Annotated in this window: 59 protein-coding genes, 2 tRNA genes, 1 rRNA gene and 7 pseudogenes (1 of these 69 running past the window's edge); 41 read left to right on the plus strand and 28 right to left on the minus strand. The window is 37.1% G+C overall.

The window, feature by feature from the left end; all coding sequences use genetic code 11:
• The first annotated feature begins 39 nt into the window (after positions 1 to 39).
• The 9 genes and pseudogenes from dnaA (at position 40) to CVFO_RS09300 (ending at position 8,937) form a co-directional block, all read left to right on the plus strand.
• Entirely contained in the window at positions 40 to 1,341 is a 1,302-nt protein-coding gene (dnaA, locus tag CVFO_RS00005; RefSeq protein ID WP_201339589.1) for a chromosomal replication initiator protein DnaA, read from the plus strand.
• Between the two features lie 214 nt (positions 1,342 to 1,555).
• On the plus strand, positions 1,556 to 2,659 hold the full coding sequence (gene dnaN, locus CVFO_RS00010; RefSeq protein WP_201339590.1) for a DNA polymerase III subunit beta: 1,104 nt from the start codon (positions 1,556 to 1,558) through the stop codon (positions 2,657 to 2,659).
• 5 nt (positions 2,660 to 2,664) lie between these two features.
• On the plus strand, positions 2,665 to 2,967 hold the full coding sequence (locus CVFO_RS00015) for a DNA replication/repair protein RecF (RefSeq protein WP_201339591.1): 303 nt from the start codon (positions 2,665 to 2,667) through the stop codon (positions 2,965 to 2,967).
• 644 nt (positions 2,968 to 3,611) lie between these two features.
• Positions 3,612 to 6,020 carry a DNA topoisomerase (ATP-hydrolyzing) subunit B gene (gene gyrB, locus CVFO_RS00025; protein WP_201339593.1) on the plus strand — a complete coding sequence of 803 codons (2,409 nt, stop codon included), beginning with the start codon at positions 3,612 to 3,614 and terminating at the stop codon, positions 6,018 to 6,020.
• Between the two features lie 19 nt (positions 6,021 to 6,039).
• On the plus strand, positions 6,040 to 6,927 hold the full coding sequence (locus CVFO_RS00030) for a phosphoribulokinase (RefSeq protein WP_201339594.1): 888 nt from the start codon (positions 6,040 to 6,042) through the stop codon (positions 6,925 to 6,927).
• Between the two features lie 97 nt (positions 6,928 to 7,024).
• Positions 7,025 to 7,207 (plus strand): CinA family protein, encoded by a 183-nt coding sequence (locus CVFO_RS00035; RefSeq protein WP_225879370.1) that lies wholly within the window; start codon positions 7,025 to 7,027, stop codon positions 7,205 to 7,207.
• Between the two features lie 40 nt (positions 7,208 to 7,247).
• On the plus strand, positions 7,248 to 7,469 hold the full coding sequence (locus tag CVFO_RS00040) for a ribbon-helix-helix domain-containing protein (RefSeq protein WP_201339595.1): 222 nt from the start codon (positions 7,248 to 7,250) through the stop codon (positions 7,467 to 7,469).
• A gap of 63 nt (positions 7,470 to 7,532) precedes the next feature.
• A pseudogene (locus CVFO_RS00045) lies at positions 7,533 to 8,573 on the plus strand (IS3 family transposase).
• A 190-nt stretch (positions 8,574 to 8,763) separates the two neighbouring features.
• Positions 8,764 to 8,937 (plus strand): LytTR family transcriptional regulator DNA-binding domain-containing protein, encoded by a 174-nt coding sequence (locus CVFO_RS09300; RefSeq protein ID WP_225879371.1) that lies wholly within the window; start codon positions 8,764 to 8,766, stop codon positions 8,935 to 8,937.
• A gap of 151 nt (positions 8,938 to 9,088) precedes the next feature.
• On the opposite strand, the gene CVFO_RS00055 is transcribed toward CVFO_RS09300, so the two are convergent.
• The 6 genes from CVFO_RS00055 to CVFO_RS00080 form a co-directional block, all read right to left on the minus strand.
• Positions 9,089 to 9,622, minus strand: a complete 534-nt coding sequence (locus CVFO_RS00055) for a hypothetical protein (RefSeq protein WP_201338976.1) — start codon at positions 9,620 to 9,622, stop codon at positions 9,089 to 9,091.
• 194 nt (positions 9,623 to 9,816) lie between these two features.
• A complete protein-coding gene (locus tag CVFO_RS09305) occupies positions 9,817 to 10,092 on the minus strand; it encodes an ATP-binding protein (RefSeq protein ID WP_201340350.1) in 276 nt (91 codons plus the stop codon).
• A gap of 75 nt (positions 10,093 to 10,167) precedes the next feature.
• Positions 10,168 to 10,935 carry a histidine kinase dimerization/phospho-acceptor domain-containing protein gene (locus tag CVFO_RS00065; protein WP_201339596.1) on the minus strand — a complete coding sequence of 256 codons (768 nt, stop codon included), beginning with the start codon at positions 10,933 to 10,935 and terminating at the stop codon, positions 10,168 to 10,170.
• 22 nt (positions 10,936 to 10,957) lie between these two features.
• On the minus strand, positions 10,958 to 11,104 hold the full coding sequence (locus CVFO_RS00070; RefSeq protein ID WP_201339597.1) for a hypothetical protein: 147 nt from the start codon (positions 11,102 to 11,104) through the stop codon (positions 10,958 to 10,960).
• 10 nt (positions 11,105 to 11,114) lie between these two features.
• Positions 11,115 to 11,354 carry a winged helix-turn-helix domain-containing protein gene (locus tag CVFO_RS09310; protein ID WP_201340358.1) on the minus strand — a complete coding sequence of 80 codons (240 nt, stop codon included), beginning with the start codon at positions 11,352 to 11,354 and terminating at the stop codon, positions 11,115 to 11,117.
• Positions 11,355 to 11,576 (minus strand): response regulator, encoded by a 222-nt coding sequence (locus tag CVFO_RS00080; protein ID WP_201339598.1) that lies wholly within the window; start codon positions 11,574 to 11,576, stop codon positions 11,355 to 11,357.
• Positions 11,577 to 11,838: 262 nt separating this feature from the next.
• Between CVFO_RS00080 and CVFO_RS00085 the strand changes: the two genes are divergently transcribed.
• Positions 11,839 to 12,036 (plus strand): transposase, encoded by a 198-nt coding sequence (locus tag CVFO_RS00085; RefSeq protein ID WP_201339599.1) that lies wholly within the window; start codon positions 11,839 to 11,841, stop codon positions 12,034 to 12,036.
• A 373-nt stretch (positions 12,037 to 12,409) separates the two neighbouring features.
• On the opposite strand, the pseudogene CVFO_RS09315 reads toward CVFO_RS00085, so the two are convergent.
• The 3 genes and pseudogenes from CVFO_RS09315 to yihA form a co-directional block, all read right to left on the minus strand.
• Positions 12,410 to 12,562: pseudogene (locus CVFO_RS09315) on the minus strand (thioesterase family protein); the annotation flags it as partial.
• Between the two features lie 531 nt (positions 12,563 to 13,093).
• Positions 13,094 to 15,568 carry a PD-(D/E)XK nuclease family protein gene (locus tag CVFO_RS00095; protein WP_201339601.1) on the minus strand — a complete coding sequence of 825 codons (2,475 nt, stop codon included), beginning with the start codon at positions 15,566 to 15,568 and terminating at the stop codon, positions 13,094 to 13,096.
• Entirely contained in the window at positions 15,558 to 16,157 is a 600-nt protein-coding gene (yihA, locus tag CVFO_RS00100; protein ID WP_201339602.1) for a ribosome biogenesis GTP-binding protein YihA/YsxC, read from the minus strand. The genes CVFO_RS00095 and yihA overlap by 11 nt, the downstream gene beginning before the upstream one ends.
• A gap of 74 nt (positions 16,158 to 16,231) precedes the next feature.
• Between yihA and CVFO_RS00105 the strand changes: the two genes are divergently transcribed.
• The 7 genes from CVFO_RS00105 to lon all read left to right on the plus strand — a co-directional run bounded on the left by CVFO_RS00105 (position 16,232) and on the right by lon (position 24,162).
• Entirely contained in the window at positions 16,232 to 16,519 is a 288-nt protein-coding gene (locus tag CVFO_RS00105) for a c-type cytochrome (protein WP_201339603.1), read from the plus strand.
• An 83-nt stretch (positions 16,520 to 16,602) separates the two neighbouring features.
• Positions 16,603 to 17,244, plus strand: coding sequence for a c-type cytochrome (locus tag CVFO_RS00110; RefSeq protein ID WP_201339604.1), 642 nt, complete (start codon positions 16,603 to 16,605; stop codon positions 17,242 to 17,244).
• 127 nt (positions 17,245 to 17,371) lie between these two features.
• Positions 17,372 to 18,661: a trigger factor gene (tig, locus tag CVFO_RS00115; RefSeq protein ID WP_201339605.1), complete on the plus strand. Its 1,290-nt coding sequence runs from the start codon at positions 17,372 to 17,374 to the stop codon at positions 18,659 to 18,661.
• 4 nt (positions 18,662 to 18,665) lie between these two features.
• Positions 18,666 to 19,262 carry an ATP-dependent Clp endopeptidase proteolytic subunit ClpP gene (gene clpP, locus CVFO_RS00120; RefSeq protein ID WP_201339606.1) on the plus strand — a complete coding sequence of 199 codons (597 nt, stop codon included), beginning with the start codon at positions 18,666 to 18,668 and terminating at the stop codon, positions 19,260 to 19,262.
• Positions 19,263 to 19,266: 4 nt separating this feature from the next.
• Positions 19,267 to 20,532 carry an ATP-dependent Clp protease ATP-binding subunit ClpX gene (clpX, locus tag CVFO_RS00125; RefSeq protein ID WP_201339607.1) on the plus strand — a complete coding sequence of 422 codons (1,266 nt, stop codon included), beginning with the start codon at positions 19,267 to 19,269 and terminating at the stop codon, positions 20,530 to 20,532.
• A gap of 1 nt (position 20,533) precedes the next feature.
• Positions 20,534 to 21,862 (plus strand): ribosome rescue GTPase HflX, encoded by a 1,329-nt coding sequence (gene hflX, locus CVFO_RS00130; protein ID WP_201339608.1) that lies wholly within the window; start codon positions 20,534 to 20,536, stop codon positions 21,860 to 21,862.
• The gene (gene lon, locus CVFO_RS00135) at positions 21,826 to 24,162 is read left to right on the plus strand and encodes an endopeptidase La (RefSeq protein WP_201339609.1); all 2,337 of its coding nucleotides are present in this window, start codon (positions 21,826 to 21,828) and stop codon (positions 24,160 to 24,162) included. Before hflX ends, lon begins: the two co-directional genes overlap by 37 nt.
• 44 nt (positions 24,163 to 24,206) lie before the next feature.
• Here the strand turns inward: lon and CVFO_RS00140 are convergent, their stop codons facing one another.
• Positions 24,207 to 24,587 (minus strand): DsrE family protein, encoded by a 381-nt coding sequence (locus CVFO_RS00140; RefSeq protein WP_201340365.1) that lies wholly within the window; start codon positions 24,585 to 24,587, stop codon positions 24,207 to 24,209.
• Positions 24,588 to 24,956: 369 nt separating this feature from the next.
• On the opposite strand from CVFO_RS00140, the pseudogene CVFO_RS00145 reads away from it, so the two are divergent.
• The 5 genes and pseudogenes from CVFO_RS00145 to CVFO_RS09320 form a co-directional block, all read left to right on the plus strand.
• Positions 24,957 to 25,116: pseudogene (locus CVFO_RS00145) on the plus strand (transposase); the annotation flags it as partial.
• Positions 25,117 to 25,280: 164 nt separating this feature from the next.
• Positions 25,281 to 26,387: pseudogene (locus CVFO_RS00150) on the plus strand (IS3 family transposase).
• 584 nt (positions 26,388 to 26,971) lie between these two features.
• A complete protein-coding gene (locus tag CVFO_RS00155) occupies positions 26,972 to 27,337 on the plus strand; it encodes an ATP-binding protein (RefSeq protein ID WP_201339610.1) in 366 nt (121 codons plus the stop codon).
• Positions 27,338 to 27,443: 106 nt separating this feature from the next.
• Entirely contained in the window at positions 27,444 to 27,668 is a 225-nt protein-coding gene (locus CVFO_RS00160) for a hypothetical protein (protein ID WP_201339611.1), read from the plus strand.
• Between the two features lie 65 nt (positions 27,669 to 27,733).
• Positions 27,734 to 28,036, plus strand: a complete 303-nt coding sequence (locus CVFO_RS09320; RefSeq protein ID WP_225879372.1) for an STAS-like domain-containing protein — start codon at positions 27,734 to 27,736, stop codon at positions 28,034 to 28,036.
• Positions 28,037 to 28,613: 577 nt separating this feature from the next.
• Here the strand turns inward: CVFO_RS09320 and CVFO_RS00170 are convergent.
• Positions 28,614 to 28,832 (minus strand): hypothetical protein, encoded by a 219-nt coding sequence (locus CVFO_RS00170; RefSeq protein ID WP_201339613.1) that lies wholly within the window; start codon positions 28,830 to 28,832, stop codon positions 28,614 to 28,616.
• Between the two features lie 43 nt (positions 28,833 to 28,875).
• On the opposite strand from CVFO_RS00170, the gene CVFO_RS00175 reads away from it, so the two are divergent.
• Both CVFO_RS00175 and CVFO_RS09325 read left to right on the plus strand, forming a co-directional pair.
• Positions 28,876 to 29,073 (plus strand): hypothetical protein, encoded by a 198-nt coding sequence (locus tag CVFO_RS00175; protein WP_201339614.1) that lies wholly within the window; start codon positions 28,876 to 28,878, stop codon positions 29,071 to 29,073.
• Positions 29,074 to 29,234: 161 nt separating this feature from the next.
• A pseudogene (locus CVFO_RS09325) lies at positions 29,235 to 29,297 on the plus strand (AlpA family phage regulatory protein); the annotation flags it as partial.
• Between the two features lie 107 nt (positions 29,298 to 29,404).
• Here CVFO_RS09325 and CVFO_RS00185 read toward each other — a convergent pair.
• A tRNA-Met gene (locus CVFO_RS00185) sits at positions 29,405 to 29,481 on the minus strand.
• Between the two features lie 77 nt (positions 29,482 to 29,558).
• Between CVFO_RS00185 and coaE the strand changes: the two genes are divergently transcribed.
• On the plus strand, positions 29,559 to 30,164 hold the full coding sequence (coaE, locus tag CVFO_RS00190; protein ID WP_201339616.1) for a dephospho-CoA kinase: 606 nt from the start codon (positions 29,559 to 29,561) through the stop codon (positions 30,162 to 30,164).
• Positions 30,165 to 30,317: 153 nt separating this feature from the next.
• Here coaE and CVFO_RS08685 read toward each other — a convergent pair whose 3' ends face one another.
• Together CVFO_RS08685 and rsmI are read right to left on the minus strand one after the other, a co-directional pair.
• Positions 30,318 to 30,461, minus strand: a complete 144-nt coding sequence (locus CVFO_RS08685; protein WP_225879275.1) for a hypothetical protein — start codon at positions 30,459 to 30,461, stop codon at positions 30,318 to 30,320.
• An 11-nt stretch (positions 30,462 to 30,472) separates the two neighbouring features.
• Positions 30,473 to 31,303 (minus strand): 16S rRNA (cytidine(1402)-2'-O)-methyltransferase, encoded by an 831-nt coding sequence (rsmI, locus tag CVFO_RS00200; protein ID WP_201339617.1) that lies wholly within the window; start codon positions 31,301 to 31,303, stop codon positions 30,473 to 30,475.
• Here rsmI and CVFO_RS00205 point away from each other — a divergent pair.
• Both CVFO_RS00205 and CVFO_RS00210 read left to right on the plus strand, forming a co-directional pair.
• A complete protein-coding gene (locus CVFO_RS00205) occupies positions 31,302 to 31,649 on the plus strand; it encodes a YraN family protein (protein WP_201339618.1) in 348 nt (115 codons plus the stop codon). The two genes, rsmI and CVFO_RS00205, sit on opposite strands and share 2 nt — an antisense overlap.
• A 29-nt stretch (positions 31,650 to 31,678) precedes the next feature.
• Positions 31,679 to 32,428 carry a BON domain-containing protein gene (locus CVFO_RS00210; protein WP_201339619.1) on the plus strand — a complete coding sequence of 250 codons (750 nt, stop codon included), beginning with the start codon at positions 31,679 to 31,681 and terminating at the stop codon, positions 32,426 to 32,428.
• Here the strand turns inward: CVFO_RS00210 and CVFO_RS09060 are convergent.
• From CVFO_RS09060 to CVFO_RS00255, 9 genes are all read right to left on the minus strand, one after another.
• Entirely contained in the window at positions 32,400 to 32,615 is a 216-nt protein-coding gene (locus CVFO_RS09060) for a ribonuclease H family protein (protein WP_281064404.1), read from the minus strand. The two genes, CVFO_RS00210 and CVFO_RS09060, sit on opposite strands and share 29 nt — an antisense overlap.
• Positions 32,616 to 32,742: 127 nt before the next feature.
• Positions 32,743 to 34,011, minus strand: a complete 1,269-nt coding sequence (purD, locus tag CVFO_RS00220) for a phosphoribosylamine--glycine ligase (protein WP_201339620.1) — start codon at positions 34,009 to 34,011, stop codon at positions 32,743 to 32,745.
• Positions 34,008 to 34,634: a hypothetical protein gene (locus tag CVFO_RS00225; protein ID WP_201339621.1), complete on the minus strand. Its 627-nt coding sequence runs from the start codon at positions 34,632 to 34,634 to the stop codon at positions 34,008 to 34,010. The genes purD and CVFO_RS00225 overlap by 4 nt, the downstream gene beginning before the upstream one ends.
• Positions 34,631 to 35,539 (minus strand): tRNA pseudouridine(55) synthase TruB, encoded by a 909-nt coding sequence (gene truB / locus CVFO_RS00230; RefSeq protein WP_201339622.1) that lies wholly within the window; start codon positions 35,537 to 35,539, stop codon positions 34,631 to 34,633. Before truB ends, CVFO_RS00225 begins: the two co-directional genes overlap by 4 nt.
• A gap of 24 nt (positions 35,540 to 35,563) precedes the next feature.
• Entirely contained in the window at positions 35,564 to 35,902 is a 339-nt protein-coding gene (rbfA, locus tag CVFO_RS00235) for a 30S ribosome-binding factor RbfA (RefSeq protein WP_201339623.1), read from the minus strand.
• Positions 35,903 to 35,919: 17 nt separating this feature from the next.
• Positions 35,920 to 38,367 carry a translation initiation factor IF-2 gene (gene infB / locus CVFO_RS00240; protein ID WP_201339624.1) on the minus strand — a complete coding sequence of 816 codons (2,448 nt, stop codon included), beginning with the start codon at positions 38,365 to 38,367 and terminating at the stop codon, positions 35,920 to 35,922.
• A gap of 55 nt (positions 38,368 to 38,422) precedes the next feature.
• Positions 38,423 to 39,898, minus strand: coding sequence for a transcription termination factor NusA (gene nusA, locus CVFO_RS00245; RefSeq protein WP_201339625.1), 1,476 nt, complete (start codon positions 39,896 to 39,898; stop codon positions 38,423 to 38,425).
• 31 nt (positions 39,899 to 39,929) lie between these two features.
• Positions 39,930 to 40,391 (minus strand): ribosome maturation factor RimP, encoded by a 462-nt coding sequence (gene rimP / locus CVFO_RS00250; RefSeq protein ID WP_201339626.1) that lies wholly within the window; start codon positions 40,389 to 40,391, stop codon positions 39,930 to 39,932.
• Between the two features lie 101 nt (positions 40,392 to 40,492).
• Positions 40,493 to 40,569, minus strand: a tRNA-Met gene (locus CVFO_RS00255).
• A 36-nt stretch (positions 40,570 to 40,605) separates the two neighbouring features.
• Here CVFO_RS00255 and gshB point away from each other — a divergent pair.
• A complete protein-coding gene (gene gshB, locus CVFO_RS00260) occupies positions 40,606 to 41,568 on the plus strand; it encodes a glutathione synthase (RefSeq protein WP_201339627.1) in 963 nt (320 codons plus the stop codon).
• On the opposite strand, the gene crcB is transcribed toward gshB, so the two are convergent.
• The 3 genes from crcB to CVFO_RS00275 form a co-directional block, all read right to left on the minus strand.
• Positions 41,565 to 41,957 (minus strand): fluoride efflux transporter CrcB, encoded by a 393-nt coding sequence (gene crcB / locus CVFO_RS00265; RefSeq protein ID WP_201339628.1) that lies wholly within the window; start codon positions 41,955 to 41,957, stop codon positions 41,565 to 41,567. The two genes, gshB and crcB, sit on opposite strands and share 4 nt — an antisense overlap.
• Positions 41,957 to 43,207 carry a replication-associated recombination protein A gene (locus CVFO_RS00270; RefSeq protein WP_201339629.1) on the minus strand — a complete coding sequence of 417 codons (1,251 nt, stop codon included), beginning with the start codon at positions 43,205 to 43,207 and terminating at the stop codon, positions 41,957 to 41,959. Before CVFO_RS00270 ends, crcB begins: the two co-directional genes overlap by 1 nt.
• A 66-nt stretch (positions 43,208 to 43,273) precedes the next feature.
• Positions 43,274 to 44,188 carry an FAD:protein FMN transferase gene (locus CVFO_RS00275; protein ID WP_225879276.1) on the minus strand — a complete coding sequence of 305 codons (915 nt, stop codon included), beginning with the start codon at positions 44,186 to 44,188 and terminating at the stop codon, positions 43,274 to 43,276.
• Positions 44,189 to 44,239: 51 nt separating this feature from the next.
• Here CVFO_RS00275 and CVFO_RS00280 point away from each other — a divergent pair, with 51 nt between their 5' ends.
• Genes CVFO_RS00280 through CVFO_RS00295 form a run of 4 tightly spaced genes read left to right on the plus strand, consistent with a single transcriptional unit; the run spans position 44,240 to position 47,289 of the window.
• Positions 44,240 to 45,373, plus strand: a complete 1,134-nt coding sequence (locus CVFO_RS00280) for a lytic murein transglycosylase (protein ID WP_225879277.1) — start codon at positions 44,240 to 44,242, stop codon at positions 45,371 to 45,373.
• Complete coding sequence (ruvX, locus tag CVFO_RS00285) at positions 45,370 to 45,798, plus strand: Holliday junction resolvase RuvX (protein ID WP_201339632.1); 429 nt, start codon at positions 45,370 to 45,372, stop codon at positions 45,796 to 45,798. Before CVFO_RS00280 ends, ruvX begins: the two co-directional genes overlap by 4 nt.
• On the plus strand, positions 45,779 to 46,741 hold the full coding sequence (locus tag CVFO_RS00290; RefSeq protein WP_201339633.1) for an aspartate carbamoyltransferase catalytic subunit: 963 nt from the start codon (positions 45,779 to 45,781) through the stop codon (positions 46,739 to 46,741). Before ruvX ends, CVFO_RS00290 begins: the two co-directional genes overlap by 20 nt.
• Positions 46,738 to 47,289, plus strand: a complete 552-nt coding sequence (locus tag CVFO_RS00295) for a UPF0149 family protein (RefSeq protein WP_225879278.1) — start codon at positions 46,738 to 46,740, stop codon at positions 47,287 to 47,289. The genes CVFO_RS00290 and CVFO_RS00295 overlap by 4 nt, the downstream gene beginning before the upstream one ends.
• 92 nt (positions 47,290 to 47,381) lie before the next feature.
• Here CVFO_RS00295 and CVFO_RS00300 read toward each other — a convergent pair.
• Positions 47,382 to 47,564: pseudogene (locus tag CVFO_RS00300) on the minus strand (integrase core domain-containing protein); the annotation flags it as partial.
• Between the two features lie 164 nt (positions 47,565 to 47,728).
• Here CVFO_RS00300 and CVFO_RS00305 point away from each other — a divergent pair.
• The 3 genes and pseudogenes from CVFO_RS00305 (at position 47,729) to CVFO_RS00315 (ending at position 50,344) form a co-directional block, all read left to right on the plus strand.
• Positions 47,729 to 48,835, plus strand: a pseudogene (locus CVFO_RS00305) (IS3 family transposase).
• Between the two features lie 24 nt (positions 48,836 to 48,859).
• Positions 48,860 to 50,026, plus strand: a complete 1,167-nt coding sequence (locus tag CVFO_RS00310) for a DUF748 domain-containing protein (protein ID WP_201339634.1) — start codon at positions 48,860 to 48,862, stop codon at positions 50,024 to 50,026.
• Positions 50,027 to 50,194: 168 nt separating this feature from the next.
• Complete coding sequence (locus CVFO_RS00315) at positions 50,195 to 50,344, plus strand: hypothetical protein (RefSeq protein WP_201339635.1); 150 nt, start codon at positions 50,195 to 50,197, stop codon at positions 50,342 to 50,344.
• Between the two features lie 117 nt (positions 50,345 to 50,461).
• Here CVFO_RS00315 and CVFO_RS00320 read toward each other — a convergent pair whose 3' ends face one another.
• Positions 50,462 to 51,385: a Nudix family hydrolase gene (locus CVFO_RS00320; protein ID WP_201339636.1), complete on the minus strand. Its 924-nt coding sequence runs from the start codon at positions 51,383 to 51,385 to the stop codon at positions 50,462 to 50,464.
• 110 nt (positions 51,386 to 51,495) lie between these two features.
• Here CVFO_RS00320 and gshA point away from each other — a divergent pair, with 110 nt between their 5' ends.
• The 6 genes from gshA to CVFO_RS00350 form a co-directional block, all read left to right on the plus strand.
• The gene (gene gshA / locus CVFO_RS00325) at positions 51,496 to 52,986 is read left to right on the plus strand and encodes a glutamate--cysteine ligase (protein WP_245394585.1); all 1,491 of its coding nucleotides are present in this window, start codon (positions 51,496 to 51,498) and stop codon (positions 52,984 to 52,986) included.
• Between the two features lie 7 nt (positions 52,987 to 52,993).
• Positions 52,994 to 54,337 carry a tRNA uridine-5-carboxymethylaminomethyl(34) synthesis GTPase MnmE gene (gene mnmE, locus CVFO_RS00330; RefSeq protein ID WP_201339638.1) on the plus strand — a complete coding sequence of 448 codons (1,344 nt, stop codon included), beginning with the start codon at positions 52,994 to 52,996 and terminating at the stop codon, positions 54,335 to 54,337.
• A 122-nt stretch (positions 54,338 to 54,459) separates the two neighbouring features.
• Positions 54,460 to 55,854, plus strand: a complete 1,395-nt coding sequence (locus CVFO_RS00335; protein ID WP_225879279.1) for a GAF domain-containing sensor histidine kinase — start codon at positions 54,460 to 54,462, stop codon at positions 55,852 to 55,854.
• Positions 55,851 to 56,480, plus strand: a complete 630-nt coding sequence (locus CVFO_RS00340) for a response regulator (protein WP_201339640.1) — start codon at positions 55,851 to 55,853, stop codon at positions 56,478 to 56,480. The genes CVFO_RS00335 and CVFO_RS00340 overlap by 4 nt, the downstream gene beginning before the upstream one ends.
• Before the next feature lie 5 nt (positions 56,481 to 56,485).
• Positions 56,486 to 56,965 carry a rhodanese-like domain-containing protein gene (locus CVFO_RS00345; protein ID WP_201339641.1) on the plus strand — a complete coding sequence of 160 codons (480 nt, stop codon included), beginning with the start codon at positions 56,486 to 56,488 and terminating at the stop codon, positions 56,963 to 56,965.
• A 342-nt stretch (positions 56,966 to 57,307) separates the two neighbouring features.
• Positions 57,308 to 57,671, plus strand: a 16S ribosomal RNA gene (locus tag CVFO_RS00350) (it continues 1,181 nt past the right edge of the window).

The following is a 57,671-nucleotide window of genomic DNA, read 5'->3' on the forward strand; positions in this document are numbered from 1 at the left end:
TACTTTAGTATATCATTACTTAATTTTAATTTAGCTTTTATGTCGCAAACTTGGTCACAATGTTTAAACACGCTTAGAGACAACATTCCCCTTTCTCAATATAGTGTATGGATACAACCCTTAAAAGCACTTGAAAATAACAATACCTTGTCTTTATTAGCACCCAATTCACAAGTGCTTAACTACATTAATAAACACCTTAAAGCGCAAATCAAAAATGCGGTTGCACAACACAACAAAAATCTAAAAATTTTTATCAGTATTGCATCCAATCAAAATTCACAAAATACCCAACAGCACACCACCCCTTTATTTGAAGACTATACATTTGATAATTTAGTACTGGGCAATGCCAACCAAATGGCCTATGGCGCAACTAAGCAAATTGCTGAAAATATAAAAACCTCGCCCTATAATCCTTTTATTATTTACGGCAGCTCTGGGCTTGGAAAAACACACTTGATGCAGGCGGCTGGACACTTAGCAAAAGAAAAAAATCCAAATATTAAAATAATCTATGTGCCTTTGATGGACTTTGTTAGGAATATTACTTCTAGCCTGAGGCACAACACCATTGAAAATATTAAAACTTTTTACCAGTCTGCTGATTTATTATTAGTCGATGATATCCATTTAATTGCAGGCAAAGAAAAATCTCAAGAAGAATTTTTTCATATTTTCAATTTTTTGTTTAGTGGCAAAAAACAAATTATCTTCACCTGTGACCAGCCACCTAAAAACATTAAATCATTAGAAGACCGCCTAAAAACCCGATTTTCCCAAGGCTTAAACCTGCATTTAACCCCGCCAGAACTAGAAATGCGCGCTGCTATTTTGCTTAAAAAATCACAAAATGAAAGAATTAACATCAACTTAACAGAGGACACCGCTTTGTTTATTGCTGGTCATATTGCTTCTAATGTTAGAGACCTTGAGGGAGCACTTCTTAAGCTCAAAGCTTTTGTTGATTTTTCAAAAATAAATCATGATTTTATTTCTAAAGAAATTGTTGAAGCAGCCTTAGGTGATTTAATTAAACCTCAAATTAAAAATATCGATATTAACGATATACAAAAAGAAGTGGCTAAACATTACGCTTTAACCATCTCTGATTTAAGCTCAAAATCCCGTAAACAACATATGGTACTTGCCAGGCAAATGGCAATATTCATTTGCCATGAACTTAGCTCTCTTTCACTAAGTAAAATTGGAAAACATTTTGGAAATCGAGATCATTCCACGGTTTTACATGCAATTAAAAAAATCAAAGAAAAACACCTAGAAAGCATTGAAATAAAGAATGATTACGAATTAATAAAATTAAAATTAGCCAATTTATAAACATATATACAGCCAACTTATCCAATCAACTGTGAACAACACCAACAACCTAAACACTTTACAAAATTTATGCACATATCCACATTTTTTTACATAAAATACTTAAATGTTATCAACAGACTAAAACTTTATTTTTTAAAGAAAAATAACCATTATTAACATAAAATAACCATACTAATATTAATAATAACTTTTTAATAAAAGGATTTTTTGAATGAACACACAACTCAGCGTTAAAGAACTACTTGAACCCTTGCAAACAGTTATTAGTGTGGTTGAGAAAAAACAAACATTACCTATTCTTTCTCACGTCCTTATCCAACTTAAAGATAATTTACTAACTTTAGCCACAACAGATATGGAAATTGAGATAAGAGTTTCTCAAGTTATAAAAACCCAAGAAGAAGTTTCTTTTACAATTTATGCAAAAGATTTAATTGATATTATCAAAAAATTATCAGAAGATACAATCATCGAATTTATCATTGAAAGTTCTAAAATTTATATCAAAGCTAATAAAAATTCATTTGAACTTAACACCTTTAATCATCAAGATTTCCCATCATTACCAAAAATAGAAAATAGTGATATCATTAAAATTAAACGACACGTTTTAAAAGATTTAATTGAAAATACTAGTTTTTCAATGGGTAACCAAGACATTAGAGCTTACTTAAATGGTTTATATCTTGAAGTTGATAAAAATAGTATCATTGTTGTTGCAACTGATGGGCATCGACTTTCTATTGGCGAAGTAAAACAAATCAATAACTTGCCCAATAAAAAAACAGTTATTTTGCCAAGAAAAGCAGTGCTTGAATTAACCAAGCTACTTAACAAAAATAGACATGAAGATATTAACATTCATTTATCAGATAATTATTTTTATCTTATTAGCGATAACACAACCATTATTAGTCGATTAATTGATGGTAATTTTCCTAATTATTTACAAGTATTACCTACAGATTTTAACAATACTATTATTATTGACCGCCTAGCTTTTTTAAATTCACTACAACAAGCTTCAATTTTTGTTGAAGAACGAACTAAAGGGGTTAAATTAGTATTTAAAAACTCACAACTACATATTTTTTCACATTCTGAAAGAGGACAAGCTAAGACACAAATCAACACCAAAAATTTTGATAAAGAAATTGAAATTGCATTTAATATCCATTACTTAATTTCAATTTTAGAAAAATTACACACCAATGAGATTAATATGGTGATACCTGGTGGAGAAAATCAATCTTGTTTATTAAGTAGTATGAATGATGACATTTATCAATATATTGTTATGCCTATGCGCATTTAGTATTATTGATTTTTATAACTATTATTAATAAACTGCTTATTAATCAGTTTCGCAATCTCAATAATCAATTCATCAACCCTGGTAAAAATATTAATTTATTTATTGCTGATAATGCACAAAGTAAAACTAATTTAATTGAAGCTATTTATTATTTGGGCCATAATCGATCCTTTAAAACCAAAGTTATTAAAGAGTTAATCAATGTAGATCATGATAATTTTCAGCTCAATACCATTACCGACACACATAGAATTAAATTAGAAAAATACAGAAAAAAATCATCGTTAACATCAATCAACAACGATTGAAAAACACCAGTGAATTAGCACAAATACTACCCATGCAAATTATGACACCTGACAAAGGGCTTTATTGTTAATGGCACACCAAAAACAAAAGATCCTATCTTGATTGTGGATGTTTTACGTGAAACTAACTGTTTCAAGTTATTTTAAAAATATTAATTTATTACTTTTAAGTAACAAAGTACAAGAGCTTGACTTTTAGTTTTTAGAAATTGCAAAAAAATCCACTCAAATGAAATATTACCCTTATGGTCCGAATTGTTTAACTCAGTTAAGACTTTTGACTATCAATTTAAATCAGGCTAACCCAAGTATTAACATTGGTTAAATCAGGTACTAATCCAATTGTGCTTATTGATGACATGTCATCTGAATTAAATAAGGAAAAAATTAAAATAATATTACATTATTTAAATACCTTAAATGTGCAAACTTTTGTGACTAATATCCATCATAATTTACCTTTGATTAAGGATGATAGGACAAATATTTTTCATATTAACAAAGGCGTAATCACACCCTCATAATCTGATAATAATTCTTGCTATATCCCTTTAAACATAACAGTATAAACCACAATCAAAACCATAAATAAATAGGATTTATCTGTTTGCATGGTATAATCATTTTATTTATTTCCAGTGCTTATGTCTGAAAAACAACCACAAGAATATCAAGCCTCTAGTATTAAAGTTTTAAAAGGGTTAGATGCGGTTCGAAAGCGTCCTGGTATGTACATTGGTGATACCGATGATGGTACTGGATTACATCACATGGTATTTGAAGTTGTTGATAATGCCATTGACGAAGCTTTAGCTGGACATTGTTCAAAAATTAACATTACTATTCATGAAGATCAATCAATTTCTGTCAGTGATAATGGTCGTGGTATTCCTGTTGATATTCATCCTGAAGAGGGAATATCTGCAGCAGAAGTGATTATGACCGTGCTTCATGCAGGGGGTAAATTTGATGATAATTCTTATAAAGTATCAGGTGGATTGCATGGTGTGGGCGTCTCTGTTGTTAATGCACTGAGTGAATGGGTTGAATTAACTGTGTATCGTAGTGGTGAAATTCATTTTCAGCATTATGATATTGGTGTGCCCAACGAACCCATAAAAGTAATTGGAAAATCAGACAAAACAGGCACAACCATTCATTTCAAACCTAGTGTTGATGTTTTTGCAATAACTGAGTTTAAGTATGATATTTTGGCAAATCGTGTCCGTGAGTTATCGTTCTTGAACTCAGGTGTTCATATTGAAATTGAAGAGTTATCAACCGGTAAGAAAGATCTTTTTAAATATGGAGGTGGTATTAAAGCATTTGTAGAGCATCTTAATAAAGCAAAAAATCCAATTCATAATAATATTATTGCAATCAATGCTCAGCGTGATGGCATTGAAATTGATGTGGCATTGCAATGGTCCGATGCTTATCAGGAAAGTATTTATTGTTTCACCAACAACATTCCACAAAGAGATGGTGGTGCTCACTTAGCTGGTTTTAGAGGCGCATTAACCAGAACACTTAATAATTATATCGATAATTCTGGTATTGCTAAAAAGGAAAAAGCTTCAATTACGGGTGAGGATACTCGTGAAGGTCTAACAGCCATTGTGAGTATTAAAGTACCTGATCCAAAATTTTCATCACAAACTAAAGATAAATTAGTATCAAGTGAAGTGAGAGCACCTGTTGAATCGGCACTGAATGAAAAACTAGGTGATTATTTATTAGAAAACCCAACAGAAGCAAAAATTATTATTGGGAAAATTTTAGATGCTTCACGTGCACGTAATGCAGCCCGAAAAGCAAGAGAAATGACCCGTCGTAAAGGTGTGCTTGATATTGCTGGTTTACCAGGAAAATTAAGCGATTGTCAAACAAAAGATCCTGCTGAAAGTGAAATTTTTCTAGTTGAGGGTGATTCTGCGGGTGGCTCTGCCAAGCAAGGTCGTGATCGTCGTACGCAGGCTATTTTACCTCTTAAGGGAAAAATATTAAATGTTGAGAAAGCGCGCTTTGAAAAAATGTTGTCCTCAGTAGAAGTAGGCACTTTAATTACCGCACTGGGTTGTGGTATTGGTAAAGAAGAGTACGATATTACGAAGTTGCGTTATCATAAAATTGTGATTATGACCGATGCAGATGTAGATGGTGCACACATTCGTACTCTATTATTAACTTTTTTCTATCGTTATTTGCCAGAGTTAATTGAAAATGGATATTTGTATATTGCACAACCACCTTTATACAAAATCAAAAAAGGCAAGCAAGAACGCTATTTAAAAGATGATCAAGAATTAAACGATTATCTATTACAAGAAGCGGTTAATGATGCGTATTTGTTTATTTCAAAAGAAACGCCAGCTATCTCAGGCGTGGCATTAGAATCTTTGGTGAAAGAATATTTTAAAATAAATACTATTATTGATAAATTATCTAAACGCTATAATTTAACTTTACTCAAAGCAATTGCAAGTTCAACACCTGTTGATGATTTAACCAACAAAAAAAATATGAGCACTTGGTGTGTAAATTTGACTGAAAAATTAAATCAGGCTGTAACACCAGCACAAAAACATACGGTTACTTTTAACGCTAATTCTAATGAAGTTGAATATACATTATGCTTATATGGGGTTGATACTGACCATATCATACTAAATTCAGCATTCTTTAATTCTCTTGATTATAAAGCTATTAAAGATTTTTCTCAGAAAATTGAAAGTTTAATTACTCAAAAATCTTATGTTGAAAAGAAAGCCAAACAAGTTAAAGTTTATTGCTTTAGTCATGTGGTTGATTTTTTAATTGAAGATGCTAAAAAAGGTCAAAGTTTCCAAAGATACAAGGGTTTGGGTGAAATGAACCCTGAACAACTTTGGGAAACTACCATGGATCCTGAACAAAGAACCATACTTAAAGTTAAGATTGAAGATGCCATTGTTGCTGATGAAGTTTTCTCCACCCTAATGGGTGATGAGGTCGAGCCTAGAAGAAACTTTATTGAGGACAATGCTCTGTCAGTTAATAACTTAGATTTTTAATAAAAATAAGGAGACAAGTATGTCAAATAAACATCCAGTTATTGTAGTGACAGGCTCATCTGGCGCTGGAACAACCTTTGTTAAACGTGCTTTTGAGCATATTTTTAGAAAAGAAAGTATTAATCCTTTGATTGTTGAAGGGGATAGTTTTCACAAATATGATCGTACCTCAATGAAAGAAAATGTTAAAAAACAAGAGGATTTAGGCAACAATTTCTTTTCTCATTTTGGCCCTGACGCTAATTTATTTGACAAAATCGAACAAACTTTCAAAGATTATGGCGAAACTGGCAAATGTAGTCGTCGTTATTATTTGCACTCTGAGGAAGAGGCTACTAAACACAGCCAATGTCTAAATACCGATTTAAACTCAGGCGAGTTTACCCCTTGGGAAAAAGTAGGTAGTGGTACAGATTTATTATTTTATGAAGGTTTGCATGGCACAGTAGTTACAGACGATGTAGACATGGCACAATATGGTGACTTAAAAATTGGCGTTGTGCCCAGTGTTAATCTTGAATGGATTCAAAAAATTCATCGTGATAATGCAGAAAGAGGTTATTCAGCAGAAGAAACAGTCGATACTATTTTGCGTAGAATGCCAGACTATATTAACTATATTACACCACAATTCTCACAAACAGATATTAATTTTCAACGCGTAGCAACGGTAGATACTTCCAACCCTTTTATTGCCCGAGATATTCCAACACCGGATGAAAGTTTTGTAGTGATTCGCTTTAATAATTTAGACAAAACACCCGTTGATTTTATGTACTTATGTAGTATAATTAACGGTTCGTTTATGTCTAGGCGTAATACAATCGTTGTTCCAGGTGGAAAAATGAGCTTAGCAATGGAAATTATTCTTTATCCAATTATTAAAAAAATGATTGAAAATAAGTAAGTTTTTCTTTTTAAGTAGATGCAAACAACAAGCATCCCTTTAAAGCCCAGTTTTAACCAGTAAATAAAAAACTGGTAAAAACTGGGGTATCATTAGTATTGCTGGCCCTACTACTGGCGGCACAAAAAATAAGCCTGTGAGTATGGTTTGTTTCGGTTTTTGTTTTCATAAAAAATGCACAACCACCACACAATACTTTGATGGTAATAGGCATGAGGTGGTTAAGCAGAGTGTTGCGTTTGTAGTTAGTGCTTTAGAAAAAACAACTGTCAAACAATAAATTATAATATTGTTTTTAAATAAACAACAGGACAACCAAAATGCACGCAATATCAGATCTAAAAAAACAACAAGTTGGATTTAGAATGCCTACTTATTTATTGAATGAGGTTGATGAGGTTGTTAGTAAATATGAAATTAACCGTTCTGAGTTTCTAAACGAAGCCGCCAAAGACTACCTACAAGCAATTAAAAAACAAGAGGTTTATAGCCGTCTTGGCGAGGCATCTGTAATACCCCAAAAAACCACCATTCTAAAGTAGAAAATTCTATAATAAAAAATAAGGAGTTTTCACATGAAAAAATCAAGATATACAGAGTTATAAATAGTCAACATACTCAAACAAAACCAATCAGGCATATCTGTGGCTGATCTATGCCGTGAATACGCAATGTCTCAAGCCACATTTTACAAATGGAGATCTAAATACGGTGATACAGATTTTGTCTCTATGGTTAAACGCTTAAAAGAGCTAGAATCAGAAAATGCTCAATTCAAGCGTATGTATGCTGAGAGTGAGTTGAAACTGCAAATTACAAAGGATGCCTTAGCAAAAAAGTTCTAAAGCCATCCCAGTGGCGTGAGGATGGCTTTAAACATCAATGAACAAAATAAGAACACAAGTATCAAACTTATTTACGAAGTTTGTAGCATTAGTAAAAGCACTTATTATTATCAACCAAAACTCAGTGATGACAATGCTTTAATTGCCGATTGTCTACTGCGCTTAACCGCAACGCACAAGCGTTGGGGTTTTAAACTGTGCTATTTATATCTACGTAATGTTAAAGACTACAAATTTAACCATAAACGAGTGTATCGCATTTACCAAGAACTGGAGCTCAATCTAAGAATCAAGCCAAGAAGAAGAATCAAAAGAGATAAACCCGAAGCACTGAGTGTGCCAACAACTATTAACCAAACTTGGTCAATGGATTTTATGTCAGACTCACTCACTGATGGCAGGCACATTAGAACTTTTAATGTTGTCGATGATTACAATCGGGAAGGCTTGAATATTGATGTGGACTTGTCCATGCCAGCAAGACGAGTTATTCAATCATTAGAACGTTTGATTCAGTGGCGTGGCAAGCCCAAGGCTATCAGATGTGATAATGGTCCTGAATACATTAGCCAAGCATTAAGAGACTGGGTACAAGCCTTAGGTATTGAGTTAATGTACATCCAACCAGGTAAGCCAACTCAAAATGCCTACATTGAGAGATTTAACCGTACAGTAAGACAAGAGTGTTTAGATCTGCATTTGTTTGATTCTGTTGAGCAAGCACAAGATGCAACCACACAGTGGTTATGGGTTTATAATAACGAACGACCGCACTTTGCCCTAGGTGGCGTGATAAGATGACTAGCCTCTACTTTAGAGTTGTATGGAAAATTGGGGTATTACACTCCAAGTTACATAGTGCTGCTCAATCCTTACATGCAAATAATGTTCAGCAGATGATGGAATACAAAGAAGTTACATAGTGCTGCTCAATCCTTACATGCAAATAATGTTCAGCAGATGATGGAATACAAAGAACTGCATATGGACCATTCATCGCGGAACCATTGTAAACTTAGAATTTGTTAGCAAAATATCCAAAAACAAACAGGATAAATTGATGGTTCATCTAGATAATGACACTACATTATCAGTAAGTCGTAACCATATTAACTTATTTAAAAAAAATGTAGCCTTGTATTGCTCAAGGGCTTTTTCTTGCTAAATTTAGCTGCTATATTATTTTATGCCTACCATTTATCAAACAAGTCACACAAAAATATTTGTGTACTGTTGTTTTTCAGACAATAAAACCACCCAAAGGGTGGTTTTATTTAACCTTGCTGCTAGATTAATCTAGCAGTCAATTAGGTGTCTTACTTAGCAATCACTTGATCACGACTGTCAGCAGTTGCGTTAGCTTTAGCATAAGCATAACCTTTAGCATAAGCATCAGCTTGTGCTTTAGCGAATGCATCAGCTTGACCTTTGGCATAAGCGTCAGCAACACCTTTAGCGCTAGCATCAGCAGTACCTGCATATTTGCCATCGGCAGTTGCGCTAGAAACGTTCTTAGTCGTGTTCTTATTATTATAATGGAAACCCCAATCAGAATCGTTGTTCATATCGTTGTTGTTTGAAAAAGGACCCCAGTTGTTAGCGCCGTTGAAAGGACCCATGTTAGAACCACCATTCATTGGACCCCAGTTGTTACCACCTGAAAAAGGACCCCAGTTAGAACCACCATTCATTGGACCAAAGTTAGAACCACTATCAAATGGACCCCAGTTAGAAAGACCATTGCCAGTACCCCAGCCGTTGTTATTATTGCCATAACCGTTGTTGTTATTCCAAAATGCTGATGCAGATGTAGCAGCTACTAAAGTAGCAATTGCAATTATTTTTTTCATATTAATCTCCAAATTAAAAAGTATTAACGCTCTTATTGTTAAGCGGGTTTTTAAGTAATCAGACTTTGTGGTCTTGATGGGGGTATTATATGGTAAATATATTATAAGTCAATGGTATTCTAATATATATTTTAGAAAGTGTCTAGCAAAGCTGATTCAACATAGGATTATCAGAATAATTTAGCATTACTATATTAAAGAATCACGCTGCTTTTAGCAAAGCATACGCTAAACACAGAGCCTTTGCCAAGTTCACTTTTTATATCTAATACACTACCGTGCCTTTGGGCGATGTGTTGAACAATTGCTAATCCAAAGACCAGTTCCACCTTTTTTTGACCTCTAGATCTGCCCTTATCAATACGATAAAAACGTTCAGTTAGTCGTGTTAAGTGCCTTGCAGGAATGCCAGAACCGTAATCTTGAACCTCAAAACACGCCCCGCCTTCTAGCCCTTGACGCCAGCTAATATAATTTTAGTGCCATCTGGTGTGTGTCGTTTTGCATTAAATATCAAATTAGAACAAGGACTAATAATTTCAGTTTCAATGCCAAATACTTGGCGCCTTTGATGATATTTTGGTAATCATTAAACCATCTTCACTGTTACAAATATGATTAATGACCTTTTCCATGTTAATCCCTACACTTGCTTCACGAGTTAACCTGGTGCTTTCCAAGCGTAAAAGCGTTAAAAGATCTTCAATGATATTGCCCATTCTTTCTGATTGCTCATAAGATGACTGCACAGCTTTAAATAGTGACTCTGGCAAAAGATGGCTGTCTTGCATCATCTCCAAGTAGCCTGAAATAACTGTTAGTGGCATGCGTAATTCATGTGATGCATTAGAAATAAAGCTTTTACGCATATCTAAAATTTGAGCTCTCTCGCTAATATCTCGTGCAATTAATAATTTTAAATCAGCATTAATGACAATAACTCTTAACGATAGTTTAATGGCTGAATTTTTTGGTGATTCAATTTCAACCTCATGATTACTTTGTGTTGTAAGTAGTTTATGCAGCTCAGAAGAGCGAATTAAATCATCAATACACTGTCCGCGATCAACTTTCATGCTAATGCCTAATAATTGACCAGATAACTTGTTAGTCCAATCAATTTCATTGTTGCCATTGAGCACAACAGTGGCATATGGTAGTCCTTTTACGATGCTTTGGGAGCGTTTTAGCAGGGCATTCATGCGCCTTTTTCGCTCATTACTTTTGTTCTTGGTTTGCTGTACTTGGGCGTTAATTTTCTCCCAAACTCCGTTGCTGTCTGGTACCTTAGCTTGCTCTGTGCCGTTAGCCATCCGCCAATAAAACTGTTGAAGTTTAAAATGAATCCAAATCACGTAGCCTGCTAAACTCACTGCCAGGCTTACCACTCACCCATGCATTAGTCAATAAACCGCCCAGCACTGCTATGAATAATACAAGTGCAGTACGCCATTTTTCTGCATGTCTTATAAAAGGCTTCATAGCATTATCTCTAGTTGAAACGACAGCCTATGCTTCTTACGGTTTGAACACACGATTCTAGCTGGTAACGCTTTAAAATTTTTCTCAATCTCAAAATATGAACATCAATTGTTCTTTCATCAATCACTGTTAATTTACCCCAAACCTCATCAAGTAACTGCGATCTACTAAAAACTCTGCCTTTATTTTTCATTAAAAAATAAAGCAGGCGGAATTCTGTCGCACCAATTTCTACTGTGTCGCCCCTAATTTATAACAAATGCTGGGTGAGGTTGATCGAAATTTCCTGAATGGTTAATTGCCCATCATTATCCAGCCCTTGAAAACGACGTAATAAAGAGTGAATGCGTGCATTTAGCTCTTTTAACAAAACCAGCTTGGTCATATAATCATCAGCGCCCACATTAAGTCCTTTAACTTTGTCAGACTCTTGTGCTTTAGCAGTTAGCATGATGATAGGTATAAAGTCCAACCTGAATAACCAACAATCTATTGATACAACAATACAAAACACCATTTTTCATTGGCAAAAATTGCAACTTTTTGGTAAAATAGACCCCAATTCCTTGCAAATATTTTGTCAAAAATGAAGCCTAAAAATACCCTCATACCTCAAGATGATTTGTTTAAAAATCGACTTGAAAATATGATTGATACTAAACACAAATTAGTTGCTCTATCAAAGCTAATTGATTGACAAAGCTTTGACAAAGCTTTGATCAAGACTGGGGCAGTTGTTTCTCTCAGACCAAGGTGCGCCAGCCATACCAACAAGAATGATTGCAGGGTTGCATTACCTTAAGCACCTTTATGATTTATCTGATGAACAAGTTGTTGAACGTTGGGTTGAGAATCCGTACTGGCAGTACTTTACTGGTGAACATTTCTTCTTACACATTCTGCCCATCCATCCAACGTCAATGACCAAATAGCGTAATCTCCTTGGCAAAGACGGTGTTGAAAAGCTATTAGTGGAAACCATCAATACTGGACTTAAAAGCAAAACCATCAAACCAAGCAGTTTGACAAAAGTAACGGTTGATAGTACTGTACAAGAGAAGAATATCACCTTCCCAACCGACTCAAAGTTGTTTAACAAAGCTAGAATAAATTTAGTCAAAGTCGCCAAAGCACACAACATCAATCTCAGACAAAATTATAATCGAAAATGCAAAACCTATGCCTTAATGGCAGGACGCTATGCGCACGCTAAGCAATTCAAAAGAATGCGGGCAATGAATAAGAAATTAAAGAGCAGACTGGGTAGAATTGTTCGAGACATTGAACGCCAATTACCAGTAGACAATCCATTGCTTTTATACATGCCCACTCTAAGAACCCAACCAAGAATCCAGTCGCAAACACCTCAGGCATTACAACAAATTCTTCTGACTCTGGGTAGAGGGCTGGAACTGTCTTTGAGTTTGGCACAACAAACTTGTGCTCGTATATTCCAATTGGCTCTTACATCGCCATATTCCAACGCTTTTTTATACCAGTATATTGCTTTTTGTTTATTTTGATCAAGATCAGTTTTGTCTCTAACAGAACAATGATCTACAGAAATACCATAATCATACATTCTCGCTAATTTAACTGTTGCCAACAGATCTTTTTGGTTTATTGAATGCCATTCATATAAATTTCTAGCCTGTTTCGCATGACAACTACGCATTGCCGCATCTCCTGGAGTTTGGCTGATACACGATGATAGTGCTGTTGTAAAAAATAATAAACTTATTATTTTGTACATTATGAACTCCTAACTATTATTATAAGAACATATTTCCTTATATTGCGATCAAAATAAAGCTATGTAAAAAATGATGTTTCCAGCCGTTATAAAAAATAAAAGGTCGAGATAACTTTTTACTTAATATGTGACATTAAGAATATAAAACATATTTGTACAACTCAATTTAGACTTCACGTATTAGTAACAGATGAATCTTGTTATTTGGTGAGTGCATGATTTAAGAGATTGAGTGGTTATTTTTCAATACGACAAAGCAAATCAAACTCACAATAGTCACAGGCATTTTTGTTGGGTAAGACAGTGGCGATGCCATGTTGAAAATCAAGACTAGCGGTATTTAAGGTTTGCTGCCAGATTTTAAGCTGCTCGTCCCAATCTTGGCATTTGCCTTTGTATTTGGATTGTTTGGGTAGAGAGTCTGGGTCTTTTGAGAGTCCTTTGAAGTTGATTTTGTTTGAGGCCAGTTCAATAAAAGCAGCGCCTTGAACGTTGTTGGTGAGAGCATAAATAGGGAGTTGTGGATCACTGATGGCGCTGCCACACCAGCTGGCGATTGAGGTGGTGCCTGTTTTGTAATCAAAGATTATTTTGTCGCCATTATTCATTTGGTCGAGTCTATCTAATCGGGTTTCAAATTCTAAATTGGCAATATTGGCAGTGATGTTTTGTTCGGTTGCTAGTATGCAAAAATCTTCTCTTTGTTTGTCGGTTTCAATAAAAGTGTGAATAAGGCGAGAGAGCCTGAGTTTTTCTATTTTTTTAAAACCAGAGTTTGGATGGCGTTTGAGAGCGACGTTTATTTTATTAAGAATAAGGCTGTCAAGTTCTTTGGTGCTAAGGGCTAGGAGTTGTTCTTTTGAGGTAATTTCTTGATAAATATATTGCAAGGCGTTGTGGATAATACTGCCTTGTTCTAATCGGTTGATGCCAATATGTGGCGCATCGAAACTTGGGGTATTGAGTCGATGTGCAAAGCCTTTAAAAGCGCAAGCCATTTGGTCTTTTAAAATGCGAACACCTGATTTGATTTGGGGTTTTTCTAAATGAGTTGTGCGGGTATCAATAATAGACTCTAGCGCAATGGGGGATATTTTTTGAATATGGCTTGTGTTTATGGCTGGGTTAAATTCTATCAGTGGTGAGGGTAATTGCTCATTTTCAAGGTGTGTTAGTGCATAGGAAAAAACGACTTTGTCGGCAAGTGAGCTTAAACTTTTCAGTGTGTTTTTAGCGTCAGTTGCAATCAGTTCGTAATCTGTGTGTGGGATTTGGTGTGTTACGCTGATATCATGTGCAATAAAACGAGTTGAGTTGAGTCGCGCGGGTAGGAATTGGTTGGTCATACCTAGTACCCAAGCCTCGTAAAAATATAAGCCTTGTGCCTCTAAAGCACCTAGAATTTGGATATTAGTTTTACTTGCTTGCGCTTGGAAAATAACTTGCGTGGTTAGATTGTTTAATTGAGCGATGGCAGATTGGGTACTAACTTTAGCGTGATAAAGTGAAAGCCGATTAAGCCCTAAACTGGTTTTTAAGTATTTTTTAAATAGTTGATATTCGGTACTGCTTAGGTTTCTATCAGTAGCAAACCCCCAAGTTTCAAGTGTGCTATTAAAGCTTAAAAGATGGGATTCAAGTGTGTTATTGCTTGGTTTTTTACGCTTAATATTGTTGATAATAGCCTCTAATATTGGGCATTTTGACAAAGCCTTGTCAATTTTATCCAAACTAAATTCATCAACAGATAAGGACAGAACTTGGTTCATTAATAGGCTTCTGGCTGATCTTTCTTGCTGGTAGCCAGAAACATAAACGCAAGTGGCAATTTGGTTGAATAATGCGCTTTGGATTTTGTTGTATTGTAATTGGGTGGATAGTGTCAAAATTGATAATAAATCTTGAATCAGCGGGTATTGATTTAAGCGCAGCCCTAAGGATATGTTGTAAGATTTTTGCCCAATTTCAGTGAGTAAGTTGTCAAACACTTGATCAAAAATAGAACTTAACTGATGTTGTATATCATTAAGTTGTGGGCTAACGATGACGACTGATTTATCAGGATTGGTATCAAAATGTGCTTTTGCCCATTTAGCAGCTTTGAGGATTTCGCTTGTGGTGGTATCAAAAGTGAGGGCTGATATATGGTGAGTGTTGTTAGCGTTAATTTGTTGATATCCGATTGTATCAAACAAAAGTTGTTGTTGAGGTGTTAGGGTTTTAAAGCCGTATATATAAGGCTTGGTGATTGATACATTGGCTTTAATAATTAAACTTGGCAGGTCATGTAAATCAATCAAACTTAGGGCTGATTTGGTGTTTTTATAGGCATTAACCCAAGTGCTAAACAATTCAGATGAGCGTATTTTTGAGCAAGTTAACTCGGATAAATCAATTAAATGATTGGCACAATAATCATTATTTTTAACCACTTCATCCAATAGGCGTTGGTCTGTGCTTTGCCCCAGTTTTTGCATGGATTGTTTGATAAGGTGTCTTGATTCAATCTGGTCAATAAAGCGTAAGTTTGAATTAGGGTTAATTTGGCGCCAAGTGTGGTATAAATATTGCCCCCAAGATAAGGCTTTTGGCAGTTGGGTATTGCCATGTTGAATGGCAAAAGTTTTTTTAAAAGCTAGTACTTGTCGATTATTGGCTAAAACAACGGTGTCTTGAGTGTTAAGTTTGGTTAACTCGGCATTAATCAACATAGCCAAAAAAGGTGTCTAATCGAGTCCATAATGTTTCTAAGCCCTGTTTTTTTAGGCTAGAGAATAATTGCACATCAACATAAGGATACTTTTTAATTTGATTACGGACTTTAAGGTAGGTGTTGCTGGCGGCGCCTTTTTTGAGTTTGTCGGATTTGGTGAGTATGATTTGTGCGGGTAAATTAATACTATGACACCAGTCAAGCATCATTTGGTCAAAAGGCTTGAGTGGATGGCGAACATCCATAACCAGCACGGCACCGCGAAGGCAGTCGCGCTTGTTAAAGTATTCATTCATATCTTCGTGCCATTTGGCTTTGACACGTTCTGGCACTTTGGCGTAGCCATAGCCAGGCAAATCAACCAGACGACGGTCTTTGTCAAGCTCAAAGAAAACCAAATGTTGAGTCCTACCAGGCGTGCGCGATACTTTGGCAAGTTTGTTTTGTAGCGTGAGTGTATTAATGGCACTTGACTTGCCTGCATTTGACCGACCAGCAAAAATAACCTCATAGCCTTCGTCTGGCGGACAGCCTTTTAAAGAGGGGCAAGAGAGCATGAATTTAGTTTGGTGGTAGTGTTTGCGCATTGTTAAAACGGTGTATAATCGAAAATTCGTGATCATTTATTGATCATTAATTTTAATGATAAAGAGAGAGAGTAATGAAGAGAATTTTATTAGTAGCAACTGTCGCTACATTTACAATGGGTTTTGCTCAAGCAAATGGCGCATCAGATTATGCTAGCGGTGGCTGTGCTAGTTGTCATGGCGCCACAGGTGTATCAGTCTTTCCAACTTATCCTAACCTTGCTGGACAAAATGCGGCTTATACCGTTAAGCAACTAAAAGATTTTCAATCAGGCGTACGTCAAGACCCAACTATGAATGCAATAGCACCAATAGTTGCTGGCCATGAGCAGGCAATTGCTGATTATTTATCCCAGCAATAAAAAAACCACCCTTCATTTCACTATTTTAGTAGACCAAGGTTAATGTATGATGTTGACTTTTTTTTTCAAAAAACGCATATATTATGAATAAATTAGCCTCAATTTTTATTATTGCAATCGCTTTTACTTCAATCAATATTTTTGCATCTGGCGATGTTGCCAAAGGCAAGGTTACTGCAACAACTTGTGTTGCTTGTCATGGTGTTCAGGGTAATTCAGTGGTGGCTACATTTCCTAAATTAGCCGGGCAGGGCAAAGGTTATTTACTAAAACAGTTACAAGATTTTAAATCAAATACTCGTCAAGATGCGATTATGAAAGGCATTGTTGCACCATTAACCAAGGACGATATGGCGAATTTAGCCGCTTATTTTTCTAAGCAGCCTACCACCCAAGGTGTTGCAAGTAAAAGTGCCAATATTGCTTTGGGTGAGCACCTTTATAGAGGTGGCAATAAGGACAAAGGCGTAACGGCTTGTATTGCTTGTCATGGTCCTACAGGAGCTGGCATTCCTTCTGCTAAGTTTCCAGCTCTAGCTTCTCAGCACGCGACTTATATAACCAAACAACTCATCGCTTTCCGCCAAGATGCGCATAATGTACAAATGGGTGTCAATGCGCCTGAACGTAATAATGATTATGAAGGCATGATGAGAAACATCACTAAACATTTAAGCAATAAAGAGATTGAAGCGGTTTCTCAATATATTGCTGGACTGCATTAAATTAAAAGATGAGTCAAGGCTGAACAGCCTTAATTAATACAAAAGGCGGTTATACTGCCTTTTTTATTTACCTGTGTTTTAGGTATAATTGGCTCTTTTTTCAAGTATAAAAACGGATTTGAACGCAATGAAAACTTCACTAGAAACATTAAAAGGCCTGGCTAGATCATTAAAAGTAGACCTGCCTATTGATACTTTTAACCAAAAAACGGATAAAATTTTACAAAAAATGGCATCGCAAGTGAATATTGACGGCTTTAGAAAGGGCAAAGTTCCTGTTTCTGTTGTGCGTAAACGCTTTGGTGGCAATGCCAAGTCAGATGCCATTAATGAGATTGTGAGCGAAACCTTGACTGATGCATTAGCACAAGTCAAAGTAACGCCTGTTGCGCAGCCAGTTATCAGCAAAGTTGACTCAGAAGATGAGAAGAATTTTTCTTATACAGTAACGTTTGAAGTGTTTCCTGAGATTAAAGTGGCTGATTTTTCAAAGCTTACTATTGGGCAAACCAAGGTAGAGATTACTAAAGCTGATGAGCAAAAAACACTGAATGGATTAAAAGAACAATTGACCGAATATAAAGCTGTTAAACGCAAATCTGAAACAGGCGATAGATTGTCGATTGATTTTAAAGGTTCGACTGATGGAGAAACCTTTGATGGCGGTGAAGCTAAAGACTTCAAAATAGTACTTGGTAAAGGCTCAATGATTAAAGGTTTTGAAGAAGGTTTAATGGGCGCAACTGCTAACAGTGCGCTGGCATTGGACTTGGTATTCCCTAAAGATTATCATATGGATAAATTATCAGGCAAAGCCGTTACTTTTGAGATTAATATTAATGAAGTGGCCTCACCCAAAGAGCCAAAGTTAGATGAAGCATTTGCTAAGAAGTTTGGCGAAAAAAACATGGACGCTTTAAAAGTGAGTATGAAGGTACAAATGAAGGTTGAAATTGATGGCCGTACTAGCCATTTAAATAAAAATGCTATTTTTGATGCACTTTCTGAAGCCAATCAATTTGACGTGCCACAGTCTAGCATCGACAATGAAGCACAAAACTTACTCAAAGAGATGAAAGAGCGTATGCAACAGCAAGGTTTGCCAGCACAAGGCGAAATTCCTGCTTCTACCTTTAATGATGAAGCGCAGCGTCGTGTTAAATTAGGCTTGTTGGTTAATCAAATCTCTAGTGAGAACAAATTAAGTGTCAACATGAAACAAATTGATGCAAAGCTACAAGAAATGTCTCAGGCGTATGGTGAAGATGCTCAGAAAATGATTGATTTTTACAACCAAGACCCAACAAGAAAATCAAGTATTGAGTTGTTAGTGGTCGAAAAAATGGTTCAAGACTTAATCTTGGATAAAGCCAAAGTGACTTTCAAGCAGAAAAAATTTCAAGAAATTACACAGTAGCTAAATGGACATTGAAAATTTAAATCAAATCCCGATGGTGGTGGAGCAATCTGCCCGAGGTGAAAGAGCTTATGATATTTATTCGCGTCTTTTAAAAGAGCGTATTATTTTTTTAGTGGGTCCCGTTGAAGACTACATGGCAAATGTAGTCGTGGCGCAATTACTTTTTTTAGAATCTGAAAATCCTAATAAAGACATTCATTTATATATTAACTCTCCTGGTGGGTCGGTTTCTGCTGGTTTGGCGATTTATGATACCATGCAATTTATCAAGCCTGATGTGTCTACCTTGTGTATTGGTCAAGCGGCAAGTATGGGCGCTTTATTATTAACAGCAGGGGCTAAAGGCAAACGCTTTGCACTGCCTAATGTTCGGTGTATGATTCACCAGCCTTTGGGTGGGTTTTCTGGTCAGGCGAGTGATATTGATATCCATGCACAAGAAATTTTAAAAGTGAGAGAAAAGATCAATCAAATTTTAAAACTGCATACGGGTCAAACAATTAAAGCCATCCAAAAAGACACTGATAGAGATAATTTTATGTCAGCAAATGAAGCTGCCAAATACGGCTTAATTGACAAAGTATTGACAAAACGTTAAATTTATGAAAGACGATATTCAAGAATTGGTTTGTTCATTTTGTGGCAAGGGTAAATCTGAGGTTGAGCGTTTAATTAAAGGTCCTGGTGTTTATATTTGCAATGAATGTATTGAATCGTGCCATGATTTAATTGAAGAGCAGGCATCACAAGAAGAGGCTAATGAGTTTGAGGATTGGAATTACACACCCAAACAATTAAACAACTTTTTAAACGATTATGTGATTGGTCAAGACCATGCCAAGAAAGTGCTATCTGTTGCAGTTTACAATCATTACAAACGCCTTCAAAGTGACTATGTATCTAATAAAGTAGAACTAGATAAGTCTAATATTTTAATGATTGGTCCTACAGGCTCAGGCAAAACATTACTAGCACAAACATTAGCACGCATCTTAGATGTTCCTTTCACAGTGGCTGATGCAACGACATTAACTGAGGCAGGTTATGTGGGTGATGACGTTGAAAATGTGATTAAAAATTTATTATCAAAATGTGATTTTGATCCAAAACGTGCTCAACGCGGTATTATTTTTATTGATGAAATTGATAAAATTTCTCGTCGTTCTGACTCGCCTTCTATTACTCGTGACGTCTCAGGCGAGGGTGTACAGCAAGCCATGCTTAAACTGATTGAAGGCACTGTGGCAAGTGTACCACCTCAAGGTGGGCGTAAGCATCCTAATCAAGAAACCATTGATGTGGACACTTCAAAGATTTTATTTATTTGTGGTGGTGCTTTTGATGGTTTGGATAAAATTATTAACAGACGTGTTGAAAAAGTGACAGGCATTGGTTTTGCTGCGAATGTAAAAGACCAAAAAGAAGAAAAAACACTGAGCGATTTATTTGCACTAATTCAACCAGAAGATTTAATTAAATTTGGCTTAATTCCAGAGCTTGTTGGTCGTTTGCCAGTACAAACAGCACTAGGTGAATTAGACGAAACTGCCTTGGTGCAAATTTTAACACAGCCTAAAAATTCAGTTATTAAACAGTTTCAAGAAATATTTTCTATGGAAGATGTTAAGCTTATTTTTAGAAAGCCATCCTTGCTGGCAATTGCAAAATTGGCCATTAAACGCAAAACAGGCGCTAGGGGCTTGCGTTCTATTTTAGAAGATTTGTTATTAGATACGATGTTTGAATTGCCATCACTTTCTGATGTGACCGAGGTGGTTATTGACAAAGCAGTGGTAGAAAAGAAAAAAGCACCACTGATTGCCTATCAATCCCAAAAACGTCCCAACAAGCCTAAAAGAGTTGGCTAACATGAAGGCATTATTTGAACAACAAAAAGACGCCGTTGGCAAAGGCGAAAGAACGCTTTTGGTGTATGTTGAGTTGCCAAGTAATAGACAATCGCACAATGCCCAAGCTGAATTTAAAGAACTGGCTGGGTCATCAGGTCTGGATATCGTTAAAACCATTAAAGTGAATCGTAATTCAGCCTTAGCTCGGTTTTTTATTGGCACAGGCAAGGTTGAAGAAATTGCAATAATGGTAGAGGATTTAGCATTGGACTTGGTGATTTTTTCTCCTGAATTGTCACCCTCGCAAGAACGTAATTTAGAAAAATCTCTAAAGTGCCAAGTGATGGATAGAACGGGATTAATCTTAGATATCTTTGCTTTGCGTGCTAGTTCTTTTGAAGGTAAGTTGCAAGTAGAGCTGGCGCAACTTAGGCACTTATCAACACGCTTAGTTCGTGGCTGGACGCATCTTGAGCGCCAAAAAGGCGGCATTGGGCTACGTGGTCCTGGTGAGACTCAGTTAGAAACCGATAAGCGACTGATTGCTGTGCGCATTAAAAATATTACCAAGCGATTGGACAAAGTACACAAACAGCGTGATTTGGGCAGAAAATCACGCACTAAAAATGAATTGCCTATGATTGCTTTAGCAGGTTATACCAATGCAGGCAAATCAACTTTGTTTAATACCTTAACCAATGCACAAGTGTTTGCCAATGATCAACTTTTTGCAACCCTTGATTTAACCATTAGACGCGTGATACTGCCTGCGTCTGGAGAAGCAGTGATTGCTGATACCGTGGGTTTTATTCAAGACTTACCTCATGACCTTGTTGATGCGTTTAAATCCACATTAGAGGAAACTAAGCGTGCTAATGTTTTATTACATATTGTTGATGCAGCTGATGAGTACAATATTGAGAAAATTGCTCAAGTTGAAGATATTATTTTTGAGATTGGTGCAAGCACCATCCCAAGTATATTAGTGATGAATAAAATTGATTGTTTGGATAATTTTGCACCACGCATGGATCATGATGAACATGGGCATATTTATCGAGTTTGGCTTTCAGCACAAACAGGAAAAGGCGTTGATTTTCTTCATCAAGCCCTAGCCGAACGGCTTAGTGGTATGATGACTCGTGCAAAGATTCACTTGGATGTTAATAGTGCTTATATTCGTAGTAATATTCATGATATTGGACATATCCATCATGAAAAAGTGGATGATTTTGGGGCTTGGGTACTTGAAATATTTGTTACTAAGCACTATCTATCTAGATTACTAAACTTCAAAGGCGTTACATTGCTATGGGAACAGAGCTCACCAACGAACAAATTGATTTAAGCAAAGGTAATATTCCACTATTGCCCTTAAGAGATGTGGTGGTTTTCCCCCATACCGTTATGCCATTATTTGTTGGCAGAAAAACCTCTGTTAATGCAATTACTCAAGCAATGGGTACCAATAAATACATTTTTTTAGTGACTCAAAAAGATGATAAAGTAGAAGAACCTTTGAATGATGATTTGTATCAAGTGGGCACGTTAGCGACTATTCTACAAATGTTAAAATTACCCGATGGCACCATCAAGGTTTTGGTTGAAGGAGTCAGACGTGCTAAGATTGAACAAATTGTACAAGTTGATGGTTTTTCTGAGGTGAGTTTAAGTGAATTTAGCTTAAAGTCAAATGATGATACTGAAATAAAAGCAATGATGCGCTTGGCGTTAGGTGGTTTCGAGAATTATATTAAGTTAAATAAAAGAGTGCCAGAAGAGGTACTCAAAGTGTTACAAGAAGTGAGCGATGTTGAGCGTTTTAGTGATGTTATTATTGCCAATCTAAACCTTAAGGTGTCTGAGAAACAAGCCTTGTTAGGTGATGATAATGCCCAAGATAGGCTTAATAAAATCTTATCGGTCATTCAAGGCGAGATTGATGTATTAGGCACTGAGAAGAAAATTCAATCACGCGTTCGTAAGCAAATGGAATCCAATCAACGTGATTATTATTTGAATGAACAAATGAAGTCCATTCAAAAAGAGTTGGGTCAGGCTGAAGATGAAAATGAAATTGAGGAGTTGCAAGCCAGTATCAACAAGGCTAAGATGTCAAAAGAGGCTAAGAAAAAAGCACAAAGCGAGTTAAAAAAACTTTCTCGCATGTCATCACACTCATCTGATGCCTCTATTATTCGCACTTATATTGAAAACTTGTGCGATACGCCATGGAAAAAGAAAACCGTTATTAACAAGGATCTTAATAAGGCGCAAAAAATTCTTGATGATGATCACTATGGCTTGGATAAAGTTAAAGAGCGTATCTTGGAGCATTTAGCAGTGCAAACACGTGTGACTCATAACAGGGCTAATATTTTGTGCTTGGTGGGCCCTCCGGGTGTGGGTAAAACCTCTTTAGGCGAATCCATTGCTAAAGCAGTTAATCGTAAATACGTTCGCATGGCACTTGGTGGTGTTCGAGATGAGGCAGAAATTCGTGGCCATAGGCGTACTTATATTGGCGCTATGCCAGGCTCAATCATACAAAAAATGCAAAAAGCAAAGGTTAAAAACCCACTTTTTTTGTTAGATGAGATTGAAAAAATGGCAAGTGATTATCGTGGCGATCCTTCTTCGGCGATGTTAGAGGTATTAGACCCAGAACAAAACCACACTTTTAATGATCATTATTTAGAGGTCGACTATGACTTATCACAAGTCATGTTTGTAGCAACTGCTAACTCACTTGATTTGCCACAGCCACTTTTAGACAGAATGGAAATTATTGAATTGGCTGGCTATACCGAAGATGAAAAAGTTGAAATTGCCAAGCGTCATTTAATTAAAAAAGCAATGAATGGCAATGGCATTAAGGACAGTGAAATTAAGTTTCAAGATGGCGCTATTTTAGACATGATTCGCTATTACACACGTGAAGCGGGTGTGCGTGGTTTGAGTAGGACGATTAGCACCATTTGTCGAAAGGTTGTTAAAGAAGTGGTTTTAAAAAAACGTAAAACTAAAGCCAATATTGACGTTACAAGTTTGGAAAAATATTTAGGTGTGAGGAAGTTTCGTTTTGGACTGGCTGAACAAAATAATCAAGTGGGCGAAGTAACAGGGCTTGCTTGGACTTCGGTGGGAGGGGATTTATTAACCATTGAGGCGACAGCTTATAAAGGCAAAGGCAAACTCAACTATACAGGCCAATTAGGCGATGTTATGCAAGAATCAATCCAAGCAGCAAAATCTGTAGTTAGAAGTAGAGCCAAGAAATTTGGCATTGATGAGAATTTTGATGAAAAACTAGATATTCACATTCACGTACCTGATGGCGCAACGCCAAAAGATGGGCCTAGTGCAGGTGCAGCGATGACAACAGCATTGGTATCAGTACTCACAGGTAGAAAGGTCAAAGCCGATGTTGCTATGACAGGGGAGATCACACTTCGAGGTGAAGTCACCCCAATTGGGGGACTAAAGGAGAAAATGTTAGCCGCATTGCGTGGTGGTATTAAAACAGTGATTATCCCTGATGATAACGAGCGTGAATTGTCTGAAGTGCCTGAGAAAATCAAAGGCAAGCTTAAGATTATTCAAGTGAAGTGGATTGATGAAGTGTTGGATATTGCTTTGGAAAAATAATAGTTAATCTATAAAAAAGCACTCATTGAGTGCTTTTTAAAAACTTAAGGGCGAATGTAGGAATAGCCTTGTTGTTGCAATTTCCCAATGCGAACCACACCAGAAGGCACGATGTTAACCCCATCTGTTAGGGTTGGAAATTTGCCTTTTTTGCGCTTAACGGCTTTCATTGTATTGTGACAAGCGCTAAAAATAATGTTATTCATTGCCATAGATTCAACACGATCAGTATTTTTATTGCTTTGGGTTAATAGACTTAACCCAGGACCGTAAGCCACAATTTCAACATCAACATTGTCAATACCGTAGTGTTTTTGTAAATTAGCGGCGTTATTTAAAACAATTTTTTGTGTTCTAGCATTATCTATGCTAATGTGAATCACGTATTTCTGATTTGCCGCTTGGGCGTTTAGCGTTAATAGCATAAGTGTTACAATGCTGAGTAATATTTCTTTCCTCACTATGGTTAAAAAATATCTTTTGATAAAAAGTAAGTATTATTTTACTTGAATTTATATTATAAGCAAAATACAGCTTTAGCTGTCAGCTAAGGATACCCTATTTTTACTAAGGATACTCCTGACTAAACCCAACACAAATCAGTACAATCTACCACTAGTTTTAAAAATACTGCTATATAAGTAATAATTGAATTATACAATCCTAGGCCGTCTTTACAAATATTAGATTAAGTGGTATATTCATTGGCATATATTTGAATATATACTAGTATCTCTGTAAAAATATATACCACTTAACTAATTTAACGAGAACTATCAATGCTTACAGACCCTAAAACCGTCAAAGGCAATCATGGTGAAGTTGAACTTGCTATCCCAAGAGACCGCAGAGGTAGCTTTGAACCTTTAATTATTGAAAAAGGTCAAACGCCGATTGGGTGCTTTTGATAGTCAGATATTAAGCCTATATGCCAAAGGCATAGGTACCCGTGATTGCAATAGTCTAATTTTATTGGACACAAAGATAGCCTTATAATACAAACCATAAGGAGGTCAGTAATGACACAATATAAATCAAGAAAACAACGAGTGACTTTTACCGTTGAACATTCTGTTCAATACCCCCTTGAGGGGGGAACACTAGATTATGCCAAACTCATGGTGCATGAGAATTACACCAATAAAAAAAATCATGATAATATCAGGAGCTTGCTCCTCAGCAGTTAGCAGATGGAGAAAACAATACCTAGCAGAGCTTGGTGGACAAACACCAGAGTCAGGCAAAGCGCTGACTTCTGAACAACAAACAATACAACTGCTTGAGAAACAACTTTGGCGCGCACAAAGGGACAATGAAATCTTAAAAAAGGCAACAGCCTTGTTCGCTGTGGACAATCACCAAGTGATATGATTATCAAGATAAACAAGGCTTGCCAACAATACAATACTAAAGAATTATGAGCATTACTCAAACTTCCTCGCAGTAGTTATTACTATCAAGTCAAAGATAAGCGAGTAAACAACAACACCAACGCTATGATTAAATTAATCAAACAAACTGCTATTGAAGTTGGATACACCTATGGCAAACGCAGAATGCGAGTAGTTTTGAATAACCAAGGTTATAACATTGGTATTTACCAAACTGCAACGCTAATGAAAAAAGCCAATGTAGTTGCCATACGCCCAAGAAAGCGTCATTATTACCCTAATACTAGATTGATGTTTAAAAAGGCAAAAAACCTATTAAATCGTGTGTTTGAGCAGCAATCAATTAATACGCATTGGGTTGGTGATATTACCTATATCAAAACCTATCAAGGTGGGAGTTATTTAGCCAGTGTGTTGGATTTAGGCTCAAGACAAGTTGTTGGTTGGGCATTGTCAAAACAGCCTAATGCTCAGTTGGCAAAGGATGCGCTTAGTAATGCTGTGTCTAGACACCAGCCCAATACAAATAAACACATGTTCCACTCTGATCAAGGGACTCAATACTCTTCTAAAGTTTTTATTGATTATTGCAACAAGAACAACATTACTCAAAGCATGAGCAGGCGAGGTAATTGTTGGGATAATGCGGTCATGGAGCGTTTCTTTAGAAGTCTGAAGACTGAGAGATTAAATTATCAAAGTTTTGCAAATCATAGTGAAGTCGTGCAAAATGTAGAGGGTTATATCTACTTGTATAATTACAAAAGGATTCATTCAGCGATTGGGTATTTAACACCTGCTCAAAAGATGGCTGAATTGAAAAAAGCGGCTTGAAATGTGTCCAAGTAGGTTAGAGCATTGCATCGAAAAAACTGGTCAACTGCCTGATAAAAATCTACTTTTTGCGATTTTGACACTGTTGACCTTTGGCTGGATATTGTCTTTTTCTGCCTCGCTTGGACATTTAAGCATTGTTTATATTATATTGATGAATCATCGCAAACTAATATGAAAAGAAAAAAAATATTTTAGCCATATCCAAGAGAATATTAATGACCCACATTATTTTGAAATTTATAAAAAAGTCAGAACAGGGAAGCAGGCTAGTCTTAATCATAATAAAAGGTGTGTAAAGAAAATAATCAAACAAGAAAAGTCTGCCCATTTTCCTAGTTGCGTTATTAATTTCAAGGAGAAAGTAGACCTTTATAGTTCAGAACATAGTGATACGACAATTAAATATGCCAATAAAATTTCTGATGCAAAAACTAAAAGAGTTTTCTTAAATTTTAAAAAAATAGATTTTATGTCGGCTGCTGGCTGCGACTGCCGTACTACTCTTTGCAATATATCGAACAAAATCAGCAAATAAGCATATTACTTGCAACTATCCCACAAGCCCTAAAACTTGCGCCATTATGAAGCAAGTCGGAATTTTTGATGCGATAGGTAGAATGCCACCAAAAAACTGCAATATAGATGACTTTCCAGATGTTAAACATTGGTATAAATTTGTGGGTGATGCATTGATTGACCCACAAGAAATTTCTCAAGAAGCGCACAATATAATTGATTTTTGTTGTAATAAAGAAGTGAAAAACATAGATGATTATAGGGATAATTTAGAGTTGAATATTGGGGAAACTATATTAAACATTTTTGATCATGCATATGAAAAAAGCATAGGAAAACATTGGGTTTTATTTGCACAGTATACTGTTGATAAAAAATCATTGTGTCTTATTGTGAGCGACCATGGTATCGGTATTCCAAAAACGTTTTAAAATTATCATGAGCAAGACAGTAAGTGGGATATATTTTGGAATAATCTTACGCCATCACGCCGTGCTAATGGCTATATAAAAGAATCAATTGAAAGTCTTTTTAAGGTTGACAAAAGGTCAAAGTTATAAAGGTAATTTAACACAAAATAGAGCAGGAAGAGGGACAGGGTTGAAGAAAATAAAAGATGAAATAGATAAATATAATTCAGGCTTTTTAAATGTTTATAGCCATGATGGTTTTTATAGTAGTGTAGGTAATAAATCAACGTTTAAAACCAAGATTTTTGGCACTATAATTGAAATTGTCATTCCTATCAAGGCATTCGAATAATGTACAATATGTTTTACTTATGCTCCATGTGAATAATAGCAAGCGATAAAACACACACAATTGTAATTGCTGAAGACTTTAGCAAATATACTGGTTATCGTTATAAAAGTCAAAGTGCAGGCTCGTCAGGCGAAGAATTTAGAGAGGAATTTCTCTTGCCTAGTATCAAAGAGTATACATTTATAAAAGTTGACCTTAATGGTGTTAAGAATAGAATTTTACCCTCGTTTCTTGAAGAGGCATTTGCAGGACTTGCTCGAAGTAAAAAATGGGATTTAGAAACATTCAAAAAACACATTGAGATTATTTCAGATCGAACCGACTACATTGAAGATATATATATTTATATAAAAAATACACAAAAATAATGCCTTGGTTTTTGGAAAATATTCTTATTCCAATAGTTATATCGCTAGTATTTATGTGGAGTAGTGAAGATATATGAATCAGGTAAATCGTTGCAATAGTTTTCAAAAATATATTAAAAAAATTAAAAATTTATTAATATTAACCAACCACTCCGGGTAATTTTAATGAAGATAAAGAGGCTGAAATTGCACTAGCTATAGATAATTTATTATCCAATTTGAGTTTAAAAAATAAAAAACAGAATAATGAGGTAAAAGAAAAACTTAGTGGCATTAGGAGGAACTTGTCCACTTTAAGCAAAAACATAAAAGAGCAATTATATCAAGAGACATCCGCATTAATGATTGAAAATTTAGGCAGTCTTCTTAAAGAAGTAAAGCGCAAACATTTCTAGTTTATTTATTGAATTTTTGACAAACAGAACTACCTCTACTTATTATCTTTGCTAGCTTTTGTCAGCTTGATGACTTTTCTCTAAACTATTTTCTCTCCGATTTTCCATCTCCAGCATATGTTGGCTTTGTTTAAAACTCCTAACCTGTTTTTGATTAATAACCCCATTGTTAAGAGCTTGTTTCAATTCATTATCATGAATTGACTGATGCGCCTGTTTAAGGCTATTTCTGCTAATGGCATATGCTTTTTTTGCTTGGCTTCTTTACGTTCACCTAGAAAATCGGTATTTTTGTTAAGATTTTCTCTATCTTGCACATAACAACTGTTTACATACTTAAAAGAAGTAAATTTTTCTTTTGTAGTATTATCTTTTGGATTAAAAACAGTCTCTGTAGCCATGCCGATATTATAATATACCCAATCAATTTAACTTACTATTTTAATGTCCCATAAAAAATTTGACGATGATTTTATCAATATTGCCAATAATATGGGTGTTCCTTTGTACGGCAGATTTGACACCAAAGGAGCTGGTTTGTTTTTACGCACCAGTGAAAAAGAGCTAGAAAGTTTAATTACCAGCAATCAAATCAATTACATCAAATCCAAAAATTATGGGTTTTTGGCTATCAGTTGGTAGAGTATTTACTCAGTCAAACAACACAAAATAACATCACACCTAACACCAATGATAAAGTGGACAGAATTATCAGAATACAAGAGTTGCAAGAAATGATAGGATTATCACGCACTACCATTTGGAGAATGGAGGGCTACGGCTCTTTTCAAAAAGAGTAAGCCTTTGGTAAAAATAGCATAGGTTGGAAACTCAGCGAAATCAATCAGTGGCTAAAAAATAAATAAACTCACTACAAAAAATAACTGGTATACAAAGTGGTATATTTTTTGAAAACTGGAAATAAAAAACCCTCTTAAATACTTGATTTAAAAGGGTTTTATTATAAAAAATATGGTGGTTATAGGTGGACTTGAACCACCGACCCCAGCATTATGAATGCTGTGCTCTAACCAGCTGAGCTACATAACCATAAGAAGGGGGTATTATCGAAAGATTTAACGTAAATGTCAATAGATAAAGCGTAATATTGATAAAATCAATTTACTATGTCAATCATTAAAATAGCACTAACGGGTGGCATTGCTTGTGGCAAATCAAAGACAAGTCAAATCTTAAGCGGTTTGGGCGTGGATGTTATCAGTCTTGACAAACTTGCACGTCAAGTTGTCAAACCTGACATGCCTGGACTTAAAGAGTTAGTAAAACACTTTGGTAATGACATTTTTAATACTAATAAAAGCCTTAATCGTGGCGTTTTGCGTCAGCTTTTATTAGAAAGTAAATCTAATCAACAATTAATTGAAACGGTATTGCATCCAGAAATACTAATGCGCATGCAAACTGAAATTGAGAAATTAGAAAGCAAACTAGTGGTGGTTGAAATACCATTATTAGCTGAAAAAAACCTTACTCATTTGTTTGATAGGGCAATTATTGTTGAGTGCAATAAAGAGCAACAACTAAAAAGGCTAATTATTCGCGACAATATTAATCTAAAAGAAGCAAAAAACATGGTTTCTGTACAAATTAGTCATTTACTGCGCTTAGAATTGTGTGACAAATTGCCTGTTGATATTATTGAAAATAACCTAGGTATCGCTGACTTAACTCAGAAAATTAATCAATTGTATAAAAAATTAATCAATTTGTAGTCTTTTAACAACATTACCATTAATTAGATGTTTGGTGATAATATCATTAATATCCTCTTCATCAATATACTGATACCAAACATTATCAGGATAAACAACTACCACAGGTCCATATTCACAGCTCCCAAACAGCGCGACTCACTGACCCCAATTTTACCCTCGCCCATAAATACCCTCTTGGCGACATTTATCTTTAGCGTAACGATACATCACTTTAGCATTAAGTTGTGCGCAACACGCCTTGCCGTTTTTACGCATGTTGTTACAAAAGAAAATATGCCGTGTATAAAAGCTCATCAAAAAAATCCTTATAAACCAATAGCGCGCTGATAGCAGTATTTTTTATCAATACCAGTTATTTTGGCTGCAAGCTTAGCGGCTTTTGCTGCACCCATCTCAGCGAGTAAAATGGGTAATATTTTATCCAACACCTCCTCTCCTGATATTTTATTATCTTTATCTACCGCAGAAATAAGAATCACAAACTCACCTTTTTGGTGTGCGTCATCTGTTTGTAAATAATCAATCAAATTTGACAAAGTGTCTGTTTTAATCGTCTCAAACGACTTAGTCAACTCTTTGGCAAAACAAACAATGCGCTCATTACCTAGTACCGTTTGTAAATCTTGCGCACAGGAAAGAATGCGTTTAGGCGATTCATAAAAAATAACCACTTCATTGATGTGAGCAATTGAACGAATTGCTTTCAGACGTGCTGATTGCTTACTGGGTAAAAAACCAAAAAAACTGAATTTATCGCTAGCAATCCCTGATGCACTAATTGCGCTAATCATGGCGTTAGAGCCAGGAATGGGTGACACACTAATACCTGCTTTTTTTGCCTCGCTCACTAATACATAGCCTGGGTCGCTAATAAGTGGTGTGCCTGCATCGCTAATCAACGCAATATGCTTGCCTGCTAATAATTCACTGATTACATCGGGCGTTTTATGCCTTTCATTATGTTCATGAAAGGCATACATGGGTGTTGTAATGTCATAATGATTAAGCAAGTGTTTGGAATGGCGTGTGTCCTCTGCTAGAATAATATCAACTATTTTTAGCATTTCAATCGCCCTAAAAGTGATATCATCTAGGTTTCCAATTGGTGTGGCAACAATATAAAGCGTTCCGTTCATGTTTAGTTTTAAAAGAAAAATTGGCAATCAGGCAGAAGACATTGCATTGGCATATTTGTCCAAACAGCGTCTTAAACTCATTGAAAAAAATTATTTAACCCTATTGGGTGAAATAGATATTATTATGCTTGATAAAATTAGCCAAACATTAGTTTTTATTGAAGTTCGCTATCGTGCTAATATTCGTTTTGGCACTGCGATAGAAACGGTTACTCACAAAAAGCAAGCAAATATAATTCGCACTGCTGAATTATATTTACAAAGACATCAAAAATATCAAGATTATCTGTGCAGGTTTGATGTTATCGGGCTTGAATCTGATTTAAAATATCCTAAAATCAATTAGATAAAAGACGCTTTCGAAAACTAAACATCATGAAAAAAATCACTCTATCAATACTTCTAATAGCAATCTCTTTATTTCTAACAAGTTGTGCACCAACCATTCAAGGCGCCTCAACCGTTAGTTCGGTCATTTCAATAAGTAATGACAGACGTAGTATTGGAGAAATACTAGATGATAAAACTATTGCTTTAAGGCTATTAACCTGGTCTGGCGAAGATTCAACACTAAGTGATGCGCATCTTAATTTCATGGTTTATAACAAAACAGTACTCATTACTGGAGAAGTATCAACACCCGAAATGCGCATTTATGCTAGCAAGCAAGCACAACTTCAAGTGCCAAAAATTTCACAAATATTTAATGAAATCAAACTTGGGTCTTCAAGCGGGCTGCTCAGCCGAGCCAAAGATTCAACCATCACCATACAAGTCGAGTTCTTATTTCAAAACCAGGAAGTGTTTCATCCAACCCATGTTCGAGTAATGACTGAAGACCAAGTGATTTATTTAATGGGTGCTTTAACTAAACGCGAAGCAGATATGGCCGCCAAAACTGCTGCTAAAGCCAAAGGCACTTACAAGGTTGTAAAGTTATTTGATTATCTAAAAACTCGTCCCAAAGCTGAAATAGAACGTGATAGGCTTAAAGCACTTGAGGATAAGCGTAGAATTGAACTTGAAAAACAACAAGCCGAGCTTGAGGCAAAGAAAGCCGACCTACAGCGTCAAATTAGGGCGCTAGGTAGCAATACTACAGGGACAAATTTTTCACCGGAGTAAATGAATATCGGTGCTCATTAATGGTGCCAAACTTTGTCATCGTACTTGCCTCGCCCACTGCCCACTGGCATTGATGAGTAATCAGTGTATATAAAATCTCACGCTTTTTCTCACTAAGCTTTTTTGAATCAGTCAATTCAGACAAACCAAAATCATTTGGTAAAATAACAACCTCTGCCAACTTCATCCACACCCGCAATAATCATTAACACTCTCTTCAATCTAACTCAAATGGTTCAAAGGGTGACTTCCACACTTAAAGAAAATTTCAAAAAAAATAACGTCATGCTTAATAACATTTATTTTTCTACTAGCTATACAATAGCTTTAAAGCCGATATCATCCCGATAATAAGCACCCTCCCAATTGATTTTTTTCACCAATTGGTAGGCTTTAGTTTGAGCATCTAAGATACCTTCACCCAAAGCAGTTGCACATAAAACGCGCCCACCACTGGAGAGAACCTTGCCATTTTCTAGTTTTGTTCCTGCGTGGAAAACTTTAGCGTCTTGGCTATTTTTTGGCAGTGTAATTAATTCGTTGGTTTTGTAAGCATTTGGATAGCCTTGTGCAGCTAAAACCACACCAAGGCAAGTGCGCTCATCCCACTCAATACTTGCTTGGTCTAGTTTTTGTTGCGTTGCCAATAGGCATAAGTCTGCTAGATTAGACTTAAGACGCATCATAATTGGCTGGGTTTCAGGGTCGCCAAAACGACAGTTATATTCCAATACTTTAAAATTACTATCTTGGTCAATCATCAATCCTGCGTATAAAAGCCCTGTGTAGGTATTTCCTTCTGCTGCCATTGCATTAACAGTTGGGTAAATAACTTTATCCATCACTGCCTGAAAAATCTCATCAGTAACAATAGGTGCTGGAGAATAAGCGCCCATACCACCAGTGTTTGGACCTTTATCATTATTATCACGGGCTTTATGGTCTTGTGAGGTTGCCATTGGTAAAACATTTTTACCATCACACATCACAATAAAACTTGCTTCTTCGCCACTCAAAAACTCTTCAATCACCACACGTGAGCCTGCTTTGCCAAAACGATTGTCTTGCAACATATCAATAATTGTACCTTCGGCTTCAGCTTGCGTATGAGCAATAATCACGCCCTTGCCTGCAGCCAAGCCATCAGCCTTAATGACGATGGGTGTGCCTTTATTTTTAACATATTGAGTAGCAGAGTCTACGTCAGTAAATACACCATAATACGCTGTGGGAATATTATTACGCTTTAAAAAATCCTTGCAAAATGCCTTAGAGCCCTCAAGTTGTGAAGCGGCTTGAGTGGGTCCAAAAATTGCCAAACCCTCGGCTTGAAAATTATCAACCACGCCTATTACCAGTGGCGCTTCAGGACCAACAATGGTTAAATCAATTTGATTGGCTTTTACAAAAGTAATTAAACTTGCTACATCCTCTACAGCAATATCAACATTAGCCAACTTATTTTCTAACTGTGTGCCAGCATTGCCAGGGGCAACAAACACTTGACTGACTGCATCAAATTTGGCACACTGCCAAGCTAAAGCGTGTTCACGACCACCGCCACCAATAACTAAAACTTTCATAAGTACTCCGTAATAAATTCTTTAAATTTTTTATGTGACATAATTTGCGTACCATCGCAATTAAACAACATTGATACGGTTGAATTAAACAAATTAATGGTAATTGAGCGTAAATAATAGCCCTCAAGATGGCGTAATTTTGGAATGTTTTGTAAGATAAAATGCAAATCATCCTCATGGGTTAACTGCTGCATTTTTTGATTTCTATCTAATAAAGACTGTTGCCAATCTTTTGAAAGAAGGGCAAAGGTCTTGTCTTTTTCAAGCATTAGGTAGATGCGTTTAATAAGTTTGTCCTTTTCATCAAGGCTAATTTTATTAAAATGAAAATAAACATAGTCAGGCTTTAGCAAATCATCTGCCAAATGCACCTCGGTATTAAACGGATCAAATACTGAGGCAACACGCACTTCTGCATTATTAAGCCCAATCACCAAACGATATGCGCCCGTTTTAAGCAACAAAAATAGCCAAACATCGACCAACTCGTCTAAGTGGTCATCGACAATATTAAAAGCTCGCTCACGGTTATAAACACTTTCTCGCAGGCTTTTATCACCCTTGATAGAGTGCATTAGATTGTTATTAAAATAATAGCCGACTAGTGCCTCTTTTTTGTTCATACAAATAACCTTTTTGGTGCAATTATCCCATTTTCTTGACGCTGTCCAATGCCCAAAAATTGTTTTTTCTCATCAAATAATTTTACTTTGAGCAATCCTTGCTTATCTGTTTGAACTTCTCTACCAAACTTGATATCCACACTTTGAGTCTCACTCAGATGAACACCCTCAAGATTTGGTAGCATGGTCTCACTAGCAAGAATTTTCTCATCTAGCGCTTGATAATCATCCGATGCCAACGCCTCAAGATCAGAAAATTTAAAGGTTTGGCTGACATCAATATGTGCAAAGCCTGTGCGCCTGAGCTCAACAACATGTGCACCACAACCTAGTTTTTTGCCAATATCTTCTATTAAAGTGCGAATATAAGTACCTGTAGAACACGTTACTTCAAGCGAAAGTATGCCATTTTCATAACCAAGATAAGTCATTTTATAAATGGTAACTGGGCGCGCTTCTCTTTTTACCTCTATGCCTTGTCTGGCAAGTTTATACAATGGTTGTCCATCTCTTTTGAGCGCTGAATACATAGGCGGAATCTGCAAAATATCACCTTTAAAACTTGTGGCTGCGCTAATAATTTCGCTTTCATTTAGATGTTCAAAAGGTTGAACTTTGATAATACTGCCTTCGCAATCACCTGTATCGCTCATTTGCCCCAATTTAGCGCGCACAAAATAACGCTTATCATCCTCTAGTAAAAATTGTGCAACTTTAGTTGCTTGGCCTAAAAAAATTGGCAAAATGCCACTTGCCAAAGGGTCTAGCGCGCCTGCATGTCCCGCCTTTTTAGCAAAAAAAAGTCGTTTTACTTTTTGTAAGGCAGCATTAGAACTTAAGCCAACATCTTTATCTAATAAAACAATACCATTAATGTCCCTACCTTTTGGATTGCGTCTTGACATGGGGTGAGTTGATGCAACAGTCTGTTAAAGTTTAGACAGTAGTTGTTCAATTCTTGCGCCCGTGTTAGGCGCAGGATCAAAGATAAATCTAAGTGCAGGTGTATGGCGAAGCTCTAGCGTTTTTGACAAACGCGAACGAAAAAAACCACTGGCTTTACCAAGTAACGGCTCAACCACTGCCCTGTCTTCTTTAGTGACTGTATAAAAAACCTTGGCACTGCTTAAGTCACGACTTGCCAATACATCAGTAATCACCACGCCACTTAATCTTGGGTCTTTAGTAGCAGTTCTTAATAATAACGTCAACTCACGACGAATAAGTTCGTTAATTCTTTCAACTCTATAAGAGGCTTGTTCTAACACTTGTATCAAAAACTCAATTAAAGTGTACGTGCCCTTTCAACACGTTCAAAAACTTCTATTTGATCGCCCGGCTGAACATCTGTGTAATTAAGGACGCCAATACCACATTCAGTACCTGATTTCACTTCATTAACATCGTCTTTAAAGCGTCTTAGTGATTCTAGCTCACCCTCAAAAATAACCACGCTATCGCGCAATACTCGGATTGGGCTGTCACGCCTGACCACACCTTCCTCAACCATACACCCTGCAATATCACCCATTTTTTGAGATCTAAATACATCCTTAACAAAGGCAATACCAATAATATTTTCACTCAATTCAGGGCTGAGTAAACCGCTCATAATCGCCTTAACATCATCAATTAAATTATAAATAATTGAATAATACTCAACACGAACACCTTCATTGTCAGCCGTCTTACGTGCAACGGCATCAGCACGCACATTAAAGCCAAGCACCAAAGCGTTAGAAGTTGCCGCTAGTGTAATATCAGTATTGTTGATACCACCAACACCACTTGACACTACTTTTACTCTAACTTCATCCGTTGATAATTCTTCCAAGGTTTCAATCAATGCTTGCGCCGAACCTCTAACATCCGCTTTAAGCAATATATTAACGGTTGAAACATCGCCTTCTTCCATTTTCATTAGGAAGTTTTCCATCTTCGATGCTTGTTGTTTTTGCAATTGTGCTTCACGATCTTTGGCTTTTCTAAAATCAGCCACTTCACGAGCTTTACGCTCACTATCCACCACCAACACTTCATCACCAGAGTTAGGGACACCAGACAAGCCTAGCACCTCTACAGGCATTGACGGTGTGGCTGATTTAAGTACTTTGCCTTTATCATCCACAATTTGCTTCACTTTGCCATATTCAAATCCAGCAATCATGATATCGCCTTTGTTCAACGTGCCCGATTGCACCAAAATAGTGGTGACTTTGCCACGGCCTTTTTCAAGGCGTGCTTCTAGTACAGTACCATGTGCTGGCGCTTTAATCACAGCTGAAAATTCTAAAACCTCAGCAGTTAGTGAAATTGCGTCTAATAAAGCATCCACACCTTCGCCAGTATGCGCTGATACGGGTATCATCATCACATCGCCACCCCAGTCTTCAGAGATAACATTATGCGTTGAAAGAGCTTGCTTAATTTTGTCAATATCCATTCCTTCCTTGTCTATCTTATTAATGGCAACAATTATTGGCACGCCTGCGGTTTGTGCGTGTTTGATAGACTCAATCGTTTGTGGCATCACGCCATCATCGGCAGCTACCACCAAAATAACAATATCAGTTGCATTAGCGCCACGAGAGCGCATTTTCGAAAACGCTGCATGCCCTGGTGTGTCAATAAAAGTAATGGTATTACCATTGGATTGAACTTGGTAAGCACCAATGTGTTGCGTAATACCACCAGCTTCATCGTGCGCTACTTTGGTTTGACGAATGTAATCAAGCAATGAGGTTTTGCCATGGTCAACATGACCCATAATGGTTACAATAGGTGGTCTAGCACTTTCATTACCACTAGATTTTGATTGCTCAATTAATACATCTTCAATAGTTTCTTCAACACTGGCAATACCTTTATGCCCCATTTCTTCTACAACTAACATGGCGGTATCTTGGTCAATCACATCATTTAGTGTTACCATAACACCCATGCCCATCAACACTTTAAGCACTTCTCCAGCTTTGGTAGCCATCTTTTGTGCAAGTTCGGTTACTTTAATATTCTTAGCAATAGCGATTTCATGAATCACTTTTTCAACAGGCTTTTGAAAAGCATGTTGCGCCTGCTCTTCTTGTACTTTTTGTGACAAGCGTGTTCTGTCTTTTTTCTTCAGCTTTCGATTTGGATTATGTCTAACAACGTGAAGTTGCCTGCGAGTATTATTACCACTAGGTGCATTACGCAAGCGTTTAGGTTTTTTATCTTCTTTAGACTTATCCGACGTTTTGGGTTTTTCAACTTTTTTTGCAGTTTCTTGCACTGACGCTTGTTTGACCGTTTCTTTCTGGGCTTTTAGTGCCTCTACTTGGGTTTTTTGCAAACGCATCATCTCCAAACGCTTGGCATCTTGGACTAATAATTTTTCATCTGCATCACGACCAGCATCCAAGGCGGCTTGAGCAGCTTGAGCAGCTTTATTAACAGCGATTTCAGGCTGTTTATCAGTCGTTGTGGCTGACTTTGTAAGGCGTTTTTTCTTAACTTGCACCTTAATACCACTTGCTGAACCGGTACTAGACTTAGTACCTACCTTACGAGAGACAGACATACTAGATTTACTACTTGAGCGTTTTGAAAGACTGCTCATCAAAAATTTTCTTTCTTCTGCTGAAATGACAGAGTCTAAATTTTTACCATAAACGCCAGCATTATCCAGAATTGTGATTACCTCATCAGGCGTCTTTTTCAATAATTTAGAGAGTGTTTGAACTGTGTGTGCCATATGCTTGCCTATATTTTTTTTATAATTATTAACTTAAATAAATTCTAACGCTAAATTAATCAAACCATCCTTCATTTTCTCTTGCGGTCATGATAATACTCGATGCTATCCCGGTATCCATATCTTGAATATCGAGCAATTCATCGATAGATAACTCCGCTAAGTCATCAACAGTGACAATGTCTGCTTCAATTAATGCACTCGTCAAGCCTTCACTAACGCCTTCAACACTCATTAATACCTCAGAAGCCTCAGCATCTCCCAAAGCCTGTACTAATTGTGCATCTGATGCGCGCTCTTGAAGTTCTTCAACCATTGATGTGTCAAACTCTTCTATACTTTCTAAAACTTGTGCATCTGCATCAACCAACTCATCCACACTGCCAAATCCTTCTTCAATCAATACGCCTGCCACTTCAGAATCAACGCCTAATTGATCAGCAAGTTTGTCGCTAATTTTTAGCGTTTCCTGCGCTTGTTTTTCATCAGCTTGGGTTGTTGACATTACATTTAATTTCCAACCAGTCAAACGAGAAGCAAGCTTAATGTTTTGACCACCACGACCAATGGCTAATGCTAACTGGTCATTCTCAACTGCGATGTCCATTGAGTGTTTGTCTTCATCAACAATAATTGAACTCACCTGCGCAGGTGCCATTGCATTAATCACAAATTGTGCATGATCTTCATCCCAAAGAATGATATCAACACGCTCAGCATTCAGCTCATTTGATACCGCCTGAACACGCGCACCACGCATGCCAATGCAAGAACCAATGGGGTCTATGCGCTTGTCTTTGGCTCTGACTGCTAGTTTCGAGCGCAAACCTGGGTCTCTACTGCCGCCCATAATCTCAATCACGCCTTCAGAAATTTCAGGCACTTCCATTTTAAACAGTTCAATCATCATTTCAGGCACACTGCGCGATAGGAAAATTTGCGCACCACGAACAGAGGATTTCACCTCTTTAATATAGGCCCTTAAACGGTCATTTTTACGCACTGATTCATTAGGAATAAGGTCAAATTTAGGAATCATGCCATCAACACCGCCCATATCCACATAAACATTGCCTCTATCAACCCGCCTAACCGTAACCATAATCACCTCGCCAATACGAGAAGAATAATCATTAACAATCACCTCTCTTTCTGCCTCACGAACCTTTTGGATAATCACTTGCTTAACAATTTGTGCTGCAATACGACCAAACTCTTGCGTTTCAATCGGCTTACGCACATAATCATCAACTGCTACACTGTTCGCCTCTTTTGCATAAATGTGCAATTCTGAATCAAACTCAGTGCCATCATCATCAACAAACGACTCGCCGTCTGCTATAACCATCCACTGCCTAAAGGTTAAAAATTCGCCCGTTTGTCTGTCAATTTCAACATGTGCATCAATATTATTGTGTTTTTTTGTCGCAATAGCTAATGCCTCTTCTAACGACTCAAGCACCTCTTCTTTAGAAATGTTTTTCTCGTTTGAAATTGCCTCAACCATTAAAAATAATTCTTTGCCGTCCATGTCTTTATTCTCCTAAATTACCCAACTGGGCTTAAAAATCAACCACTAAATTTACTTTTTCAATCAGGTCAATATCCAAAATAACTGGACCTAATTCACCGACCAGCTCAATTGTATTATCAACCTCACTAATACGACCAATCGAGCCAAAAAAATTACGTTGCCCATCAATCGGCCTAACCATACGCAACTTAACATCAGCACCTAAAAAACGCTGATAATGCCCCTTATGGAACAATGGGCGTTCAATACCAGGCGATGAAACCTCCAAGGCATATTGGCCACTAATCGGCTCTTCGACATCAAAAATACTACTCAATTGACGAGAGACTTTTTCACAATCATTAACACCAACGCCTTTATCTGTATCAATAAAAACCCTCAAGATACTATGTTTACCGCTAGCAACATATTCAATGCCCACCAACTCGTAGCCCATGTCCTTAATAACAGGCTCAATTAAATGGGTAATTTTGTCAGTCACCCTTGCCATATTTTTCTACTCATTCGCCTTTCTGTGCATAACAAAAACCCCCTAGAAAGGGGGTCTTAATCAACTCTTTTATTAACAATAATAATAAAAAAGCGCTTAACTGGTAGCGGGGACAGGATTTGAACCTATGACCTTCGGGTTATGAGCCCGACGAGCTACCGAACTGCTCCACCCCGCACTAAAGGGTGCAAATTATACACTATAATATTTCAATATGAAAAAAATAAAAATTGCCGTATTAATGGATGATATCAGCACTATTAATCCAAAAAAAGACTCCTCCTTAGCCATGATGTTAGAAGCATCAAAACGAGGCTGGGAGATTTACACCTTTGATACTGCTGATTTGTTCGCTCAAGATGGTTCAGTATTTGCCGATTGTGCAAAAACCACAGTTAGAGATAATCTTGATCATTGGTTTGAAAAAGAAACCAATGTAGTCATGGTGCTTGATGAATTTGACGTTATTTTAATGCGCAAGGACCCGCCCTTTGATATGACCTATATTTACAGCACTTATTTATTGGAGCAAGCTGAAAATAAAGGCGTATTAGTCGTTAATAAGCCCCAATCCTTGCGCGATGCCAATGAGAAATTATTTGCCCTTAATTTCCCACATTGTATGCCCAAAACACTAGTCAGTGCTAACCAAAGCAAGATTAAAGCTTTTATCAAAACGCAAAATACTGCTGTCATTAAACCGCTTGATGGCATGGGTGGGCGTGATATTTTCAAATTTGAAACGCATGATACAACCATAGATGCCGTATTAAAACGCCTAACAAACAACGGCAAGTGCCCAATCATGGCTCAAGCGTTTTTGCCCGATATTGACAAGGGTGACAAACGTATTTTGTTGATTAATGGCAAACCAGTCGATTATGCACTTGCTCGCATTCCTGCTAAGGGTAGTTTTAAAGGCAATCTTGCTGCTGGTGCTAAAGGTGTGGGACAGCCATTAAGTGATAGAGACAGATATCTATGCGAACAAATCACGCCCACACTTAAAGCCAAAGGCTTAATATTTGTTGGGCTAGACGTTATTGGTGATTACATTACTGAAATTAACGTTACTAGTCCGACTTGTATTCGCGAGCTAGATGCGCAATTTAACCTTAATATCGTAGGTGAATTGTTTGACGTTATTGAACAAAAAATTAGCGCTAATCGCTACTAAGGAATCAACAAATATCGAGTCAATACCACACCCATACCAGCAGCAGATAGAGATAGAGCAACGTTAAGCAGGATATTAAGCCCCGCTTGTCTATAATGCCCAAGACTAACCATTTCAATAGATTCCCAAGATAGGGTTGACATGGTTGTTAGCGATCCAGTTAAGCCAATCAACAACATCAACCGATATGCTTCATGTAAAGTAGCTTTTTCAAGCACAATCACCACCAACATGCCTGCCAAAAACGAGCCCAAGACATTCACGCCTAAAGTACCATAAGGGAAACCTAAACCAAATGTGGCGTTCATTAACTGAGTTAAGTAATAACGCATACTAGCACCAATAGTTGCACCGATACCAATTGCTAGAACTGTGGGAAAAACACTCATTACAAACCTCTTAGTTGTTTCAATTTTTCACCAATTTTAATCTCTAAACCTCGATTGCTAGGCTGATAATAAGTTTGTTCGCCCAATTCACTGGGAAAATAGGTCTGCCCACGTGCAAATGCATCAGGCTCATCATGTGCATAGCGATACTTTTTTCCATAGCCCAATTCATCCATCAACTGAGTCGGTGCATTGCACAAATGTTTTGGTACAGATAAATCTGGTGTTTCTTTGGCCTCAGCCATCGCTTGGTTAAATGCTTTATACACGGCATTAGATTTGGGCGCAACTGCACAATACACCACAGCTTGAGCAATAGCTCGATTGCCTTCTTTAGCGCCCACACGTGCAAATATACCCCAAGCATTTAGCGTAATTTCTAGCGCACGTGGATCAGCATTGCCAATGTCTTCTGAGGCAATTGCCAACAAGCGTCTGGCAATCGTTTTTGCATCGCACCCAGCAACCAACATTCTTGCCATCCAATACAAAGCCCCATCAGGAGACGAGCCACGTACTGATTTATGAAAAGCAGATAATTGTTGATAAAAAATATCACCACCTTTATCAAAGATACTGATCTTATCTTGTAATAATTGATTGAGCGATTCAGCATTCAATGGGGTTAATCCCGACAAAGAAATTTGCTCTACAATATTAATCAACCGCCGTGCATCACCATTACTTGCACTAATAATTTGCATTCTAAGTGCCTCATCTGGTGGAGTTAATAACTCATGCTTGAACGCTCTTTGTAATATTTGATCAAGCTCCTGTGCGTTCAACACACTTAGTGTATAAACACTTAAACGTGAAAGTAACGCTTTATTAATTTCAAAAGAAGGATTTTCAGTCGTTGTCCCAATCAGCACCAATAAACCTGATTCAATATGTGGTAAAAATCCATCTTGCTGGGCTTTATTAAAGCGATGAATCTCATCCACAAATAGTAGTGTTTGTTTGCCGATTTGCTGGAATTTTTTAGCATTTTCAACCACTGCTCGTAATTCTTTCACGCCATCTAATACGGCACTTAATTGCTCAAAATGTCCTTTAACTTGACTGGCAATAATCCTTGCTAAAGTGGTTTTGCCTGTACCTGATGGCCCCCATAAAATCATTGAGTGCAATCGTTGGCTATCAATCGCTTGGCGAAATGGATGTTGGGTATTGAGTAAATGTGATTGGCCAAAAAAATCATCTAAGCTTTTTGGTCTTAACGTTTCAGCAAGTGGTCTATGGTTAGGCATGTTTTTATTTTAATCAATTAGAAAATAAACACTGGCAATTTTCAGTGTAAATACTCAAGCATTGTTTCAATGAATTTTCAGCACTTTGAAATCATGCTGTTGGCTCAAAATAAGCACCACTGACAAATTAAGTTGTTGTGCTAATATTTTAGCCTTTTGACTGCCCATTGCCATCATTGCAGTTGCATAAGCATCTGCCATCATAGTACTGTTGTGAATCACACTAACAGAACTTAGGTCGGTATTAGCGGGCAGACCTGTGTGGGGGTTTAGAATGTGTTGATATTTTTTGCCCTGCCATTTGAGATAATTGCGATAATCTCCTGAGGTGGCAATAGCTTGATTTTTCAATTCAATGGCAATCGGTATGCTATGATTTGGCTTTTCAATGCCAATTGTCCACTGGCTTTGAGCCATCACCTCGCCACCAATTTCCACCATAAAATTTTTAAGCCCTTGCTTGATTAACATATTTGCCACTATATCCACACCATAGCCCTTAACAATGGCAGATAAATTAATATGCATATCTTTAAGTTTTTTAACCCGTGAATTACTCAAGCGTAAATACTCAATAGATGACATTGCCAACGCTTGAGTTATCTTCTCTCGACTGGGTTTCTCCTGTACTTTGATTGCACCAAAACCCCAAACATTAATTAAACGACCCATGCCAGAATCAAAAAAACCTTGCGTTTGCTTGTGTATTTTTTTTGCCTGACTTAAAACAAAAAACAACTCATCTGATACCTTTATCCATTGATTAATCGGTGCTTTGTTCAATTGTGAAAGCTCAGAGGCTTCATTCCAAGTGGAAAATACTTGTTCAATCTCACTAAGACGTTTATCAATGATTGACTTTAAAACATGATGATTGTTGATTTTGATACTATAACTAGTACCCATTGTAGTGCCAGTGATGGTTTGTGTTGTGTCATCAACACTGCAAGCACTTAAAAACAAAAAGATAAAAATTATCAACAATTTAGGCATTATAATTTTGGCGTGTTAAGATTTATTTTTTATTTGCTATTGACATCCTTTGTATATGCAGATGATACCCAAGGCTCATCCAACACGCATAGTTTTGTACAATTCTTAAGCGATATTCGCTCGCAAGCCACACTTAATGATGCTTTTAATGATTTAACGCCAAATCCAAAAGTATTAGAATATGACCGTAATCAAGCAGAATTTAATCTTAATTTTTGGCGTTACCTAAACTCAAGAGTGAGTCAAAATAGGCTTGATAAAGGTGTGATAAAACTCCAACAACACCAACAATTCCTACAAGAAAACTATAAAAAATACGGCATGCCATCGCAAATTATTGTGGCTTTTTGGGGTTTGGAAACCAATTATGGTAAAAATGTTGGCAAAATGCATCTAATCCGCTCACTTGCCACACTAAGTTTTGACAAGCGCCGACGTGAGTTTTTTACCCATGAATTATTAACTTTACTCAAATTAATTGACGAAGGAAAACTACCTTTAAATGCCCAGGGCTCTTGGGCAGGCGCAATGGGCAATATGCAATTTATACCCACCAATGTTGCCGCTTATGTCATAGATGCTAACACTGACGGAAAGATTGATTTGTGGCACACACAAGCGGATATTTTTGCCAGTGCGGCACATTTTCTAAAAAAAATTGGTTGGCACCAAGGAGAACGCTGGGGTCGTGAAGTTAACATTCCTAAAACTTTTAATTATCATCTGGCGAATTTAAGCACTAAAAAGACAGTCAATGAATGGCAAACATTAGGTGTGCGTACAATTGATGACACCAATCTACCCAATTCAAACATGCAAGCTTCACTCATATTGCCTATGGGTTATAACGGCCCAGCGTTTTTGGTTTATCAAAATTTTCACGCCATTCTTAGGTGGAATCGCTCAATTTTGTATGCACTATCTGTGGGACATTTGTCTGATCGTTTAATCGGGGCAAGCCAATTATTTGCAAAATCTATTACCGAGCCTTCACTGAGTCGAGATGATATTAAACAAATTCAAACCACACTCAACCAACTTGGCTTTGATACAGGCGAACCTGATGGCATACCAGGGCCAAAAACTCGCCATGCAACGCGAGCCTACCAAAAAGCAAACAACTTACCAATTGATGGCTACGTTGGCTATCAATTATTACAACAACTGCAGTGAGTATTAGCACTTACTTGGGATTTGATGTTGGCACTAAGCGCACTGGCGTTGCAATCGCCAATAGTTTAACCATGCAAGCAACGGGCATTAAGGTGATTAAACACCATAAAAATGGCTCAACCAATTGGGTAGCGTTTGATGAAGTTATTAGTGCTCATAGTATTAACAAGTTCGTTGTTGGTTTGCCATTTGACCAGCAAGGCAAAGAACAAACCATGACTTTTATTGCCAAATCATTTGGCAATAAGTTAAAAAATCGCTACCAAATTGAAGTCGATTTTATCGATGAATATTTATCCTCAAATGAAGCCAAAAAACTTTTAAAATACAATCATCATCATCACAATGCACAACGTGGCGATGTCGACAAACAATCATCACAGTTAATATTACAAACATGGCTCAATGAAAAAAGATTTGATTAGTAACCACATCCAACTAGATGACTCCGGTAAATTAATTCATCTACTAGGTCTCGAAGGTCTTTCTAAACAACACTTAACTCACATTCTTGATACGGCTGATAGTCTGATTGACGTCTCTGGCAATTTAAAGAAATCCAAAGCACTAGATGATATGTCCATTGCTAATTTATTTTTTGAGCCATCAACACGTACGCGTAACACATTCGAGATTGCCGCAATGCGCAGTAGTGCCAATGTCATTAACGTTGACCTTGCCAACTCAGCGCTCAAAAAAAATGAAGATTTGCTTGACACCATGCGCACACTTAAAGCCATGCAAATTGATATGTTTGTGATTCGCCACAAACAAAATGGCCTGCCACACCACGTGGCACAATATTTAAAAGATGTCTCTATTCTAAACGCAGGTGATGGCATTAATGCCCACCCAACCCAAGCACTGCTTGATATGCTCAGCATTCGCCAATACAAAAAAACATTTGAGGATTTATCAGTCGTTATTGTGGGTGATATCACTCATTCACGGGTTGCTCACTCTGATATTCAAGCGCTTAAAACACTAGGCACGACTGATATCCGCCTCATTGCCCCAAAAGTCTTACAATATGATTTGGCACCTTGTTCAGCAGTTAAACATTTTGATGATATTGAGCTGGGACTTAAAGATTGCGATGTGGTAATCGTATTAAGATTACAAAAAGAGCGCATGATTGAAGCCGACATCCCCAACGAGCAAGAGTATTTTGACAATTTTGGACTCACACCAAAACGCCTAGCGTTGGCAAAACCAGATGCCATTGTGATGCATCCAGGCCCAATTAATCGTGGTGTTGAGATTGACTCAAACGTGGCTGATGGTAATCAATCAATTATCTTACAACAAGTTACTAATGGCATTGCAGTACGTATGGCAGTCATGCAAATTCTTGCTAACAAACCATGAGTAATAAACTTAACTTTGATCAATTAAAAACCACGTTGTATCATCTAAATACAGATGATACCATCTCTAGCGCGCATGGTATTTTATGTGGCCTTGCTTGCGTCAAGCTTGACCTTAGTCTTGACCTTAGTCTTGATGATTGGCTTAATGAAGTGCTGGTGAGTATTGATTTAAATAATCTTAATGAAAAATCTGCTCATGAAGCATCGGCACAAATTTTTAATAAAACCTTGTCACAACTGAGTGATGAAACCCTAGATTTTCAATTACTCATTGCTGATGACGAGGAAAAATTAGGCGCACAAGCCAGCACGCTAATACAGTGGTGTCAGGGTTATTTATCAGGCTTAGGCTTGCAAAAAGTCTCAACCACAGATGAAGATGCCTTAGAAATGATTAAGGATTTGTACGAAATATCAAGACTTGATACTAACTTACTTGACAATGAGAGAAATGCCCAAGATCTGAATGAAATTATTGAATTTGTGCGCATGGGGTACATTGCTGATTCAAGAAACTCTCTAGCCTTTCAAACAAGACTACACTAGTCGAGAAACACAAAGAAGTCTTAGGGGTGTTTAATACCCCAATTTTCCATACAACTCTAAAGTAGAGGCTTGACTTGTTTACAGTCATCTTATCACGCCACCTTTGCCCTAGGTGGTATGCCACCTAGGGCAAAGTGCGGTCGTTCGTTATTATAAACCCATAACCACTGTGTGGTTGCATCTTGTGCTTGCTCAACAGAATCAAACAAATGCAGATCTAAACACTCTTGTCTTACTGTACGGTTAAATCTCTCAATGTAGGCATTTTGAGTTGGTGCAATAGTCTAATTTTATTGGACACAAAGATAGCCTTATAATACAAACCATAAGGAGGTCAGTAATGACACAATATAAATCAAGAAAACAACGAGTGACTTTTACCGTTGAACATTCTGTTCAATACCCCCTTGAGGGGGGAACACTAGATTATGCCAAACTCATGGTGCATGAGAATTACACCAATAAAAAAAATCATGATAATATCAGGAGCTTGCTCCTCAGCAGTTAGCAGATGGAGAAAACAATACCTAGCAGAGCTTGGTGGACAAACACCAGAGTCAGGCAAAGCGCTGACTTCTGAACAACAAACAATACAACTGCTTGAGAAACAACTTTGGCGCGCACAAAGGGACAATGAAATCTTAAAAAAGGCAACAGCCTTGTTCGCTGTGGACAATCACCAAGTGATATGATTATCAAGATAAACAAGGCTTGCCAACAATACAATACTAAAGAATTATGAGCATTACTCAAACTTCCTCACAGTAGTTATTACTATCAAGTCAAAGATAAGCGAGTAAACAACAACACCAACGCTATGATTAAATTAATCAAACAAACTGCTATTGAAGTTGGATACACCTATGGCAAACGCAGAATGCGAGTAGTTTTGAATAACCAAGGTTATAACATTGGTATTTACCAAACTGCAACGCTAATGAAAAAAGCCAATGTAGTTGCCATACGCCCAAGAAAGCGTCATTATTACCCTAATACTAGATTGATGTTTAAAAAGGCAAAAAACCTATTAAATCGTGTGTTTGAGCAGCAATCAATTAATACGCATTGGGTTGGTGATATTACCTATATCAAAACCTATCAAGGTGGGAGTTATTTAGCCAGTGTGTTGGATTTAGGCTCAAGACAAGTTGTTGGTTGGGCATTGTCAAAACAGCCTAATGCTCAGTTGGCAAAGGATGCGCTTAGTAATGCTGTGTCTAGACACCAGCCCAATACAAATAAACACATGTTCCACTCTGATCAAGGGACTCAATACTCTTCTAAAGTTTTTATTGATTATTGCAACAAGAACAACATTACTCAAAGCATGAGCAGGCGAGGTAATTGTTGGGATAATGCGGTCATGGAGCGTTTCTTTAGAAGTCTGAAGACTGAGAGATTAAATTATCAAAGTTTTGCAAATCATAGTGAAGTCGTGCAAAATGTAGAGGGTTATATCTACTTGTATAATTACAAAAGGATTCATTCAGCGATTGGGTATTTAACACCTGCTCAAAAGATGGCTGAATTGAAAAAAGCGGCTTGAAATGTGTCCAAGTAGGTTAGAGCATTGCAACCAGATGAAGAGCCGCATATTGTCTTTACAGGAAAAAGCACGCTTAATAATATCAACTTTCTTGATAATCAGAACAAGAAAAACATACTCAGTTGGAAAAATATAACAGGCAGTGGTATATATTTTTCATCTGTCGATAGAGTATTGCGTATATCAAAAGTCGATATTGATGAGTTAAATAGTCAGATTGTTTTTGATCAAAAATCTCAACTTAATTTGCAAACTGTGTTGATACAGGGTGTTGATCAAGCAAATGAACAACAAAATGGCAAGCCGTTGTCTATTCATATTGATGCGATTGCGTTGAGTGATAATCAAGTGCAATTCTCAGATTTATCCTTAATAGAGCCTTTTTATTCTTCCATTGATCATGTAAATGGTCAAATTATAAATTACTCAACAGAGCCAAATACCGTATTAAAGGTGGAGGTTGAAAGCAATGTCAACAAGAGTGGTTATTTTAAGATTTCGGGTCAGTTAAATCCTACAAAGCCGACATTAAGCACTGATATTCATGCAACTTTTCGCGATATCTCTACAGCCAATATAACCCCTTATACGATTAAATTTATTGGTCAAAAGATAAAATCTGGGAAGTTGAATGTGACATTTGATTATAAACTCAGAGACAACCTGATTGAAGGTAGCAATGGTATTCGCTTTGATAGAGTTAGCCTTGTGGAACCGATTGAAAGCCCAGAGGCAGTACAATTGCCTTTGTCCTTGGCTTTGGCATTGTTGGAGGACAATCAAGGTCAAACGTTGATTGATTTACCAGTACGTGGAGATATTAATAATCTAGATTTTAGCTACGCACATTTAGTTTGGAAGGCGTTTGGCGGTGTTATTGCGGGTATTATTACTGCATCATTTAATTTTCTAGGTAAGTTGCTTGGCGCAGATGATGCGCAATTAGAGTTTATTGGCTTTGCTTTAGCAGACTCAAGACTTTTACAACAAGAACAAGAAAAATTACTCATCATAGCCAAGGCATTAAAAAAACGACCGTCATTATCTTTAGGTATCTACCCTGTTTATAATACTGTGTGTGATACACACGCATTACGTGAGAAAGAATTGGCCACATTGTTAGCTGGTAACAAACAAAAAATTATTAAAAAAAGCCGTGGAACAAGCCGCCAATTGCTTATAAAGTATTGAGATATACACATGAAAAACGTTTTGGCATTGAAGGCTCTCAGGAGCGCATAGCAGTCATTAATCGTACTCAGAGCACAAACAAAACACGCACTCAGCAGATAAAGCACCTACAACTTGGTGATGAGCTGTGCCATAATATTATAATTGACCATATAAAGTTTTCAACACTTGCATCACAAAAGAGCACAATCTATTTATCAGTTTTTATTAGGTCAAGATCTTAGTCCTAAACGCTTGGAACTACTTAAATTAAAAGAAGTAGAGGCGCAAGAAAATAATTGGATAGAAAGTAAATTATCTTTAGATGCTTTGCGGTAACAGTCTAAAATTATTGCAAAATGACATCAGGCTCTATGTTGCAATAATTCAGACAAGTTTTTACATGCAAAGAGAAATGGATATAAAATTTCTCTCAAGTTATTTTGCTTGTTACTATTAAAAGGCACTAACGCCCGCAATTCCTTGAGCGCCAAGTTGTCGGGTTTTTTCTAGGTCTTTAAGCGCCATCCCGCCTAAAAAGTACACAGAAATATTGAGCTTATCCACAACTTTTTTGGCGCTATTCCAGCCTAATGGCAAAGTGTTAGGATGGGTTTTGGTGGCTTGTACGGGGGAGATAACAACAAAGTCAGCACCCATTTCTTGGGCTTTTAGTGCTTCGACTAGATTGTGTGTGGATACGCCCAATAGTTTATTATCAGCGCAAGGTCTTTTGCTCAATTTAAGCATTTCAGCGGTGGTGATATGCCAGCCATCGCAATAGTTCTCATCAAAGGTTTTATTAACGGTATTAAGCAGTAGTTTGATGTTATTTTGCTTGCATTTGTTGTGAAGTTCGGCAATAAAGGAATGATCTAATTCTATTTTGCTTCTTAATTGAAGCAGTGTTGTGTCTTGTGTGAGTTTTTGATTAAATTTTGCCATCCATTCATCACTTTGGTGATTGCTTGATGGGGTAATCCAATATTTATTAGGTAGGGTGATAGAGCTAATAAAGGCTTTCATGGTGGGTAATAGTTTGTAGTTATTTAACTCATTAACATCAACCCAAGATATGGCTTGACCTTCAATACCCAAAGGTGTGTTTTGGTACTCGTTGATGTTATAAATACTTAGTTGGACGGTTCTATCTTCATACTTATGCATCATGGTTTGATGAAGGGTCAATTGATTAACCTGTATGTCTAATTCTTCTTTTAGTTCTCTTATGATAGCCTGTTCTTTTGATTCGCCAGCCTCAATTTTTCCACCAGGAAGTTCCCAGAAGCCGCCCATAAATTGTTCTTTTTTGCGTCTTGCAATGAGTATTTCTTGGTTTTTGTTGCGTAAAACACCCACAACTGCCTTGATTGTTTTCATCAGCTACCCTAATGTAAAATAATGCTATTTTAGCATCTGGACTTGTTTTGCAGTTACAGGAAAAAATTCAACAACTAAAGCCGTATAGTGGGCTATTGAAGGGCAATTTAATGGGCCTAGAAAAAGAAGGGTTGCGTGTGTCAAGAAAAGGTGGTATTTCTCAAGCGCCACACCCTCAAACCTTTGGTTGTGCGTTGACACACCCTAATATCACTACGGACTTTTCTGAGTCATTAATAGAATTGGTAACGCCACCACTTGGTAATGCGGTAGAAATGCTGTCTTTTTTAGAAGACACACAGCATTATTTGTATTATCATTTGCCCAAGGATCAAAACTTTTGGTCGACAAGTATGCCTTGTGTTATTCGTGGTGAAACCACCATTCCCATTGCTCAATATGGTACTTCTAACCAAGGCATGATGAAAACAATTTATCGTCAAGGGCTGGCAAATCGTTACGGCAGTGTGATGCAGACCATTGCAGGCATCCATTTTAATTATTCGTTTTCCCATGAGTTCTGGCGGCAATATCAAACATTGCTTGCTCCTACAGAGGTATTAAGGTCATTTATTGATAATGGCTATATGGGCTTAACCCGTAATATAGTGCGTTATGGCTGGATAATTCCTTATTTATTCGGCGCATCGCCTGCTGTGTGTAAGTCGTTTTTGAAAGGCTACCATGCACATTCGTTGGTTGAGTTTAATGAGTCAACTTTGTATGAACCTTATGCCACCTCTTTACGTATGGGGGATATTGGCTATCAGAATTTGGCTGAGGATGAGGCAGGCGTGAAGGCCAATTACAATAGTTTGAGCCATTATATAAATAGCCTTAAAGCAGGCATGCAAACGGCTTGTTCTGAGTATGAAATGATTGGCTTAAAGCGCCACGGGAAATATCAGCAACTTAATACCAATATTTTGCAGATTGAAAATGAATATTATGCTTCTGTACGTCCAAAACCACTGGTTGAACCAGATAAAAAACCCTTAGATACACTAAGTAGTAGTGGTATTGGCTATGTTGAGCTAAGATCAATAGATATCAATCCACTCTTGCCATTAGGTATCGACAAGGCACAAATTTATTTCTTAGAAGTTTTTATGTTGTTTTGTTTGCTTGAACCATCCTGCGCTATTTCTACCTCAGAACAGTTTGAGATTGATACTAATGATCAACTAGTTGCTCATGAGGGTCGCAAACCCAAATTAATGCTAACGCATAGAGGCAAGCAGACTTCACTTCAAAAGTGGGGGGGTGATATTATGGCTAAGATTGAACAATGTGCAGCCTTACTAAGTGAAAGTCACCAAGGGTCTGTTCGGGATATGGCACGTCGTATTAATAATCCAAATTTAACGCCTTCTGCGATAACACTTAGTCAGATGAAAGAGCACAATCAGGGATTTTTTGATTATACTAATTCGTTGTCTAAACAATATAGAAACGGTTTTTTATCTAGTACAATCAATCAAAAACACTTTGATTATTTGGATCAACAGGCAAAGATTTCATGTAAAAAACAGCAACAGATTGAAGCCTCTGATTTAGTGGATTTTGATACATTTTTAGCTGAGTATTTTAAAAATATCTAAAAAATTAATGAACAGTAATGAAACAACAATTTGTGCATTGGCCAGTAGCGTTGGTAAAGGTGGTATTGGTGTGGTGCGTGTATCAGGGTCGTTATGTAAAGTGATTGCAAAAAAAATGCTTGGGCTTGTTCCCAAACCGCGTTATGCGCATTATGGTTTATTTTTTGACCAAGAAAATGATGAAATAGACAAAGGTATTGCTCTTTTTTTCCCTAAGCCGCACTCATTTACAGGTGAAGATGTATTGGAATTTCAAGGGCATGGCGGTATGAGTGTGATGCGTTGTTTATTAGAATCCGCCATATCGATGGGTGCTAAACCGGCCGAGCCAGGTGAATTTTCAAAACGTGCTTTTTTAAACGGAAAAATGGACTTGGTGCAAGCAGAAGCGGTGGCAGATATGATTGATGCTAACTCAAAACGTGCTTCCAAGTCAGCATTTAGGTCTTTGTCAGGCGAGTTTTCCAATCAAGTGAATGCACTTACCAAGTCTATTATTGAGCTTCGAGTTTTTGTTGAAGCGACTATTGATTTTTCAGATGAGGAGGTTGATTTTTTACAATCTGAGCAAGTTAAACTTAAAACAAAAGGCATAAAACAAGCGGTTGAAACCATTTTAAAATCTGCCACACAAGGTGTGATTTTACGAGAAGGTTTGAATGTTGCTATTGCTGGCAAGCCCAATGCTGGCAAGTCTTCATTACTAAATGCACTGACACAAGAATCCAGCGCTATTGTGACTGATATTGCAGGCACAACACGTGACGTGTTAAAAGAAACCATTCATGTAAATGGCATGCCACTTAATATTATTGATACAGCAGGTTTGCATGATAGTGACGACAAGATAGAAAAAGAAGGCATCAAAAGAGCGCATTTGGAGATTGAGCGTGCTGATGTGGTATTAATGGTGTTTGATGCGCAAGAAGACAAGCCAGATTTTTCCATATTGCCTAAAAATATGGATGATCGTTCTTTATTACTCATCAAAAATAAAGTGGATTTAACAAGTGGCGCTGTTAAAAGAGAAATGATTAACGATATTGTTCAATTGTCAGTGTCAGCTAAGCACTCAAAAGGTATGGGGCTGTTACGAAAAGAGCTGTCTGATATTGCAGGATTAGAAGATTTTTCAGAAGGGGTTGTGTTTGCCAGAAAACGTCATATTATTGCCCTAGAAGTATCATTAGCGTCTATTGAAAATGCCATTATGCAATTAGAAAATGGTGCAGTAGAGCTAATGGCTGAAGATTTACGCTTTGCTGGTCAGTCTATGGGTAGTATTACTGGTGAGTTTTCATCGGATGATTTACTAGGTGAAATATTTTCTTCTTTTTGTATTGGAAAATAAGAAAACTTGCTTTCTGGTTTGAAACTAAACATATGAGTATTAGAATAAAATTCTACATTTACTTTTTGGTCACGATTTTGTTCTCGCCATTGCTAATGTATGAAGTGGTACTCGCTTATACAATGACTAATATCGTGGATGTGTTGCTGGTTGTCTTAATTCTGTTGGTTTATTTAGGTCTTTACTTGTCCATTCGTCAAGATTTTTTATCACCATTTAGTGATTTGCAAAGTTGGGTAGATAGCCATAAGTCTAGCCAAAGCGTGCGTTTAAGCGATTACCAAAGAACCACATTTCAACCTGTTGTAAAAGCGATTAATCATTTGATTGATGAAAATCAACATCTATATGATGACATGGAAAGCATCTTAAACAAGCAAATTCAGCGTTTAAGTAAAAAATCTGCCTCTTTAGAGACGCTATATAGCGTGTCATCAAAACTGAATAAAATGCATTCGATTGATGAATTATTCTCGCACTTTTTAGATATTTTTATTAACATGACTGGCGCCTCATCAGGCGCTGCACGCAGTTTATCTGATGATGGTCAGCTTCACTTGATGGCAACACAAGGCGTTATTGACAAGCAGGGTCAGGTAGCAGATGTATTAAGTTCAGATTGTTTTTGTGGCGAAGTTGCTATGGCAAGTGACACTTATGTGCAATTTAGTGTACATACTTGTGCACAATGCGTGGGTAAGAAGTCTCAAGCCAAAGTCAGTGTTGGTACAATATTTATCCCACTTAGGTATCATGGAAAAACACTAGGCACTTTTAATTTATTTTTTGATACACTACCCTCACTGGCTTTTGATGAGCGTGCACTGCTCAGTTCTATTGCTGAAAATATCGCCATTGCACTAGATAAAGCTCGCCTAGATGCCCAAACTAAGCGCATGGAATTATCACAAGAGCGTTTGTTTTTATCACAAGAGATACATGATTCATTAGCCCAAACTATTTACAGTTTAAAACTGCAAGTAACGGTACTTGGGAACATGCTTAAAGCAGGTAAAAAATCTGATGCAAGTGACAAAGTGTTGAGTTTACAATCTAATATTACCCAGGCAAATCAAGAGTTACGTGAGTTGATGTGTAATTTTCGTGTGCCATTAGACCCTAAAGGGATTGAGACTTCTTTGACAAACTTACTCAATCGATTTATGTCAGAAGAAGGCATTGCTACTTATTTACAAGTTGAGGGTAAACTACAAGTATCCCCAGAGGTGGAAATGCAAATCATGCGCATTACTCAAGAGGCATTGTCTAATATACGTAAACACGCCAAAGCTCGCAATGTACGTGTTTTGCTTTTGGCAGAGCCTAATTGTCAATTACTGATTGAGGATGATGGCATTGGATTTGAAAAAGACCAAAATGAAAGTGAAGTAATGGGGAATAATATTGGCATGAATATTATGAAAGAACGAGCAACAAGAATTGGTGCCAGCATTGAAATTGAATCAGAAGTCGATGAAGGTACACGCGTTATTGTCAACTTTCCGAAACTACCATGAAAATCTATATCATTGACGACCACGCTTTGTTTCGTAACGGACTCATTGCCTTATTAGAATCTAAACAAATTAGCGCCAGTGCCGCTGCTTCGCCAGAACAAGGTTTGGCAGAAATTCCTTCCTTGTCAGTGGATATTATTCTACTAGATTTACGTATGCCACAAATGTCTGGACTTGAAGTGTTAAAAACGCTCAAAGAAAAAAACATCACCACACCAATTGTGATGCTAACCACCAGCACCCAAGAACATGATTTACGTAATTGTCTTAAACATGGTGCCCAAGGTTACTTATTAAAGGATATGGATCCAGATGAGTTGGTTGATGCTTTAGATGAAGTTGTTGAAGGCTCAATTGTTGTTGCACAAGATATGACACACGTACTAGCAAAGGCTCTACGAGATGAATTAACCGATAATGAACCTTCGTTTAACGCCTTAACCAGCCGAGAAAAAGAAGTGGCCTGTCAAGTATCCAGCGGTTATAGTAATAAAGTCATTGCTAGGGAACTGGGCATCTCTGATGGCACAGTTAAACTTCATGTTAAATCAATTCTTAAAAAATTATCACTCAGCTCACGCGTTGAAGTGGCAGTCATGGTGACACGAAAAGGCTATTGCAAATAAAGCCAATGGATGGATATCAAAAACTAGTAGCACAGGCATTAACAACAGTAGGTGAAGTGTTTCCATGGGATTTGGAAGAAGAGATTAAGCACAACGTTGATTTAATATTACTAGATATTCGCGAGCAAGATGAATTTGACATGATGCACATTAAGCATTCAATTCATGTTCCTAGAGGCGTGCTTGAGGGCGCTTGTGTTTGGAATTATGATGACACTGTGCCCAAATTAGCACAAGCAAGAGGGCAAAATATTGTTGTAATTTGCCGCTTAGGCAATCGTAGCGCACTTGCAGCCTTTACTATGCAACAAATGGGCTTTACCAAAATGCGCTCATTAAAAATGGGTATCAAGGGCTGGAATGATAATGATTTTGAAATGGTGAATGTCAATCATACAATTGTTGATATTGACCAAGCCGATAAATGGCTTAATAGAACGGTTTCAGAAGATAAATTAACGCCTTATAAAAATAATGTTAATTAACATCTGACCCAGTGTTTTTTCTTAGTATAATTCTGCGCTTTCACTGCACAGAAACAGCCTTTGTTTTTAATACAAGGAAGTCGGAAAATAAAAGTTTAAAATAACGCTTGACAGGTTATCAGTTAGCTGTATAATTTCCACTTTTAACTGCAGCAAAAATTGCTTTGGCTATTTATGTTGTGGTTGCTCTTTAAAAAACTATCAAACAACTTGTGTGGGCACTCGTACAATAAAATTGTGCAAGTGCACATTAAAAACTAAAGCAAATAAGCTTTTTAAAAAATTGAACGCAAAGCGCATTCATTTATTTGAATGTTGCCAATGTTCTAAATAGTTAGAATTGAACTGAAGAGTTTGATCCTGGCTCAGATTGAACGCTGGCGGTATGCTTAACACATGCAAGTCGAACGGAAACGATACTAGCTTGCTAGTAGGCGTCGAGTGGCGGACGGGTGAGTAACGCGTAGGAATCTGCCTGATAGTGGGGGATAGCCCGGAGAAATCCGGATTAATACCGCATAATCTCTACGGAGTAAAGGAGGCCTCTATTTATATGCTTTCGCTATCAGATGAGCCTGCGTAAGATTAGCTAGTTGGTGAGGTAAAAGCTCACCAAAGCGACGATCTTTAGCTGGTCTGAGAGGATGATCAGCCACACTGGAACTGAGACACGGTCCAGACTCCTACGGGAGGCAGCAGTGGGGAA

Origin of the sequence: Isorropodon fossajaponicum endosymbiont JTNG4, from assembly GCF_016592615.1 — a bacterium.
Classification (GTDB): domain Bacteria; phylum Pseudomonadota; class Gammaproteobacteria; order PS1; family Pseudothioglobaceae; genus Ruthia.

Excerpts from the sequence above, each read along its gene's own strand:
- dnaA (WP_201339589.1), top strand. The coding sequence starts at position 40 with ATGTCGCAAACTTGGTCACAATGTTTAAACACGCTTAGAGACAACATT.
- dnaN (WP_201339590.1), top strand. The coding sequence starts at position 1,556 with ATGAACACACAACTCAGCGTTAAAGAACTACTTGAACCCTTGCAAACA.
- gyrB (WP_201339593.1), top strand. The coding sequence starts at position 3,612 with ATGTCTGAAAAACAACCACAAGAATATCAAGCCTCTAGTATTAAAGTT.
- CVFO_RS00030 (WP_201339594.1), top strand. The coding sequence starts at position 6,040 with ATGTCAAATAAACATCCAGTTATTGTAGTGACAGGCTCATCTGGCGCT.
- CVFO_RS00040 (WP_201339595.1), top strand. The coding sequence starts at position 7,248 with ATGCACGCAATATCAGATCTAAAAAAACAACAAGTTGGATTTAGAATG.
- CVFO_RS00055 (WP_201338976.1), bottom strand. The coding sequence starts at position 9,622 with ATGAAAAAAATAATTGCAATTGCTACTTTAGTAGCTGCTACATCTGCA.
- CVFO_RS00065 (WP_201339596.1), bottom strand. The coding sequence starts at position 10,935 with ATGGCTAACGGCACAGAGCAAGCTAAGGTACCAGACAGCAACGGAGTT.
- CVFO_RS00070 (WP_201339597.1), bottom strand. The coding sequence starts at position 11,104 with ATGAAGCCTTTTATAAGACATGCAGAAAAATGGCGTACTGCACTTGTA.
- CVFO_RS00095 (WP_201339601.1), bottom strand. The coding sequence starts at position 15,568 with ATGTTGATTAATGCCGAGTTAACCAAACTTAACACTCAAGACACCGTT.
- yihA (WP_201339602.1), bottom strand. The coding sequence starts at position 16,157 with ATGCGCAAACACTACCACCAAACTAAATTCATGCTCTCTTGCCCCTCT.
- CVFO_RS00105 (WP_201339603.1), top strand. The coding sequence starts at position 16,232 with ATGAAGAGAATTTTATTAGTAGCAACTGTCGCTACATTTACAATGGGT.
- CVFO_RS00110 (WP_201339604.1), top strand. The coding sequence starts at position 16,603 with ATGAATAAATTAGCCTCAATTTTTATTATTGCAATCGCTTTTACTTCA.
- tig (WP_201339605.1), top strand. The coding sequence starts at position 17,372 with ATGAAAACTTCACTAGAAACATTAAAAGGCCTGGCTAGATCATTAAAA.
- clpP (WP_201339606.1), top strand. The coding sequence starts at position 18,666 with ATGGACATTGAAAATTTAAATCAAATCCCGATGGTGGTGGAGCAATCT.
- clpX (WP_201339607.1), top strand. The coding sequence starts at position 19,267 with ATGAAAGACGATATTCAAGAATTGGTTTGTTCATTTTGTGGCAAGGGT.
- hflX (WP_201339608.1), top strand. The coding sequence starts at position 20,534 with ATGAAGGCATTATTTGAACAACAAAAAGACGCCGTTGGCAAAGGCGAA.
- lon (WP_201339609.1), top strand. The coding sequence starts at position 21,826 with ATGGGAACAGAGCTCACCAACGAACAAATTGATTTAAGCAAAGGTAAT.
- CVFO_RS00140 (WP_201340365.1), bottom strand. The coding sequence starts at position 24,587 with ATGCTATTAACGCTAAACGCCCAAGCGGCAAATCAGAAATACGTGATT.
- CVFO_RS00155 (WP_201339610.1), top strand. The coding sequence starts at position 26,972 with ATGAAGCAAGTCGGAATTTTTGATGCGATAGGTAGAATGCCACCAAAA.
- CVFO_RS00170 (WP_201339613.1), bottom strand. The coding sequence starts at position 28,832 with ATGGCTACAGAGACTGTTTTTAATCCAAAAGATAATACTACAAAAGAA.
- CVFO_RS00175 (WP_201339614.1), top strand. The coding sequence starts at position 28,876 with ATGTCCCATAAAAAATTTGACGATGATTTTATCAATATTGCCAATAAT.
- coaE (WP_201339616.1), top strand. The coding sequence starts at position 29,559 with ATGTCAATCATTAAAATAGCACTAACGGGTGGCATTGCTTGTGGCAAA.
- CVFO_RS08685 (WP_225879275.1), bottom strand. The coding sequence starts at position 30,461 with ATGAGCTTTTATACACGGCATATTTTCTTTTGTAACAACATGCGTAAA.
- CVFO_RS00205 (WP_201339618.1), top strand. The coding sequence starts at position 31,302 with ATGTTTAGTTTTAAAAGAAAAATTGGCAATCAGGCAGAAGACATTGCA.
- rsmI (WP_201339617.1), bottom strand. The coding sequence starts at position 31,303 with ATGAACGGAACGCTTTATATTGTTGCCACACCAATTGGAAACCTAGAT.
- CVFO_RS00210 (WP_201339619.1), top strand. The coding sequence starts at position 31,679 with ATGAAAAAAATCACTCTATCAATACTTCTAATAGCAATCTCTTTATTT.
- CVFO_RS09060 (WP_281064404.1), bottom strand. The coding sequence starts at position 32,615 with ATGAAGTTGGCAGAGGTTGTTATTTTACCAAATGATTTTGGTTTGTCT.
- purD (WP_201339620.1), bottom strand. The coding sequence starts at position 34,011 with ATGAAAGTTTTAGTTATTGGTGGCGGTGGTCGTGAACACGCTTTAGCT.
- CVFO_RS00225 (WP_201339621.1), bottom strand. The coding sequence starts at position 34,634 with ATGAACAAAAAAGAGGCACTAGTCGGCTATTATTTTAATAACAATCTA.
- truB (WP_201339622.1), bottom strand. The coding sequence starts at position 35,539 with ATGTCAAGACGCAATCCAAAAGGTAGGGACATTAATGGTATTGTTTTA.
- infB (WP_201339624.1), bottom strand. The coding sequence starts at position 38,367 with ATGGCACACACAGTTCAAACACTCTCTAAATTATTGAAAAAGACGCCT.
- nusA (WP_201339625.1), bottom strand. The coding sequence starts at position 39,898 with ATGGACGGCAAAGAATTATTTTTAATGGTTGAGGCAATTTCAAACGAG.
- rimP (WP_201339626.1), bottom strand. The coding sequence starts at position 40,391 with ATGGCAAGGGTGACTGACAAAATTACCCATTTAATTGAGCCTGTTATT.
- gshB (WP_201339627.1), top strand. The coding sequence starts at position 40,606 with ATGAAAAAAATAAAAATTGCCGTATTAATGGATGATATCAGCACTATT.
- crcB (WP_201339628.1), bottom strand. The coding sequence starts at position 41,957 with ATGAGTGTTTTTCCCACAGTTCTAGCAATTGGTATCGGTGCAACTATT.
- CVFO_RS00270 (WP_201339629.1), bottom strand. The coding sequence starts at position 43,207 with ATGCCTAACCATAGACCACTTGCTGAAACGTTAAGACCAAAAAGCTTA.
- CVFO_RS00290 (WP_201339633.1), top strand. The coding sequence starts at position 45,779 with ATGAAAAAAGATTTGATTAGTAACCACATCCAACTAGATGACTCCGGT.
- CVFO_RS00295 (WP_225879278.1), top strand. The coding sequence starts at position 46,738 with ATGAGTAATAAACTTAACTTTGATCAATTAAAAACCACGTTGTATCAT.
- CVFO_RS00320 (WP_201339636.1), bottom strand. The coding sequence starts at position 51,385 with ATGAAAACAATCAAGGCAGTTGTGGGTGTTTTACGCAACAAAAACCAA.
- gshA (WP_245394585.1), top strand. The coding sequence starts at position 51,496 with ATGGGCCTAGAAAAAGAAGGGTTGCGTGTGTCAAGAAAAGGTGGTATT.
- mnmE (WP_201339638.1), top strand. The coding sequence starts at position 52,994 with ATGAACAGTAATGAAACAACAATTTGTGCATTGGCCAGTAGCGTTGGT.
- CVFO_RS00335 (WP_225879279.1), top strand. The coding sequence starts at position 54,460 with ATGACTAATATCGTGGATGTGTTGCTGGTTGTCTTAATTCTGTTGGTT.
- CVFO_RS00340 (WP_201339640.1), top strand. The coding sequence starts at position 55,851 with ATGAAAATCTATATCATTGACGACCACGCTTTGTTTCGTAACGGACTC.
- CVFO_RS00345 (WP_201339641.1), top strand. The coding sequence starts at position 56,486 with ATGGATGGATATCAAAAACTAGTAGCACAGGCATTAACAACAGTAGGT.